Origin of the sequence: Limnothrix redekei LRLZ20PSL1 (assembly GCF_043235035.1) — a bacterium.
In the GTDB taxonomy this organism is placed as follows: Bacteria; Cyanobacteriota; Cyanobacteriia; order CACIAM-69d; family CACIAM-69d; genus CACIAM-69d.
The window spans coordinates 1-57671 of record NZ_JAZAQF010000021.1 but is presented as its reverse complement, the minus strand read 5'-3'; the positions used below and the strand labels follow the sequence as shown (position 1 = coordinate 57671).

The following is a 57671-nucleotide window of genomic DNA, read 5'->3' as shown; positions in this document are numbered from 1 at the left end:
ATAATTTAAAAAAATATCTTAACAAAATTTAGCTCAATAATTTCAATCAAAGTTGCGATTTTTCTCTACAAATCTCTCTGTGCTTGATCTTAAAAATATTCAATTCACGAAAATAATTCAATTCTCTAGTGGAGGTGTTATGAGCAGTGGTAATGAAAAATTGGGCTTGCTAACTCAGATTATTTTAGCAATAATCACGTTCCTTGGTATTGTCATTACTTCGGTTTTAGGCAATTGGGATAAGCTTTTTGGAGATGGAAGTGTTGCCACGCCATCTCCCACATCCTCAGTGAAAGCTAATATTGCTGTGACACCAACTCCTTCGATCTCTACGATCAATCATGGATCTAAGGAGTCGTTAATTGACAGTACGATCTATATCCATATTTCTTCAGAGAAGCAACGCAACGATGCAACGGCCCTCATGAGTAAGTTAAGGGATGATGGGGCATCGGTTTTGAGGGTAAGCAATTTGGTTGTGGATCAAGTTGTTCCGCCAGAGAAAATTCAGAATTATTTTCCCCAGTCAGAAATTCAAGTGCGATTCTTTTATGAAGAAGATATGGCGAAGGCGAAGCGGATTAAAAATTTAGTCAACCAAGGCGCATGGAGTGATATTCAGCTCATTCCTTTACTCAAGTTGTTAGATAAAGAGCCGCCGGGGACTCTGGAAATTTGGTATCCAGCTTCTCAACCTGAATAATTTCCCGCAAAATACGTTCGTTGGAACTTTCGTTGGAACTACTGTTGGCACGACGGACAACAGACACTCGATCGCCCTAGCTCTCACCTTGTCTGATCTACCCGACTGGATTCGTTTGCAAAAGGCCCTGGCTGTGGAAGCGGAACGGGGCTTTGGGGATTTGGCTGGGCGGGAATATCGATTCAGTGAATTTTTGTGTCTGCAGTTTGGCCGGCCGCCCCAAGGATTGTCTGCGAGCGATCGACGGCGGTGGCGAGAAACAGCGGCCCAGTTTGCGGAATATCCCCATTTGGACTTGGCCCAACGCAAGCGGATTGTGGTGAACACGCGGCAGTTTTTGCACCAGGTGCAGCGTGCCTGCGAGGGGGCGATCGCCGAGGCCGCGGCTCCAGAGGCGGCCCCCCGATCGCCCAAGCGCCCAAAAACCAAGGATTTGAACCAACTGCAACCGGCAACCATTGCCCGATCGCTGACTTTGGATCTGCCCCTGTCGCAGGTGCGGGCGATCGGGACGCGATCGGGGGGGCGGTTGGCCAAGTTGGGGCTGTTGACGGTGCAGGATTTGCTGTGCCATTACCCTCGCGACTATATCGATTACGCCCGCCAGGTGAATATCCGCGACTTGGAAGGGGGCGAAACAGTGACGATTGTGGGGACGGTCAAGCGCTGTAATTGCTTCACCAGCCCCAAAAACTCAAAGCTCACGATTTTTGAACTGATTCTGCGCGATCGCACGGGCCAAGTGCGAATTAGCAAGTTTTTTGCAGGAACCCGCTTTAGTTCGATCGCCTGGCAGAAGAGCCAACAGAGTCTTTACTCCTCGGGCACACTGGTGGCCGCGTCCGGCCTGGTGAAGCAAGATAAATACGGCATTACGCTCGACAATCCCGATTTGGAAGTAATCGACAGCGCCGACGGGACGATCGCCTCCTTAACGGTGGGGCGGGTCGTGCCGGTCTATGCTCTCACGGAAGGGGTGACGGCGGATTTGGTGCGGCGATCGGTCTTGGCTGTGTTGCCTGCCGCCAGCCAAGTGCCGGAAGCCTTGCCCCGTACCTTTCGTGAACGCTACAACCTGATCAAAATTGCCGACGCGATCGCCCAAGTGCATTTTCCCGCCGACGATGATCAGTTGGCGGCGGCCCGACGGCGGTTGATTTTCGATGAATTTTTCTACCTCCAGTTGGGATTGCTCCAGCGGCGATCGCAGCAAAAACGCCAGGAAACCAGCGTGGTGTTGGCCACCACCGGCCCTCTGATTGACCAATTTCACCAGGTGTTGCCCTTTGAACTGACCGGGGCCCAAAAGCGCGTGGTGGGCGAAATTCTGGAAGATTTACAACGGCCCACCCCCATGAACCGTCTGGTGCAAGGGGATGTGGGATCCGGAAAAACCGTCGTGGCCGTGATCACCATCCTGGCGGCCATCCAAGCGGGCTACCAGGCGGCCCTGATGGCTCCCACGGAAGTGCTGGCGGAGCAACATTACCGAAAAATTGTGGGTTGGTTTAACCTGTTGCACTTGCCTGTGGAGTTGCTGACGGGTTCAACGGGAGCTAAAAAACGGCGCGCCATCCATGCCCAATTGCAAACGGGAGAGTTGCCCTTGTTGGTGGGAACCCATGCCCTGATCCAAGACAAGGTGGAATTTTCCCGTTTGGGCCTGGCGGTGATTGATGAGCAGCACCGGTTTGGGGTGCAACAGCGGGCCAAGCTGCAACAAAAGGGATTTCAGCCCCATGTGTTGACCATGACTGCCACGCCGATTCCGCGCACCTTGGCACTGACGATCCATGGGGATTTGGATGTGAGTCAGATTGACGAGTTGCCGCCCGGTCGGCAGGCGATTCAAACCACGGTGCTGCGATCGGGTGATCGCCCGGCGGCCCATGACCTGATGCGCCGAGAAATTGCCCAAGGTCGCCAGGTTTACGTGGTGTTGCCGCTGGTGGAGGAGTCGGAAAAGCTCGATTTAAAATCCGCGATCGAGGAATATCAATACCTCTCTGAGGTGGTGTTTCCAGAGTTTCAGGTGGGTTTGCTCCATGGGCGCATGGGTTCGGCCGATAAAGACCGGGCGATCGAGCAATTTCGGCAAAACCAAACCCAAATTTTGGTGTCCACCACGGTGATTGAAGTGGGGGTGGATGTGCCCAACGCCACGGTGATGGTGATTGAACATGCAGAGCGCTTTGGCTTGTCTCAGTTACACCAGTTGCGCGGTCGGGTGGGGCGGGGGGCAGCTCAGTCTTTTTGTTTGTTGATGAACACCAGCAAAAGCCCGGAAGCCAGCCAGCGGCTAGAGGTGTTGGCCCAATCTCAGGATGGCTTTTTTATTTCAGAAATGGATATGCGGTTTCGTGGCCCCGGTGAAGTGTTGGGCACGCGCCAATCGGGTTTGCCGGATTTTGCCCTGGCCAGCTTGGTAGACGATCGCGATGTGTTGAACTTGGCGCGATCGGCCGCTGAGGATTTGATCAACACCGACCCAGATTTGGCAAACCATCCTCGAATTGCCGCCGAACTGGGCTATCGGTATCGCAAGCTATTGGGGGGTATGATTTTGACCTAGGCGACTTGGCAGCGGCGATCAAAATGTGCCCCACCGCTCAAAGCCCATAAAGCCCGACCTTTCAGGATACCGAGTCATGCGAGGTGCTGTGGATCGCCGTGGGACGGTGCGGCGTGTTTGTCGGCATCTCTGTACACATCCATATATATGTATTGTCGAACACAGCTGTTGGGCCGGCTCAAGTGGGCCCGCTCAAGGGGCGATCGCGGGTTGTCGTTCGTGGCAGCGGGCCGGGGCCCTGATCCAATCGAGGTTGGACGGGCAAAACAGGGTTGGCCGGGGCTGCTGTTTTCCTGGGGAAGTTTCCTTGGGAATTCCTGGGGGGCGATCTTGATCGATTCACGATTGATTATGTTTTTCAATCGCAATTAATGATTGATAATTGTGATATTTAGCGAGTTTTAAATTATTTTTGATAATCAATCGAGATTCCCGGTCAGTGATTAAAAAAATCTATAGTTGTCAGCTTCCCGGAGCGGGCGAATCAGGATGAAAAATCTTGGTTCGTTTGACGATCTCAATTTAGCGGTTTGGGGTGAATTTCCCTAAAATACCGTCGTCTCAGTTCCTCAGTCGCCAAGAAATTCCATGCAACCACAAATTGTGCTGGTTAATCCTCAAATTCCGCCCAATACGGGCAATATTGCCCGTACCTGTGCTGCCACCGGTACGGAACTGCACCTGGTGGGCCCTTTGGGCTTTGAAATTACCGATCGCTACCTCAAACGGGCTGGGCTGGACTACTGGCCGTTTGTCAAGCTTCGCTATCACGCCGATTGGCCGGCATTTGCCGAATTTCACCGCTCAATCGGGGGACGACTGATTGGATTTTCCAGCGGTGGCAGCACGTCCTATCACCACATCGCCTACGCCCCTACGGATTGGCTGTTGTTTGGCAGCGAAACGGAGGGGTTACCGACTTCGGTGCTGGAAATTTGTGACCTGATTGCTCGTATTCCCATGAACTGCGCAGGTGTTCGTAGCCTGAACCTATCGTCAAGCACCGCGATCGGGCTGTTTGAGGCTCGGCGGCAGTTGGGATTGCTGGGGTGAGTCCTGTTGCGAGTACAGGCGCTGGGTATGGAGAGGCTGAGGGTTAATGAGCAACAGGGATGGTCTCGGGATGGCGATCACCTGGGATTGGCGCATCTTACCCAGCGCTAACGGGGCCGATGGATAGCCAATTGCCTGATTTGACCTTCCAGGCAGATGGGAGCCGATCGCGATCGCCCGTCAGAGACCAATAGAGTCGGTTAAGGCGGGTTCTGACTCCCGATCGCCGCTTGATCGCAACCTAACCATGGCTGGGCCGTGATTGCTTAGGTTCAGTCAGCCCTTCACCCCTGAGGGGCGATCGACGTGGCGGGACTTTCGCGCCTTGGTAGGGGCGATTGGAAGTCTGATTAATAAGAAAATCCTATTGATGAATCGTCCGAATTTTGCAGCGAATTTTACATTTTTTTTAATTCATCAGCCTCTAAAACGACATATTCCCCCCTTGGAAATCTTGACTAGGCAATCCAAGACACAGCGTAGGATGACGGTGATCCTGACCTATCGGCTAAGTCTTGAAAGGGAGATAATCCGATCCTCGTTGTCAATGGCTTGATCGCCTGAAAGTCTGTCTGGAAAAGAATTTTGGAAAAATGATGATCAAATAAGGGGCGCAATCCTGAACGGCAAAACATCATCGGAAGTTCCAATATTCATCAAGAAAACAAATACCGAAACTGTCACAAATCAGTTGCCAATCTGGTTAAACTTGCCTAAACCACAAAAGCAGGGTAGTCTTGCCTAAGCCTTAACTCGTATTAAGACCCCGGTCTAACCGAGCTTATCGCTGGCCGCCGCGTCGCACCTGAGCGGTGATCTAGCCATCCAAGGCGCTTGGGACGGCAAGGCTGATTCAATCGCAGTCCAATGGGCAATCAACGATTGAGCACCCCGCCCCCGACCAGAGTCGAGGCGAGTTCTGTGGTTTACCAGCCCAAGGCTTGCTGACTGCTGAGTTGCCAGCGCCCCAATGACCAACAATCCACATCGTGCGATGACCGAACAGTACCAACAAGCTCCCACGGAGACTAGTCGGAAGACCCGCGCCTCGATCGCGACGCTAGGGTTGGCAATCTCAATGGGTGCAACAGGGTTGCTGTTGCCCCGCCAAGGCGACCACGCGATTGCGGCAGAACCCAACCAGGCTCCGTCCCTCAGTAGCCAAACCGTGGCGGCGGCCACCAGCAAGACCCATACGGTTCAAGCCAACGACACGATCGCGACCATTGCCCGCCAATACGATGTTGCGCCTGAAGCCCTGGCGGCGGCGAACCACCTGTCGATTGATGCTGTCCTGAGCGCTGGTCAACAACTCACCATTCCAGCCCGCAGCATTCCCCAACGCACCGTTGTCAGCGCGATCGAGCCAATCACCGCCGAAGTGGAAACGGCGACCTTGAGCGCGCCCACCGTCGAAACGAGTCAGACAACGGCTGAAGCGAATTCCGAGCAATTTTCTGCCCCCCTGGCTGACGGCGAAAGCGAAGCCAACGGCCAGCCCACAGCAATCACCCTTGATCGCAGCCGGATCCCAGCCCTCCCGGAAAACCAGGTTGAAGCGGCTGCGGTTGCCCCTGAAGCGGCGGTTGTGATTGATGCTTCGGCCACTGCAGCCGAGTCGCCTAGCGCCAACAGTCCTGCTGTGACTGAAGTTCCCTTCGCGGAAGCCCCTTCTTCGCCCAACACGATCGACCTGCTGGCCGATGCCGCTGCTATACGGAGCATTGATCGCTTGCAGGCCCAGAGCGAGCGACTGAGCCAAGCACTGCAATCGCTGGCGGCGAACACCGGAAACCTCCTGGGTTCCACCACCGAGGCGATCGAGCTGCTGGCCCTGGAACCGCAACCAACCACTGAATCAGCAGAGAGTCCCACGACCCAGCGCACCGAAGAGACCGTTGCACTGCAACCGGCGACTACGGCTGAGCGTGCTTCTGCAGATGCGGTGACCCCCACTGCCAACGACTTGGTGGTTAGCATCCCCACCGCCGCTGACTATCGGCTCACGGCCGTTGCGGTTCCCACGCAGCGCCTCGATCGCCCGGCTGTGCCCGTGAGTGCCGCGGCCGCCCGGACAGTTGCAACGGAAGAAGCCGGCGGTGGTGCTGTCAATCTTCTGAGCCATGCCGCCACTGCTCAATCCCTGGCTGGCGCTACCGACGTGCCCACTGCCAGCAGCCGCCTCCAGCAGGGGACAGCCAGCAGCGACTTAGCCAGCCCACGCTATAGCCCCTACATTGACGGTTTGCGAGCTGAAATCCAGACCTTGCAAGCCCGCTACCAAAACCAAACCGGCGAGTCGAGCCGCAGCGGTGCAATCAGCCTGTTGGCTCCGGCCGCCGCCACCGCCGTGGCCGCCAGCCAAGCCAGCACCGTGACCAATCAGGCGGCAACCGTAGCTGTGCAGCCGCCTTCTGCGCCCTTGAGCGATCGCCCGCTGGCTCTGAGCCAACCGATGCCAGAGGCGGATCCGCGCCGCAGCCAACTGATTGCAGCCGCTTCCGAACCGCTGAACGCCCGTAATCCCCGCGTGCAAACGCTGCTCAATGCCAGTGTTTCGCCACAACTGCCGCCCCTGTCGGATCCCTCGGCTTATTTACCGGGCGCACAGCCCCAGACCATGCGCGGCTACATCTGGCCGAGCCAAGGCATTCTAACCTCGGGCTATGGCTGGCGCTGGGGTCGGATGCACCGAGGTATTGATATTGCTGCCCCTGTGGGTACGCCGGTTGTGGCGGCGGCTGACGGTGTGGTGGCAACCTCTGGTTGGGATAGCGGCGGCTACGGTAACAAGGTGGATATCCGTCACCCGGATGGTAGCCTGACTCGCTACGCCCACAATAGTCGCCTCTTGGTGCGTGCTGGTCAAACCGTCCGCCAAGGCCAATTGATTGCAGAAATGGGCAGCACTGGCCGCAGCACTGGCCCCCACCTACATTTTGAAATTCGCCCGTCGGGCAAAGGTGCAGTGAACCCGATGGCCTTCTTGCCGAGCGGCGGACTACGGGCAGCTCGTTAAGCCAACTGACGCTCTAATCCCTGCTTAGGTTCCCCTAAAGTAAACCCGTGCTGGACGCGATCGCCGCATCCGGCATGGGTTTTTTAGTTGGCATCTTTAGTTGACATTTTGAGTTGACATCAATTTTGGGTATTTGGGGTGAGTCTTGCTGGAGGTGCTTCTGGGGAACTGGTTTAAGCTTTCGAGTTTAAACTGAAAAGCACTGTCCCTAACGGGCCATGCATCAGACTGACCTTGTTAGTGACTTTGCTTGTTCGCGGCTTTGTCAGATCGAACCGTTTGCGGGAGAAAACCATGCGACTACTTCACACCATGCTGCGGGTGGGCGATTTGCAGCGATCGCTCGATTTCTATTGCAATGTGTTGGGGATGAAACTCTTGCGCCAAAAGGATTATCCCGATGGCAAGTTCACGCTGGCCTTTGTGGGCTATGGGGACGAGTCAGAAACAGCCGTCATTGAGCTAACCCACAACTGGGGCGTGGAGTCCTACGAACTCGGGACGGCCTACGGTCACATTGCTCTGGGGGTAGATGATATCTATGCCACCTGCGAGGAAATCACGACGCGGGGCGGGCGAGTGACCCGCGCCCCCGGCCCCATGAAACATGGCTCGACGGTGATTGCCTTTGTGGAAGATCCAGACGGCTACAAGGTGGAACTCATTCAGCTCAAAAATCAGGATGCTGCCCCATCGCCATCCTTAGCAACGGCGGCTTCTTAAGTGTGGGTGGTGCAGACGGAGTGCGGGGCCCGTTGAAAGTACCCGGGCCCCGCGCGGCAGGCGGTTAGGAGTCCATCAACCCGGCGGCCAGGCGAGTGATCGCCCACCCAGCACATGGAAGTGCAGATGAAAAACCGTTTGTCCGCCATCTTCGCCGGTGTTGGCCACCACGCGATAGCCCTGATCCAGGCCTTCCTGTTGGGCAACTTTTTGGATCACAAGCATCAAATGCCCCAACAGGGCTTGGTCTTCCGCCGTGGCCGCCGCCAAATTCTCGATCGGCTTTTTAGGAATCACCAACAGGTGGACGGGGGCTTGCGGATTCACATCCCGAAAAGCCAAGGCCAAGTCGTCTTCATACACGATCGCGGCGGGAATTTCGCGGCGGATGATTTTGCCAAAGATGGTGTCGCCACCGACAGTCATGGGAATAGGCTCCTTCAGAATGCAGAAATGATGCAGAAATTGGAAACATGAAAGCGTGGGTGTACGAGCAACCCTGGTGCTGGGAACAGCTCGCCGGCCGGGCGATCGAGTAGACTCTAGCACTCTGCCATGGGTTCGATGACGTTTCGATCGCCCCCCCGATTGGGTTGCGTTTCAGAATAGATCTGAAGGCCGATCGCGCTGGCTGCCGCCGTGAGCCAAGATGACGAGCCAAGATCACGGATCCCGATCAAGGGGGGCAATGAATCAACCGTTGCGGTCAATCCTCAGATTTCTTTAAGATTTGCGGCGAAAACGTTACATCTGGTAATATTCAGGTGAGCGAGAATCCTTAGCCCATCAACACCTTGGCCCACTGTCGGCCAATGCAACTGACTGGAATTGATCACAACTCATTGAGATCAATCCCCTAAACCGTCTGTTACTGGTGACCTGTCAATCCATTGGGTTGAAGGGCGATTGCGTTCAGACCGCACCGTATTTGACAGACGTGCATTCACGTTTCTTAATTTTTCTTTGGCGACTGAATGACACCATTCAACCGTCGAAGCCCCTTCTCCGTTGATTGCTGAAGTGTTCATCAATCGGCTGTAATCGACTGATTTTGCTCGGATTGTTTTGACACAATTCATAAGTCAAAATGACCAGCAAAATAATCAGCCAAAGTTGATGAATAACTGCAAGCTTTTTAAATGAAATCAACAAAAATGTTGGCAGAAAATTCCTTGCAGACGATCACAGAATCAGGGCGATCGCGCGGCAAAATCCTGATTGTCGATGATGAATCGGCATTGCGGATGATCCTGACTACGCGCCTTTCGCTGGCGGGGTATGAAGTCGTGTCGGCGGCGGATGGAGAGGAGGCCCTCGAGGTATTTGACCGCGAGGATCCCGATCTGGTGGTGTTAGATGTGATGATGCCGAAAATTGACGGCTATGGCGTTTGCCAAACCCTGCGCCAAAACTCCGATGTACCGATCATTATGTTGACGGCCTTGGGCGATGTGGGCGATCGAATCACTGGCTTACAGATGGGAGCCGATGATTATTTGGCTAAGCCTTTTTCCCCTAAAGAATTAGAGGCGCGAATTGCCTGTGTGCTGCGCCGGGTGAAGGACAAAACCACGCCGCCCCCGATCGGGAATGGCACGATTCAAATTGGTTCCCTGCGAGTAGATACCCGGAAGCGCCAGGTTTATCGCAGCGATCGGCGGATTCGTCTGACCCATACGGAATTCAGCCTGTTGGAATTGCTGTTTAGCCGCAATGGGGAAGCCGTGCCCCGGGGCGAAATTCTGCAAACCCTTTGGGGTTATGCCCCTCGGATCCAAGCGGACATGCGGGTGGTGGATGTGCATGTGGCGCGGCTGCGATCGAAACTGGAAGATGATCCGCGTAACCCGGAGATTATCTTGACGGTACGCGGCACGGGCTATGCGGCCCCTCGGATGACCGACAGTTCTGAGGCGATCGGGGCTTAAGGATGCGCCCAAAGGGATCTGCCTAAAAAATCTGCCCAAAAGAATCTGCTCAATCCATGGCTCATCGATGGTTAATCGGCCGAGGGCGCGGGGTCAGGGCATTTCATGATCATGCCATTTGCATGATCGTGCTTTGATCGCCTTTTTCGATCGCCTTCTTTAATCTCCTTTCTTGATCGCCTTGCTCCTTCTGGGTTGCTAGCTCGATCGCAATCCAGTGCGCCCGTTTGCGAGGTCGGTTGCTACGATCGAAGGGCGGGGCAAGCTCGATCGCTCCGGCTGGATCAGAAGGCAATATCATGACATTTGACTACGACCTCTTCGTTATTGGTGCAGGCTCCGGCGGGTTGGCCGCTTCCAAGCGAGCCGCCAGCTATGGCGCAAAAGTGGCGATCGCCGAAAGCGACCTCGTGGGTGGCACTTGCGTGATTCGCGGTTGCGTGCCCAAAAAACTCATGGTCTATGCATCCCAGTTTGCCCACTGGTACGAGGATGCCACGGGCTACGGTTGGTCAGCAGTGAAGCCAGAGCACGACTGGTCTAAGCTGATCAACGCGGTGCAGACGGAAGTGATGCGCCTTAACAAACTACACATCAGTTTTCTAGAAAAAGCGGGCGTAGAGCTGATTTCGGGTCTGGGGCGCTTTGTGGATGAGCACCGGCTTGAAATCATTAGCCCCAGCGGCACTCGCGAAGTAACCGCCCGCTACATCCTGATTGCCGTGGGTGGCGAAGCCGTGCGCCCAGATGTACCCGGCATTGAACATACGATCACCTCGCGGGAGATGTTCCTGCTGAAGGAGCGCCCCCAACGGTTTGTGGTCTTAGGCGGGGGCTATATCGGCGTGGAATTTGCTGGAATCCTCAAGGGCTTAGGCTCTGAGGTGACGCAGGTGTTGCGGGGCGATCGAATTCTGCGCGGCTTTGATAGTGACATTCGGGATCAAATCCAGCAAGCCATGGTCGATCGGGGCATTGCTGTGCACACCCACATCGATGTCGCCACCCTCCAAATTGAAAAAACCGATGCCGGTTTGCGAATGCAGTTCAAAACCGCCGATGGTGTGGCCCATGAGTTGATGGCCGATGCCATCCTGAGCGCCACAGGCCGCAAACCCAAGCCCCAAATTGAGCCGCTGAATCTGGAGCTTGCCGGGGTGGAAGTGGTGAATGGGGCGATCGCCGTGACCGCTGACCACTGCACCAACCAGCCCCACATTTACGCCGTGGGCGACTGCACCGATCGGGTCAATCTCACCCCCGTGGCGATCGCGGAAGGGCGCGCCTTTGCCGACACGGTATTTGGTCACCAGCCCCGCACCATCAGCCACCGCAACATTCCCTCCGCTGTATTTTCGCAACCGGAAGCCGCCACCGTGGGCATGACCGAAGAAGAAGCCCGGGCCGTTTATGGCGATCGGGTGAAAATCTACCGTGCTCGCTTCCGCCCAATGATCTACAGCCTGACCGATTGCACCGAAAAGGTGTTGGTCAAACTGGTGGTGGAAGGTGAAGACGAGCGCATTTTAGGCGTGCATATGGTGGGCAAAGATGCGGCGGAAATTATCCAAGGTATGGCTATTCCTGTGGTGATGGGGGCAACGAAGGCCGACTTCGATCGCACCATGGCCATTCATCCTTCCACCGCTGAAGAGTTCGTGACTTTGCGATAGATTGCCCAGAGCGATCGACCCATTCTTGATTAATGGATCATTGATTAATGGATCATTAACTCATGCGCAACTCATGATTGATGTGCGATGTATCGATGATCAATTCATCCATGGGTTGATCGTGCTTGATGCATTCATGAACAATCAGCAGCTTATGGCCAATTGGTTGGTAGTTGGTTTGCAGTTAATTTGCAGTTAATTTGCAATTGGTTTGCAATTCGTTCATGATCAAGATCACGATCAACGCAATCATGATCAACCCACGATCAATTCATCATCGATCGGTTAGCAACTCATTGGCGACTGATCAATGATTGGGTAATTGATTCGTGGTTGGTTTTCCCGATCGGTTCCCGATCATCACCTTCCAAACACCCTAACTCTGGATCGCTATGACCCTCGCTCAAGATCGCGCCCAAGAAACCAACGCTCGGGATTTGTTCCGGGCCGCCTACGAAAATCGCTATACCTGGGATGCTAACTTTCCGGGTTACACCGCCGATGTGGAACTGTGCCAAGGGGAAGAAAGCTATCGGGGATCCGTGGCAATCGCGGCTGATTTCAGCGTCAGCGTCACCGGTATTGATCATCCCGAAGTGTTGAAAACGTTGGAACATCAACTGCGCGATATTGTCACCCATCGTCAGCGCAGCAGCTTTGACAAAGCCCACGGCCAAAACGAATTTACCTTGGGAGCCACTGACGAAACGGGCGCGGTGGAGGTGTTGGTTTCTGGGAAATCCATGGGATCCAGCTACAAAGTGCGCGATCGGGAAATTTGCCATGTGGAGCGTCCCGTGGGCCCCATGAAATTCATCATCGACACCCAAGCAACGATGGATACCGGTGAAGGCTATTTGCCCACCTTGACCGATGCCAACTTCTATAAGCTGCCGGAAAACCAACTGGTGAAGCAGGTGCGCTATGAAGACACCCACGAACGGGTGGGCAATTATGTTTTGATGAGTTCTCAAACCATTCGGGTCAAGGAAGGAGACCAAGAAATCGTCACAACCATGACGTTCTCCAACTTGAAATTGCAAGGATAAACCGGATTAAACTTTTTCTTGACTATTTCTGGTCAATGTCTGTTGCTAGTGATTGTCTAGTTGATGACTGGTTGATTGCTAGTTAATTACGAGTTAATTGCGAGTTAATTACTGGCGATTTTCTAACTGCTTGCTAATTACTGACTCATTACGGGTTGGTCATTGGCTAACGATCGAATAACCAGAATAACCACTGACCAATCATTTGACCAATTATTAGTCAACGGCGCGGGTGGAATTTTTCCGCCCGCGTTTTGTTGTGCATGACATTGTGAACAACATCAAGCGTGAATGGCATCAAGGATGAATCACAAGGGCCCTCAGCCATTGCTCCGGGAATTGACCTCGCGCCTAGAATGGGAGAAAGATTGGTTCGATCGCCCCCTATGCCTTACCCGCTGCACGTTGCCTTTGTTTGGCATCAACATCAGCCCCTCTACAAAAGCCGTGGCAACCTGGCCGAAACAGCCTTGGCAGACGTGCCCCAACAGTCAGAAGAAGCGCAATATCGACTGCCTTGGGTGCGGTTGCATGGCACCAAGGACTATCTCGATTTGATTTTGATGTTGGAACGGTTTCCTCGGTTGCGTCAAACCGTGAACTTGGTTCCCTCTTTGATGTTGCAAATTGAAGATTATGTGGCGGGCCGGGCGATCGACCCCTACTTGGCCTTGGCGCTCACCCCTGCTGAGCAACTGCAGCCGACACAAAAGCGCTTTGTGCTGGAGCATTTTTTTGATGGCAACCACCGTACTTTGGTGGATCCCCATCCTCGCTATTGCCAATTGTTTGAACAACGCAACGATCTGGGAATTCCTTGGTGTTTAGACCATTGGAAACCCGAGGATTTTGGGGATCTGTTGGCTTGGCATAACCTGGCTTGGATTGATCCGCTGTTTTGGGATGATCCAGAAATTGCCCGTTGGTTAGAACGGGGCAAGGATTTTTCGCTCACCGATCGCCAGGAAATTTGGGCCAAGCAACGGGAAATTTTGGCGCGAATTATTCCCACGCACCGATCGATGCAAGAGTCGGGCCAGTTGGAAGTGACTACCACGCCCTACACCCATCCCATTTTGCCCCTGTTGGCCGATACGGACGCGGGCCGGGTGGCCATTCCCCAAATGCAACTGCCCGCGAGCCGGTTCCAGTGGGCGGAAGATATTCCCCGGCATCTGGAACGGGCCAAAACCATGTACCAAGAGCGATTTGGCCGTTTGCCTCGGGGGCTGTGGCCTTCGGAGCAGTCCGTGAGTCCGGCAATGTTGCCCGATGTGGCGGCGGCCGGTTTCCAATGGTTAATTTCCGATGAGGCGGTGTTGGGCTGGACGATCGAGCATTTCTTCCACCGCGACGGATCTGGCAACGTTCTGGAGCCACAGTATCTTTACCAGCCCTATCGCCTAGCCACGGATCAAGGAGATTTGGCGATCGTCTTCCGTGACCACCGCCTTTCGGATCTGATTGGCTTTAGCTATGCGGGCATGGAACCCCAAAACGCTGCCCAAGACTTGATTGGCCATTTGGAAGCGATTACTCGGCAACTGAAGCAACGCCAAGGGGACGATCGCACCAGCCTAGAGCAGCCTTGGTTGGTGACCATTGCCCTGGATGGGGAAAACTGCTGGGAATATTACGATCGCGACGGGCTACCGTTCTTGGACGCGCTCTACAGCCGCCTCAGCCAGCATCCTGAAATTGAGCTGGTAACCGTGGGCGATTATCTCGATCGATTCCCGCCCCGCGAAACCCTGCCGGTCGATCGCCTGCACAGTGGCTCTTGGGTGGATGGCTCCTTTTCCACCTGGATTGGCGACCCGGCCAAAAACCGCGCCTGGGATTTGCTGACGGCGGCCCGCGAAACCCTGGCTCGCCACCCGGAAGCCACCGAAACCGCCAATCCGGCCGCTTGGGAAGCGCTTTATGCGGCGGAGGGTTCCGATTGGTTTTGGTGGTTTGGGTTTGGCCACTCGTCAAATCAAGATGCCATTTTCGATCGCCTGTTTCGGGAGCACCTGTGCGCCATTTACCAAGCCCTGAATGAACCCATTCCCCCGGAATTGTTGGAGCCGGTGGAAGTCCATGAAGCCACGGGCGATCGCACTCCCCAAAACTTCATTCACCCAATCATTGACGGCTGTGGCGACGATCAGGACTGGAACCAAGCGGGCCGAATTGCGGTGGGTGGATCCCGGGGCACGATGCACCAATCCAGCCCGATCCAAACCATTTGGTACGGGGTGGATCACCATCACTTTTATGTCCGGCTGGATTTCCAAACCGGCAAACAGCCCGATGAAATTCACCTGTGCTGGTTCTATCCCGATCGCCCCGCCCACAACAGTCCCGTGCCCCTGGCGCAATTGCCCGATTTGGCCCCGGCCAACTACCACTACCGCCATCACATTGGCCTGAAGCTGCCCACCAAAACCCTCTGGTTCTCGGAAGCGGCGGAATTCAACACCTGGCGGGCCCGACCCAGCCGCGCCCGCTTCGCTGTGGATAGCTGCTTGGAGTTGGCGGTTCCTTGGGATGATTTGCCTGTGGAGCCTGATTGGGGGCTGCGCCTAGCCCTGTTTGTGGCCCATCGGGGTGAATTTAGCGAAGTGTTACCCGGCGAGGACTTAATTCAAATGGGCGTGCCCTAGGAATAGTACCTGGAGCAATTGGAGCGATCGCCTGGTCAGCGCCCCCGATCGGCAAACAACGGGACTGAAGTTCCACTGAAGCGCTACCTCGGGAAGCGCGAAACCCAAAAAACTCGAAACCCAAAAAACAAAACAAAATCGGCTAGACCGGTTGTATTGCCTCAGGTCTAGCCGATCTCGTTTGTTTGACTGCAACTGAATTGCGGGTCAGTTTTGATGATCAATCTTTGGTGATCAATCACTTTGGGTGCGAAAAAACAGAGAACCGGCGGAACCGTCCTGCTATTGCAGAGGCTCCACCAACCGATCCCAGTCGGCGAGGATGGCGGATTGGCGCATCCCGGCTAAGGGATCGCTAGCGGTGACGGGCACGTTATAGGTGGCATAGGCATTGCGATCGACCGAGAGCAAGTAGCGCAGCGAACTGTTGCCCAGGAAGTAGACCACCACCAGGGCTGCCGCTGCTGAAGCAACGAGGGTTCCGGCCAGCATCAGCGAAAACTCCTTGTTGCTGAGGGCCTGTTGCATCAGGTGCAATGACCAAGCTACTAGGGCGATCGCCAGCAGCAGAACGACAACCATGGACAGAGTGCAGATCAAGATTTATGAGTGTGTTTTTACGTATTGTAAAGGAAATCTTGACAATCTGCCAGCAATTTATCGTTTCCTAAGGTTTTCTACAGAGTTGCGATCGCCCCAGTGTGACGCACTGGCAAGCCCGCTTGCTGCAAATCGGTCTTAATCTCGTCAATGCTGAGTTGACCGTAATGTAACAAGGAAGCGAGCAGGGCGGCTTCGGCCTTGCCTTCGGTCAGGGCTTCGCGGATATGTTGGCAGTTGCCCGCGCCCCCGGAGGCAATCACCGGCACGGCCACGCGATCGGCGATCGTCCGGGTCAGCTCCAGGTCATAGCCCGCCTGGGTTCCGTCCGCGTCCATGCTGGTCACCAGCAATTCTCCCGCGCCGCGCCGCACCACCTCTTCGGCCCAGGCGATCGCATCCAAACCCGTGTTTTCCCGGCCGCCGCGCACATAAACATCCCAGGCGCTGGGCACACCATTCGCGCCGGTTCCAGGGCGGCGGCGCGCATCGATCGCCACCACAATGCATTGGTTACCAAACCGGGCACTGGCGCGATCGATCAAGTCTGGATCCCGCACCGCCGAAGAGTTGATGCTAATTTTGTCGGCTCCGGCTCGTAACAGTTTTTTAATCGTTTCTAAGTCACTGATGCCGCCGCCCACGGTCAGGGGAATGAACACCTGCTCGGCGGTTTTGTAAACCACATCAAAAATGATCCCGCGATCTTCGTGGGTGGCCGTGATGTCCAAAAACACCAGCTCATCGGCCCCGGCGCGATCGTAAGCCCTGGCCAGCTCCACTGGATCGCCCGCATCTTGCAGATTCACAAAGTTCACGCCCTTGACGACGCGGCCGGCTTTGACATCGAGGCAGGGAACGATCCGTTTGGCGAGCATAGGGCGGAGGAGGGAAGGTGGACAGCCGTGAATAGCCACAGATCAAACTACGCGATTGCGATGAACCTTGGCCCCGGTGGTCTGAGCAGGTGCATCAATATAAGTAATACAAATAAATAATGGGTTGATTTATAAGATTCACATAATCAAAATAAGAGCAACCCGCAGCAAGCCGGAGAAATCGCCATGAACCTGTCCTCAGTTCCCTCCCGTCGATTGCCCACGGTTCGGTTATTGCCTACTAGCGATCGCCCCACGGAAACCGGCGGATTTCGATCGCGTCTGGTCTGGGTGTTGGAACGGGTGCAAGACGCGATCGCCGTGTCCCTTTGCCTGGGCCTATTTGGCGTGATGGTGGTGCAACTGCGCGTCATTTTCATCTCCCTGCTGGAACCCCCCAACTTTCACCTGATTACGGCGGACATTCTATCGGTGCTGATTTTGGTGGAAATGTTCCGGTTGCTGATCATTTACTTGCAAGAACAGCGCGTATCGATCGGGGTGGCTGTGGAAGTGGCGATCGTTTCCGTGCTTCGAGAGTCGATCGTGCGGGGGGTGTTGGAAGTGCCCTGGCAGCAACTCTTGGCCACGGGTGCATTTCTGTTGGTTTTGACCCTGATTCTGTTGGCACGGGTTTGGTTGCCGCCCACCTTTGAGGGCATTGACCCCGAAAAGCGGATCATGGAGCGCTACCGCAATGCCGCTGGACTGGAACTGGTTGACTGAGCCGTTGTGAAGAGGCAAAACCCGATTGCCCGATCGCTGTCTTCTCTCCAAATCTCTCAAGCGCGGCGATCGGGTCAAAATGCAGTAGTCTTATTAGCTGTGGATTCAGTTTACTAGAGACGGTTCCAGTGGTGATTGAGCTAGGTCAGCGCGTCAAAGTGCGCCGGATTCGCGATCGCATGTCCACCGCGATGGTTGAAAAAATTAAACAAAATCCGGTCGGTACGGTTAAGGAATACAAAATGGTTGACGGCAGCGGCATCGGCGTTGTCGTTGAGTTTACGGGTGGTTTGGCAACTTGGTTTTTTGAAGACGAACTCGAAGCGGTCTAAGCAACGAGTGAATAAATTACGCCAGTGGGAGTTATTCCGCTGGCGTTTTCATTTGATCCCAAAATTATTGGGCCAATGATTTTGTATCTACTATCTGGCTGCCAAGAACCATCGCCCCCACACTGCCCCACAAGAACTTGCTAGGCTGTGGGTAGCGACCTCGCCCCAGCCCCGATCGCCCCATGACCACCGAAACTCGCCTCAACACTCTCGAAGCCCAGCTCCAGCAACTGACGATCAACGTCACCACCCTGGCCAGCGTCACCACGCAGCAGTCCTTTGATTGGAATCAGCGGTTTAGCCACCTCGCCGAACTGACGGCCGCGAATACGCAGGCGATCGGGGAATTACGCTTGGCGATCAACGGCCTGCAACAGGCCATTGAAGGGTTAAATAACCGGATCACCCAACTGGAGCAGATCGTAGACGATCGCACCGATACGTTTCTGGGCTTATTTGACCAAACCTTTGCCCGCATCGATCAACTCCAAGCCGCTAGCTTTGCCCGCATGGATCAGATGCAAAGTGACATCACCGCTCTGAAAACAGATGTCACCGGCCTAAAAACAGAAATTCAACGGGTGATCGAAATTTTGGGCGAGATGCGCCAGTAAATACACGCCGGTCGGCAATCGTTGGCACAATGGGGGGCGACAACGCTAGAGGAGTGCGATCGTGGCTTTCACGCTGACGCTGTTGGGAAAAGGGGGATCGGGGCGATCGACCCTGGCGATCGCGGCGGCGATGGCCCTGGCCAACCGAGGCAAGCGGGTGCTGCTGTTTGGGCAAGATGCGGGGCCTACCCTGGGCATGATGTTGGGAACGGGGGCGATCGGCTCGGATCCCCAGGCGATCGGCTCTAATCTTTGGGCCGTGCAACCGGCCGCCACCACCCTGCTGGAACGGGGTTGGGATGAAATTAAGCGCCTAGAGTCGGAATATTTGCGCCAACCCTTTTTCCGCAATGTTTACGGCGAAGAACTGGCCGTGTTGCCGGGGATGGATCGGGCGCTGACGTTGAACACCTTGCGGCAATACGAAGCATCGGGAAATTACGACGCGATCGTCTATGACGGCAACAGCGATCGAGCCACCCTGCTAACCATCGGCGCGCCGGAGGTTTTGTCTTGGTATGTGCGCCGCTTCCAAAAGGTGGTGGCCGAGTCGGACTTTGCCAAGGCGATTTCGCCCTTTGTGCAGCCGATTTCCATGGCGGTGTTGAGCACCACGAATCTGTCTAGCACGCCGTGGGAAGGGCCCCTCGGTGAGTTTCAAGCCCTACTTGACGGGGGACGAAACCTACTGGCCGATCCGCGTCGCGTGGCGGGCTGGCTGGTGGCCAATGGCGATCCAGTTTCGCAGGCCCTGGCTCAATATCTGTGGGGCAGCGCGCAACAGGCGGGCTTAACCGTAGGCGGGTTGTTTTTGAATCGATCGAGCGATCCAGGGGCGATCGGCTCAGACTTCAAGCCCCTGACCGTGACGGCAATTCCTGAGCAAACCACCATCCCGAACTGGGATGCGCTGATCCCGCTGATGCCGGATTTTGCCACCTTGGCCCAGCAGGCTCCCCGCCCGATCGAAATCGACTTGGCCACCCAACAGGTGAAGCTGTTTTTGCCGGGCTTCACCAAGGAACAAATCCACCTGACCCAATCGGGGCCGGAGGTGACGATCGAAGCGGGTGAACAACGCCGCAACATCTTCTTGCCGCCGTCCCTGGCCGGGCGATCGGTGAAGGGCGCAAAATTCAGCGATCGCTACTTGATCATTTCCTTTTAAGCTCAGCCCCCACCCCTCGATCGTGCAAGACAATGGGATCGGCTGACCCCCTGGAGGCAATGTGGCCATGGCGCTACCCACCATCACCCCTGCGTTGACCCTGGCGGACTTTTTGCGGCGGCCGGAGATTGACGAATCGCCCGCTTGGGAATTTCGCGATCGCCTAGCCCAGCAAAAACCGATGCCCGGAGTTCAACATCGTCGGCTGCAAATTCGGTTGGCGGTGGCGATTAATGCGATCGCTTCCGGTTGGGAAGCGTTGCCGGAGTTGCGTTGCACCTTTGGCGATCGGTCGATCGTGCCTGATTTGTCGGTGTTGAAAACCGCTGAGTTGCCGATCGACTCCCAAGGAATCGTGATTGCTGAAGGGATTGAGTTTGCTCCGGCTTGGGCGATCGAAATTTTGTCGCCGGCCCAGGGCGAAACCCGTGTGATTCGGAATCTCACCCATTGTTTGGCCCATGGCAGCCAGTTGGGATGGTTGGTGTTGCCGCGCGATCGGGTGGTGGTGGTGTTTTTGCCCGATCGCGCTCCGGTGGAACTGGCCGGGGGCGATCGGTTGCCGGTGTTGCCGGACTTGGATCTCAATTTGACGGGCGATCGGCTCTTTGGCTGGCTGGCGGGTGCTGCGTCAACGGAGCGGGGCTAACCCAAGAGAGACGGGCCTTGAGTGGGTTGCTTATACTAGCGGCATCCCTTTTCCCTTACGAAACGCCCGTAGGGTGCATGGGAGAACGCTTGGCAGGCCATAACAATCCCCATTCATTTCCCATGCACCGCCACCCGTCAAGTTTGCAACGACGATTCCCGATCGGTTGGGTGGCGATCAATTTTCGGTGCATGGGAGAACAAATGCAGCGTTTCGTAACCATTGGGCCTTGCTCCCATGCACCCTACGATTTTTCTGCGATAAAGAAGCCGCCGACAAATCGATTAGCTTCTTCAAAACCCTATCCCTAATTATTCCCAGCCTATCGAGTGCTATCAATGGCTTGCTGGGTCAAATTACGGCCTTGTTGGGCTGAAATGCCCCCGATCGTCTAGCCAACAAACAGCAGTGCAACGGACAAACCCGATCGATTCCCGTAGGGGCGCATCGCCATGCGCCCTCCGATACGCGAGATCTGCGAGGCAAAGACCCGGACGGAGAGCAGACGCGATACCATGGCTCCCAACGACAAGCAAGATCCAACCCATCGATCGAACCATGACCACCGAACCCAACACCGAGGCGATCGAAACGCCCACCCCCGCCGAAGATAGCGGCTCCAAGGCCCGGCAAATGCTGGGGATGAAGGGAGCTGCCAGCGGGGAAACCAATATTTGGAAAATTCGCCTGCAATTGATGAAGCCGATCACCTGGATTCCCCTAATTTGGGGCGTGGTCTGTGGGGCGGCTTCCTCGGGGCACTATGAATGGACGCTGGAGAACTTCCTGAAATCGGCGCTCTGTATGTTGATGTCGGGGCCGTTGCTGACGGGCTACACCCAAACGATCAACGACTACTACGATCGGGAAATTGACGCGATCAACGAACCCTATCGCCCGATTCCCTCCGGCGCAATTTCGATTCCGCAGGTGGTGACGCAAATTTTGGTATTGCTGTTCGGGGGCATCGGTGTAGCCTACATCCTCGATCGCTGGTCGGGTCACGAATTCCCGATCATCACGGCCTTAGCGATCGGTGGTTCGATCGTCTCCTATATCTATTCCGCGCCGCCCCTGAAGCTGAAGCAAAATGGCTGGCTTGGTAACTATGCCCTCGGCGCAAGCTATATTGCTCTGCCTTGGTGGGCGGGCCAAGCGCTGTTTGGCACGCTCACGCCGACGGTGGCGGTGGTGACGCTGATTTATAGTTTGGCGGGCTTGGGCATTGCGATCGTTAATGACTTCAAGAGCGTGGAGGGCGATCGCACCTTGGGTCTGAAGTCGCTGCCTGTGATGTTCGGCATTGGCACGGCCGCTTGGATTTGTGTGGCCATGATCGACACGTTCCAAATCGGCATTGCGGGCTATTTGGTCAGCCTGCATGAGAATTTATACGCCTCAATTTTGGGTCTATTGATCATTCCGCAAATCGTGTTCCAGGATATGTATTTCCTACGCGATCCGCTGAAGAATGATGTGAAATATCAAGCCAGTGCTCAGCCCTTTTTGGTGTTGGGGATGTTGGTAGCTGGTTTGGCGATGGGCCACGCGGGAATTTAGGGTTAATCACCGATCCAAGCCATCACCAGACAAGGGGCTTAAGCTCCTTGCCCTAAGTGTTTTGGAAGTATAAGTAGGGGCGCACCGCCGTGCGCCCTCTATATTTTGGGGTCATTTACACGCAGTTTTTCTGAATAGGAGAAGCGATCGATGGCTGATGCAATGCTGTACCAAGAAAATGAATATTTTGTCGTGCTCGAAACCAATCAACCCGAAGTGATTTTGTCCGTGGAGGAGTTGCGCGAAAAACTGACCGGCGTGGTGGAATCCTTGGGCGATCGCCTGCCGCGTGACTTGCAACGGTTGGCCACCACAGAAGCGCGGGTGCGATCGCTCATTGAAGAAGCCTGCGAGCTGGACTTGGGCCCCGATCGATTCTTGCAGTGGTATGCCGTCCGCCTGGCAAAGTAAATTGGAGGTTCAGGGATAGCCCGGGAGCAGTGTGCTCATCACTGAGAACCATGGCCCGCAGGTGGATAAGCACTCATGATTCAGGCAGCAATCTTGGCAGGTGGGCAAAGTCGTCGGATGGGACGCGACAAGGTGTTGCTGCCTTGGAACGGACAGCCCATGCTCCATCGGGTTTGTGAGGTGGCTATTGCGGTGACGGAACGCCGACCAATTATTTTTTCGCCCTGGCCGGAACGCTACCAAACCCATCCCGCCACGGCTGCCTTGCCAGTGGATTGGTGGCGGGAGTCGGTGGCCGATCGGGGGCCGCTGTTGGCTTTTTCAGAGTTGCTCGATCGCGCGGCCCGAGACCTAACCGACATTAACTGGGTGTGGCTACTGGCTTGCGATTTGCCCTGTTTGGATGGGCCTGTTTGTCGTTCCTGGCTCGATCGCCGCCATGCCCTCAGTTCCAAGCAAGTGGCGCTGGTTCCACGCACCGATCGCGGTTGGGAACCCCTGTGTGGGCTGTATCGACCAGCGATCGCGCCCCAACTGCGGACTTTTATTGATCAAGGCGGGCGATCGTTTCAGGCCTGGTTAGACCAACTGGCGACGGAACAGCGAGCCATTTATCTACCGCTGACGACGCTGGAGGCGGCTACCTTGCGCAACTGCAACAGCCCTCAGGATCTGCAAGATTTTTTGCGTCACCGGGCCCCGGTCTCAGAGGACTAGGATCAGATTGATCTGGGTTAGCGGAATTGGTGAATGGCGCTGGCCACAATCCCCAAAATCTTAAACACCATCCCTTCGGTGATTTGCAAAGGGGCATAGATCGGATTTTCGGAATGCAGAAAAATGCGACCATCCAGCACTTGCAGCCGCTTGACTGTTACCTTGTCATCCACCAACGCCAGTACGATTTGTCCCGTCTGGGCGTTGTCCGCCTCGGAGGCATCAATCACCAGCAGGTCATCGGGATAGATGCCAATGCCGATCATGGAATCTCCCGTGACCCGCACCAAAAAAGACTCGCTGGGATGCCGACTGAGATAGGTGTTCAGGTCGATCGCGTCGGGTTCCGTGTCCTCTTGGGGCGCAAAGGCGTGTAACCCAGCGGCCGCCGGCATTTCATAGAGGCGCAGGGGTGGTGTGGGGTGGTCTTCAATGCGTTGGAGCCGGCCATCGCCGATGGCTTCCGGTTCCAATTGATCAAGCTGCCATTGGGCCAGGAGTTCCGGCAGGCGATCGACAAAACTGATCGGCAGTCGAACCGCTTTGGTGGGTTCGCCATATTTACCTGTGCCTTTGGGACGACCCGCGCCCGGACGGCGACCGCCTCGACCGGTCATAGTGACTCCTTGGATTGAATATGCTGAATTTTGAAGATGATCGGTAAGCTAAGAAAGCAGCGATGGGCAATGGGTTTGTTGGCGGTTTTGCTGCCCCCATCGGGTTCAGCGCCAGAGCCAAAACTTGCCCGAACATTTGCCAGATGGGCAGTTTATTTGGCGCTTGCTGATTTGACGCTGCTGATTTGACGCTGCTGATTTTAGGTTGCTGAAATCTTTGCTTGGGTTTTCTTGCTTGGATTTCCTGGCTTGGATTTCTTTACCTGAATTTCTTTGCTGGGGTTGCTGAATTGCTATCAACGCATTGATTGCAGTACACGAATTTAGACTAGCACGATCGCCCGAAAGAGTTACTCCACAGAATTGAGAAGAATTATGAGAACTTGGGAAAGCATTATGAATCGCCAAAAGAGTCAAAATATCCAAACAAACCAGGAAACCGTTCGATCGCCCCAATCGCTCAGGGGGTGGATCGGTTGGCTTGCGTTGGGCAAGGCCTTGGGGTTGCTGTTGGCGGTTGTCCTTTGGGGTTGGGGGCTAATGCCGGAACCCGCGATGGCGAGCCTGCACCCCTATCCCCTGCCGGGCGATCGGGTCTTGTGTCGATCGTTGCAATCTTTGCGAGATCAGCGCGATCGCAGTTGGCAATTAGTGTTGTTTGGCGAAGCGGCCAACGGACAACCACCCACAACAGGATTTCGGTTGCGGGTGGTTGGGTTTCCCAGTTTGCGGGTCAATCGCGATCGATCTTTAATCGTCACCAATTCCACAGGGGCTGTTGCCCAGCTTGCGGATCAGTTCCCGATCGATTCGCTAGCCCTCAACGCCGGAGAATATGAATTTGATTCCGTGGTAAGTCGGTTAAATCAATTAGGCATTTTGCGATTAACCATCCCCGTCGGTGATGCTGATCAGGCAGAAATTCCCGTACCGCCTTTTGTTTTACAAGAGTGGAAAATGCTTCAAAAGTCAGGATGTCCCAAGGCTTGAGGCAGTCAAAATTGTGGTGGCATAGGATATTCAACAGACCCTAGTCACAAGTCTGAATTGTCCAAGGATCGTTCAACACATTGCTGCTGAATCAATTACTCCTTCATGAGTAATCTTCAGTTTGCTAATTCAGCCTCAGCGGGTGTTTAAAAAGCTAGATTTGGTAGGCAGCTTGCTCGATCTACAACAACAAGGGGCTTAAGCCCCTTGTCCCTAATGGCTACGGTATTTAGCGAGCGCTTCCAGATGCTTTTCAAGCAACCTCTAAGCGGCAGAAGAGTTCTCGGCAAAGCGTTGGGCCTTGCGGGGTTGAATCACGCCGTAACCGCCATGGTTCCGTTCATAAATCACGTTGATTTCACCCGTTTCTGAGTTGCAGAACATGAAGAAATCGTGATCAACCAGCTCCAGTTGCTCCAAGGCCTCTGCGATCGTCATCGGGGCCATTTCAAAGTATTTCGTCCGCACCACATCCACCGGCAACTCGGGTTCTCGGGGCGGAATAATGGTTCCGACTGGCATTTCGCCCAGCACTTCTGCGGTCTTCACCGGCTCGCGGCGACGTTCTTGATGTTTTTCCTTATACTTGCGAAGTTGACGGGCAATCTTGTCAGCAACCATATCAATGCTGGCATACAGGTTCTCGCTGCTTTCTTCAGCTCGAACAACTGTGCGGTTCGCGTAAATGGTCACCTCAGCCGTTTGGTTAGAATCAATCCGGGGGTTGCGAGCTACCGACAAATGCACGTCCACTTCAAGAGTTAAGTGTTGAAAATGGCTGACGGCCTTTTCAATTTTTTGCTGAACATAGTCACGCAGTGCATCGGTAATCTCGATGTTTTTACCCTGGATGACAAGCTTCATAGAGCTTCCTCCCCTTCGAGATGGGTGATACTTTCAACGTAGCACTTTGGAATCGGGGGAAGAATTTCCTTTAAAATCTTTTGCATCTGTTGATGATTCTTGACCTTTTCTTCAGTGATTCCCCACAAACCATCACCAAATTCCCCTTGGCAATTCTCAATCTTTATGGTTAGGGCTTTATGGTTAGGGCATTCGGCTAGAGCCTATGGTTTGTGATGCTGCTACTGAAACCACTGGGGAAGGTGCCAGGCCGATCGCTCCCTGTTGGCAACTGAATTTGCAAACCACAGCTTACGAAGTGGCTTGGGGTTGGCAGCGCCAGTGGCAGGCCGATCGAATCGCGGATCCGACGCTGCCCGATGGGTTAATGCTGTTGGAACACCCGCCGGTTTATACCCTAGGGCGTGGGGCCGATCGCGCCTTTGTGCGGTTTGACCCCGCAACCCATCCCGTGCCGTTGATACCCATTGAGCGCGGAGGCGAGGTAACCCACCATTGCCCTGGGCAGTTAGTCGGCTATCCAATTTTGAATTTGCGCCGCCACGAACCGGATCTCCATTGGTATCTGCGCCAGTTGGAGGAGGTGTTGATTCGGGCGATCGGGACTTGGGGCTTGGGTGCGGAACGGCTGCCGGGCCTGACGGGGGTGTGGCTAGAGGGGCGAAAGGTGGCGGCGATCGGGATTCAAGTCAGCCGTTGGGTGACCATGCACGGCTTTGCTCTGAATGTGGATTGTGAGCTGGCGGGCTTTCGGGAGATCGTGCCCTGTGGAATTGCCGATCGCCCCGTGGGCCGATTGGTGGATTTTGTCCCTGGATTGACGGTGGCCCAGGTGCGATCGGTGGTGGCAGAACAGTTTGCGGCGGTGTTTGGCCTGCGCTTGGAACCCTGTCCCCCAACCCACCGACCGGTGGGCGCATTGATGTTGCCCTAGGGAACCAAATCGGCGGCGGCCGCATGACAGGCTCGATCGCGTTGAGCCAAGAGCCAGTTGTACCAATCGGCTAACCCTTCGCCAGTCAGAGACGAGAGGGGCAAAATTCGCGCCTTGGGGTTCACCTGCTTCACGGCAGCGATCGCCCGGTCTAGATCAAAGGGCAAGTAGGGCAGTAAATCGATTTTGCTCAGCAGCACCAAATCGCAGGCCCGAAACAAGTGTGGATACTTCAGGGGTTTATCTTCACCTTCTGTGACCGAAAAAATCCCGACCCGGGACGCTTCTCCCAAATCAAACAGCGCAGGACAAACCAGGTTGCCCACATTCTCGATCGCCAAAATGCTGCCCGGTGGCGGTTGCAGTTGCTGACAGCCTCCTTGCACCATGGCCGCGTCCAGATGGCAACCCGTGCCCGTGTTGACCTGAACCACGGGGCAACCGGTGGCCCGCACCCGCTCCGCATCATTCAAGGTGGCCTGATCCCCTTCAATAACGGCGAAGGAGACCCGATCGGCTAAATCCATCAGAGTTTTCACCAGCAGCGTTGTTTTGCCGGCCCCGGGCCCGCTCATCAGGTTCAGGGCCCAAATGCCCTGGGTTTGGAACCATTGACGGTTGGCGGCGGCCAGTTGGTTGTTTTTGTCTAGTAGCCGTGCTTCGAGGTGCAGGGTTTGGGTGACCGGATCCGTTGCCGTCAGAGAGGGGCGATCGGCTAGGTGATGATCCAAACCGGCCTGGGGATGGTCGTGATGGTGAGGATGAGAATGGTGGTGATGATCAGGGCTGGGGCTGGGTGTTGCGGGCCCGTGGCGATGCACCACCACTGAACCATCGGGATGTTGGTGACTGTGCCAATCGGAGCCGATCGGGGGACGGCCCAATGCTGGGTCGATCGCCTCTGATTGGGGCAGCTCAGTTTGGGGTAGCTCAGTTTGGGATAGGTTGGTGATCGTGACCGATGCCCCCTCATCACAACCGCAGGTTACGCACATGGGATGATCTCCAAGGTTTTTAAAATCAAGTCTTGGCCCGCCTCGATCGCCCAATCCAAGCTGTTGCAGTGGGGGCAAATCCCCACCACATCATCCAGGGGGAAATCTCGGCCGCAATGGTGGCAGCGGGCCCGGCCAGGCACGATTGTGATGTCCAACTCCGCCCCCTCCAGGGCCGTGCCCATGGCGCAGGGGCCAAAACAAAAGGCAATCGCCTCCGTGGAAATGCCCGACAGGGCCCCCACGGCCAAATCCAGTCGGCGGATGGGGGCCCCTTGGGCCTGAGCCAGCGCCAACCGCACCAGTTCTTGGGTAATGCCTAGTTCGTGCATTGCATTCCTCCTGTGTTCGATCGGCCCAAACCAATTAGCCCAAACCAATTAGCCCAAACCAATTAGCCCAAACCAATTAGCCCAAACCAATTAGCCCAAACCAATTAGCTCGAACCCATCAGCCCAAACCAATTAGCCCAAACCAATTAGCCCAAACCAATTAGCTCGAACCCATCAGCCCTAGCAAAATCGGCCCTAGCAAATCCGAGGTAAGGGATCGCCCATCGGCCACTCAATAATTCGTTCAGAACCAAAGCTCGTTTGCAAAATCACCACTGGTGGATCCGCTTTGGTCACATGGCCCACCAAACAGGCCTCCCGCCCTTCCGGCAGCATTTGCATGGCCATCAGGGCCCGAGCTGCAAATTCCCCCGGAACCACCGCCACCAACAGACCCTCGTTAGCCATGTGCAAAGGATCGAGACCCAACACTTCGCAGGCGGCGGCCACGGGCGGCCGCACGGGCAACGCCGCCTCTTCGAGCACCATGCTGACGCGGCTGGTTTGGGCAAATTCATTCAGCACGGCCGCCACTCCGCCCCGAGTGGCATCGCGCATGGCCCGCACGGTGGGACAAGCTTCACAGAGGGCCGCCGCCAGATCATGCAGAGGCTGGCAATCGCTGGTGATGTCCGCTTCGAGGGCCAAGTCTCCTCGGGCTAACAAAATAGCCGTGCCATGGTCGCCCATGGGGCCACTGAGCAGAATGGCATCACCCGGTTGCAGGTAGCGCGGCCCGGGCACTTGGTTCGATCGCGCCACACCCACCCCGGCGGTATTGATATAAATTTGGTCACCTTTGCCCCGAGGCACAACCTTTGTGTCGCCGGCCACCACCTTGACGCGGGCCGTGTCGGCGGCCAGTTTCATGCTCTGGGCAATGCGGCGTAGCAGAGCGATCGGGGTGCCCTCTTCAATGATGAACCCACAGGAGAGATAAAGCGGCTGGGCCCCGGTCACGGCCAAATCATTCACCGTGCCATTGATGGCCAGGCTGCCGATGTCGCCGCCGGGAAAAAACAGCGGATCCACTACAAAGGAGTCGGTGGTGAAGGCCAACCGATCGCCCCGAGCCATAAACAGGGCTAAGTCCAGCCGCGCACTGTCATCCAGCGCATTGAGAGCATCGCTGCGAAAGGTTTCTAGAAAAATGTCAGCGATCAGGTTATGGGTGGCCCGGCCGCCGCTGCCATGGGTCAAGGTGATGTAGCCTTCGTCGCTCGATCGGGTGCGGTGTTGGGGCTGCTGAAACTCGAGCACGTTGGATGGGGGGGTGGCGATGAAATCGGACGGATGATTAGAAGAAGCCATAGCATCAGGAAGTTAGGGCAGAAATCACGGCGATCGGGCCAATGCAGCTATCGGGCCAATTCTGATCGCAGCGAAGGGCGGGCGGGCGTTTCGGCAAATCTGCGGGGCGCGGCCATGGGCGATCGGGGGCCCCCGTGACCGTATTTGTAATAGGCAGCGCAGGCCCCTTCGGAGGAAACCATGCAAGCGCCTAGGGGATGGTCAGGGGTGCAACCGCGCCCAAAGGCACTACATTCCCAGGGTTTGAGCTTGCCCTGCAAAATGAGGCCGCATTGGCAAACGGGTGAATCCTCACTGGCTTGGCTGGGTAGGCAATAGCGCTGTTCTGCGTCAAAGGCCGCAAAGGCCGGAGCGATCGCCAAACCCGATCGGGGCAGGGATCCCAAACCTCGCCACTCAAATTGCTCCCGCACCGTGAACACCTGGGCCATGGCGGCCAGGGCTGGACTGTTGCCCTCGGGTTTCACCAGCCGGTGATATTGGTTTTCCACGGCACAGCGCCCTTCAACCAACTGCAACAGCAACATCCAGATCGATTGGAGCAGGTCGATCGGCTCAAAGCCTCCCACCACCACCGGTTTCTGATAGCGATCGACCACCGCTTGATAGGGATCGGTGCCAATCACGGCGCTCACATGGCCGGGCCCAATGAACCCATCCAAACGCAAGCCGCTGGCCTGGAGCAAAAATTCCAGAGCCGGGACAACGAGCACGTGGTTGCAAAAGACGCTGAAGTTAGCTTGCTGGGCACGGGCCGCCGCCAGGATGGTCATGGCAACGGCGGGGGCCGTGGTTTCAAAGCCCAACCCAAAAAAGACCACGGGCCGATCGGGGTGGGTTTGGGCCAAGGTCAGCGCATCGAGGGGCGAATAGACCACGCGCACATCGGCTCCTCGGGCCTTGGCCTGCATTAGGCTGCCCCGTGCCCCGGGCACTCGCAGGGCATCGCCAAAGGTGGCAAAGATCATGCCCGGTTGTTCTGCTAGGGCGATCGCGTCGTCAATTCGGCCCCGAGGCATGATGCACACGGGACAACCGGGCCCATGGATCAGCTCCACGGTTTCCGGCAGTAGGGCTTCGAGACCATGTTTAAAGATGGTGTGGGTCTGGCCGCCGCAGACTTCCATCAGGGCCACGGGGCGATCGAGCCGTTGCGCTAAATGGGCAATTTCCCGCACCCACCCCGCCACCGACGCGGGATCACGAAATTCCGTCACAAACTTCATCGCAAACTCCTGAAACGGCTCTTCAAACGGCTTTTGGGTAATGACTGCTTCAGCAAATGACTTCTTGAAATGACTTCTCGAAATGACTTCTTAAGGCACAGTTTCTGGAACAGGGTTTGAGACAGTCAGACTGGATCACGCGGGAACTGGATCACGCGGGAACTGGATCACACGGGAACTGGATCACACGGGAGTTGTCAGGCGATCAATCCAAGTCAGGGTTTCCGTGGCTGCGGCCACATCCAACTCTTCCAAGGCAAAACCCGCGTGAACCACCACCCAGCGCCCCACCCACTGCTCGATCGGGCGATCGGGCGTGACCAAACAGGCCAAGCTGACCGATCGCCGAACACCGCTCAAATCAACCGTGGCTAGCTGTTGATCTCCACTGACAATGGCCACCACTTGGCCCGGAACCGCTAAACACATCCTGAAACCTCTCAATGACTCCTAAGGGCTGGCGTTGAATGGCTGGCTTTAAATGGCTCGTGATTTTGAATGGCTGGTGATTGCTGGTGATTGCTGGTAATTTCCAGTGGTTACCAGCACCGGATCACCGAGACCCTAAACATGGCCCAACTGAAGCCAAGCGGCGGCGATCGCCGTTTGCCCCAACGCCAAGCCCCCATCGTTTACGGGAACCTGTTGCGGCAACAGCAGGGGATCGTGCAGATTGCTGGCTATCAGGGCGGCTTCCAAACATTGCAACAACAGCCGATTTTGGAAGACTCCACCACCACAGGCGATCGCCCCAAAGTGCAATCCCTGCTGCTTCAAGGTTTGGGCCGCTTGCACCAAAGCCTGGGCCAAGCCGCGATGGAACCGCAGGGCCATCACCGCCTCGGGCAGCCCCAATGCCCGATCCAAAATCAGGGCTTCCCAAAGGGGTTGGGGATGCAGCCACAGCAGCGATTCCGATCGCAGCTCGATCGGGTAGGCCTGCTGATCTTGATCCCAAGCTTGGCGGGCTAGGTTTTCGAGGGTGATCGCCGCTTGCCCTTCATAGCTCAAGCAGTCGGGCGCACAGCCCAAAAAGGCCGCCACCGCATCAAACAGCCGTCCGCAGGATGAGGACCAAGGGCTGTTGAACCCCGTTTGGGCCATGCCCGTCAGTAGATTCAGTGGCTTTTGGGCAAACCACTCTTCGGAGTCCACCCGATCGAGCAGGCCCATGGCGTGGAACTGGGCGTATAGATTGCGCCAAGGCTCCTGAGCAGCGCGGTTGCCCCCCAGTAACCGCGCTGGCCAAAGGGCCCCGACTCGGTGATATTGCTCGTAGGTTGTCCACAGCAGCTCGCCACCCCAAACCGTGCCATCGCTGCCCCAACCGAATCCATCCAGGGCAATGCCCAACACGGGCGGGCGATCGAATCCCCATTGGTTGTCGGCCAAGCAGGCGGCAATGTGGGCATGGTGGTGCTGAATACGCAGCAATGGCACTTCCAAGGCCTTGGCCAAGGATTCACCCACCTTCACGGCTTGGCTGTCTGGGTGCAAGTCCACGGCGATCGCGCTGGGGCGGTGGTCAAACAAATTGCGCAAGTCCGTGATTGCGGTGCTGTAGGCCTGGAGGCAGGCGGGCGAGTCTAAGTCTCCAATGTGAGGCGAGAGAATGGCTTGTCCGTCCCGCGAGAGGCAAATGGTGTTTTTTAGATCGCTGCCCAGGGCCAAGATCGGCGGGCTGTTGGTGAGGCCCGGCGGCAGATTAATGGAACTGGGAGCGTAGCCGCGCGATCGCCGAATCACCTGTACCGAAGTGGGCAACACCCGCACCACCGAATCATCCACCCGATTCAGGATCGATCGGTTGTGGAGCAAAAAGGCATCGGCGATCGACTGCAACTGAAGATGGGCTTCGTGGTTGTCAATGCATTGGGGATTGCCGGCCCGGTTGCCGCTGGTCAGCACAATGGGCCGATCCACCGCACTCATCAGGAGATGGTGCAGGGGAGAGTAGGGCAACATCACCCCCGCCTCCGTCATGTCAGGAGCCACCGACGGGGCCAAATAATGAGGATCGCGGATCGTGAGCAGCACGATCGGGGCAGCACCCCCCAAGAGGAGCGATCGCTCGTGATCACTGACTACGCAAAACTGCCGCACGGACTCCAAATTGCGGGCCATCACCGCCAAAGGCTTGTGGGGGCGATGTTTCCGGGCCCGCAGCCGTTGCACCACGGCCTCCTGGGTGGCATCGCAGGCTAAGTGGATGCCGCCCAAGCCTTTGATGGCCACGATCGCCCCCTGGCGAATGGCTTCTGCCGCCTGGGCGATCGCCTGCTCATCCTTCACAATCGGCCGTTGCTGGTTGGGGCGCTCAAACCAAATGCGCGGCCCGCATTCCGGGCAGGCCGTGGGCTGGGCATGGAAGCGGCGATCGCTCGGACTGTCGTAATCACGCTGGCAGTCAGGACAGAGCTGAAACCCCACCATGCTGGTGCGTACCCGATCGTAGGGCAGGGAGCGAATCACCGTCAGCCGCGGTCCGCAATGGGTGCAGTTCACGAAGGGATAGTGATAATAACGGCTGTGGGGATCGTGCAAATCCCGCAGACAGGCGGCACAGGTGGCCGTGTCCGGCGCAATTTGGGTGCGCACCGGGCCCGACTGGCTCTCCAAAATCCGAAAAGACAAGGGCGATCGCCCCAGGAGTTCCGCCGAGGACAAATCCAGGGCGCGGCTGCGATGGGAAACCGGCAAGGGAGCCGATCGAGACACGATCGGGGTTGGGGGTTGCAGCGGCGTATACAAAGCTGGCCCCAGATCCGCATCATCCACCACCACCGGCACGATCGGCCCCAGGGGAGTCGTGGGCGGCTCTACCGATTCCAAGGGCCGCAACCGATCGATGGCCGGCTCCAAGAGTTCTGCCAGCTCCTCCGCCAAGGAGTTGGAAAGTTCTGGATCCAGGGGCTGATGTAAGTCTTGAGCAAAATCCTGGTTGAGACCGTGATCTCCCCGATTGTGATCCCCCCGATCGTGATCTAACAGACCATGATCTAAATCTTGAGTGGAATCTTGATGCAAGTCCTGGTCAAACCCCAACGATGGAGGACGATCTCGCCAATCTTGATCGTTGGGTTCTGCCCGATCGCCCGATCGCCGATCTGAGATGCCAGGACGGACATCAGGACGGATGCCAGAACGCGGCCCCCAATCGCCCGATGGTTCGCTGGGAGCAGCCGTGGGTGAGCTATCAAACAACTGATCCAAGCGCGATCGAGACAGGGAATCGCTGGCGGGAGCTGCGGCTCCGTTGCCATCAACGGCCGAGCGGGGATCATCCCGATCGCCTAAATCCGTCTGATCCGCACCAGAATGCCCATTCAACTCAGTCCGCACCGGATCGACCTGATCCAACCGCCCAGCGCTCTCGGATTCCGCGCCATGCTCAGGGTCGATCGGGGACGGCCGCTCACCTTCGGGGCCCCTGTCTAACCAGCGCGATCGACCGTGACTCTTGGCTTCCCCTTGCCCCGCGCTCGACCCTTCCCGGCGATCCATCGCCATCACTTCTCCGTAAGTTTCCCCAGCCTGCTGCTCGATCATGCCGTCATCGGCAACCGCCACGGCCCTCCAAGGAACGGGCTGCGCGGTTTCCCTCGCCACCACCGACTCCTCCTCCAGTCCATGGGCATAGGTAGGGCGATGTTTTGGTCGCAAATGCAAAGGGCAGCGGGGGCCCTGGGGTTTGTCCCCGATCGATGGCCCTTGATGACTGTTTGGATGGCCATCGGCCTGGGCTGCCTGGCGATTTCGCTGAAGTTGCATCGCCGTTTGTTGCCCCAGGGCGATCGAATGTTCATCCCAAGTGAGATCGTCGGATCCAGACTCAAAGGTCGCTGTGAACCTAGATGGCCCTGTGGGCAAGTTCGTTAGCAGTTCTGTCGCGGATTCGGCTGCTGATTCTGTCGGTAATTTCTCAGGTAATTTCTCGGGGGCCGCCAGCGTGCCCAAAGCACCAGATTCCGACGGAGAAACAGCGGACAGGTTGCCACTCGACGATGGCAGTCCTGATTCCATCAACTCCGAAAGGGCGATCGGGGTTCGGATCAGTGTATCAATGCGGGAAAGAGGCGGTTTTTCCTGATAAAGCCGTTGTAAAAAAACATCAATTTGATCCGGATAGCCCGCAATCCGAATCACCACGCCCACGCCATCATTCGCCACCGATCCCATCAGTCCACATTCGATCGCTAATCGATAAACCGTGGGACGAAATCCGACTCCTTGGACAACGCCAACGACCCGAATTTCTTCGGCTCTCATCGTCAACGATTGCTCGTCTTGAGTGCTGGCCATGGCATATTCTCCCAAAGGAGCGGCATCAAACATACAGGTTTACTTAGGTTGGTTTCCTTAGCGGGGACTAGGAACCAAGTTCAAAGGCTCAAAATTCCCTATGTCAGATGTAGCGCGTCTGCCATGAAAATAGAGGAATCTTTTTGTTTTTTTAGCTTTTACTATCAGCAATCTTTAGAAACCTCTGCGTTTTTTAAAGATCATCAACAATGGTTCTTGAATCCGGATTCGATCAAAGGTTCAAATTCACACTCGAATTTCTTAGATCTTTAAGAAAGATTTAATGTTTGAATTGTTTTTTAGAGAAGTCTTAGGTCTGATTTGGGTGGATTTTGAGTATGTTTTCAGTATATTTCAGATCCTCTGCCTATGTGTTGTAAAGATTACGTAATATTTTGCAAAAATGGTCGCAAAAATAACAAAAAGTGTTTTGTAAATGGTTCAAAAGAAATTTAAAGATGCTTTGGAGATAATTTGAAAAATATTTAGAAATAATCTAAACAATTCACTTCTTAAGTCAACTTGAAGCGTAATGTGTTGAAGAATAAAGTGAAAAAATCAGAAAACAGTCTGACCTACTGTCTGCTAGGTTTTACGAGGAACTCAAAAAAGATTTACACCTCGATCTGAAATTCGACTTAGCAACGAAATTCAAACAAATTTGTACTGTTATCTAGATTTGGATGGCGGCAATTACTTTCAGCCCTCAGGGGATGTCTGAAAAGCCTAAACGGCTATCTTGCGGGTTTCACCAACTGATGAAGACAGGGGGCTTAGGGCCTGTCTTCATTTCCTAGAATCAGGCGGAAATGATTGATTTTCCATGTCCCAGTCGTCGTAACAAGGGGCTTAAGCCCCTTGTCCCCCACGATCTGCTAACGGTAGATCTAGGGCTTCGGGCTAAACGACGACAGGCCCTAAGCCCCTTGCCCAGACGATGATGATTGCTTGACCTGTGCCGAAAACCACTCTTCAGATATCCCTTCAGACATCCTTTCAAATACTCTTTCAAATACTCTTTCAAGTATTTCCTGAAAACCGTCGTGATACCGATATCCAGTTGCCTAATCCCAGAGGCGACGACCCCAACGGCCGCTGAGTCGATCGTGGGTGTCTTGCAATAGGTCGGGAATGTTTAATTGCTCGGGGCAACGGGGCAAGCAATCACCGCATTCCGTGCAGCGATCGCCCCGCTGTCCTGGAAACCAATGTCCAGCATTTTCAAACATGCCGTAGCGGTAGCGGCCAAAGTCCACCATTTTGAAAGCCACCGCCAGATTACGCAGCCGCAACACCTCTGGAATTTGAATTTCCTCGGGACAGGGCAAGCAGGCATAGCATTGGGCACAACGATCGGTTTCGAGGGCCGCAATTTGGTGTCGATCGAGCCGATTAAAAATTGCCTGCTCTTCCGCACTGAGGGGTTCGGTGCGCTCAATCCAGGGTTCGATCGCCCCCAACTCTTCCACCTTGGCGGGGCCAACGCTCAGGGTGGTGATCCCCGGTTGGGCCAGCAGCCAACGGTAACCGGCTCCCAACGGCGACAGGGGCGCACAGAGTTGGCTCAAGGTGGGCGGCGGGGTGTAGAGCTGTCCCCCTTTGTCGGCGGGGGAAATGATGAAAATGCCCAAATCCCGATCGAGGGCCGCTTGAACAGCGGGGGCATTGCGTTGAAAAAAGTAGTTGAAATGTAAATTGACAAACTCAAATTGATCGGTGGCAATGGTCTGCAAAATCAAAGCCAAGGGCCCATGGGTGGAAAATCCCAAATGACGAATTCGACCATCAGCCAGGGCCCGATGCAACGCGGCCATTCCCGATTGTTGATCTTGAATCCAATCCAAATGTTCTGGCAGATTCACCCCATGAATGGCTAGGCAATCTAAATAGGGCGTTTGCAGGCGCTCCAGGGATTCGGTCAGTTGCCGATCGATCTCTTCTGGGCTGCCAGTGGGTAATAGTTTGCTGGTGAGAATGACTTGATCGCGCGGCACAATTCCTTGGGCGATCGCCTGACCGACAAAAACTTCGCTGGCTCCATAACCCCGAGCGGTTTCAAAATGGTTAATTCCCAGCTCGATCGCCCGAGCAAACACTTCGGCCGCCTGCTCGGCAGAATCCAAACACCGCATTGTCCCCAAGGAAAAGACGGATAGTTGAAGATTGGTTTTGCCAAATCGTCGGTATTGCATGAGCCAGCTTGCGTGAGCCATAAAAATGGGCGGAATTGAATCCGCCCACCCCGTGTAATTTTTGGATGGGTCAGAGTTCCTAACCCGATCGCCCGTTTAGCTGTTCAAGATCTTGGGCACTTTGAAGAAATCTTCATCGCGATCGGGCGCACATCCCAACAAACCTTCCCGATCGGTGTAGCGATCGAGTTGATCAGGACGCATCACATTATTCACATCGATCGCCCGGGTGGTGGGTTCCACATCGGTCACATCCAACTCGCTCAACTGTTCCACATAGGTCAGGATGTTGTTGAGTTGGGCGGCGAATTTTTCCTCCTCTTCAGCAGTCAGTTGAATTCGCGCCAAATGGGCAACTTTGCGAACTTCGTCCAAACTGAGGCTCATAGCAGCTCTAATTGCGATGGTTTGCTTGTTGAAAGGTCAATTTCCAGGATCCCAACAGATCAAGAAATTGAATCCTAAGTGGCAATACTAGGCGATCGCCCTGGGGCCTGTCGTCGTTACCTGGGATTCAAAGGATTAGCCCAGATCATAAGACCTCTTTCCCGAAAATTCCTCTTCTCAAGATCGGCTGATCAACAATCATCTTGTAGGTTGGGTTGAGGTACGAAACCCAATAACAGCAGGGTTCGTAGTGATCGAGTTGGGTTGAGCTTTGCGAAACCCAATCTACCGGAGAACCAAGCGTTTGAGCGCTTTGTCAGTCAATCAGCAATCTGGGAGAGGAATTTAGGACTAGGATCCTGATTGATACAAGAGGTCTATTGACTCAAGAATCAATGTAGATCTCAGCTCGAAAATGAGCATCCAATCGATTGAAAAACGATGGGGAAATCAACCTAGAAGAAGATATCCATGTTTGATCGCCCGGTGGTTTTTAACCAGTTTTGGGCCTCGATGTAGTTGTTGGGTGCTAAGCGAATGGCCCGCTTCCAATATTCCGCCGCCTTGTCGAACCAACGCTCGGCTGCTTCATCTTCGCCGCTGGCTTGGGCTTGCTCGCCGTTGTAGTGATAAATGACGGCAATGTTATTCAAGGCCTGGGGCATTCGCGGATTCTGATCAAGGGCTTGATGATAGTAATCAATGGCTTTGTCCCGTTCGCCATTGCTGGCAAAAATCAAAGCCATGTTATACAGGATGAAGCTGCGATCGTAGGGATCTTCTTCTAGGTTTAGGGCTTCTTCGTAGTTTTGCAAGGCTTCTGCATATTCACCTTCGCCTTGGGCAGACATGCCATCTCGGTAATAAACAAAAGCTTCTTTCGCTTTTTTGTTGGTGGGCAGCACTTTCAGAATCAAGTCCGCCATCACCGTAAAGGTTTTGTCAATAAAATTGTCGTTTTTTTGAGTTCGAGGCATGGGTCAAGCTGCTTTTGAAGCCAAAATAGGGAACGATTGCTGATGGAGCCTGCTCCATAGCTTAACGCCATGGGTTGCCGCATTGCGCGGTAGGGGGATGATTCGTTGCCATGGAGTTGTCGGAGTTTCAATTGGCGCTCGATCGGGGACGGCGCGACTTTCCTTGGGTGAGTCTGGAAGGGCAATGTTTGCGCAAGCTGTCGTTAGTGGGGCTGTCCCTGCGCCAAGCCAAGCTCGATCGGGCTGATTTGAGCGAAACGGATTGCAGCGGGGCCACATTGCTGAAGGTGTCGGCCACGGAAAGCCAATGGCGTGCGGCCCGGCTCGATCGAGTCAATGCCCAGAAGGCGAATTTTAGCGGAGCCAGCTTTGTCAATGCCCAACTGTTGGCGGCCCAACTGCAAGGGGCAGATTTGTCGGCGGCTGACTTTCGGCAGGCAAATTTGCGGGGGGCGAACCTAACCGGCGCAATTTTGACCGGGGCTTGTTTTGCGGCCGCAGACTTGACCGACGCGATCTTCGACTGGGACTCGGAACCGATCGCCCAAGGGGATTTCACCGCCGCCACCATGCCCGATGGACAACCCTTCAGCGCCGATTGGCAACCGGGCCCCGTCGATCCCTTGCCCCAAGCGCAACCGACCACCGATCGAGCGATCGATTCAGGGCGATCGAACCCTGTCGATCACGCGGTGACCGGGGCGATCGAACCCACCGATGCAACAACGAACGCCCCCCCGCCCGATCGGCCCCATCGCTATTTGTTGAGCAATCCCAACTTTGCCGTTCCCAACGCGGGCCCGCCGCCGCCGCCACCCAAACCCGCGAACCTCTGGGAAGCCGGCCAGCGCCTACCCTTGCCATTGTTAACCCTCTGGTTTTTGGGTTATGCGCTCTGGGGCAGCAGCCTCGCCGTTTTGGATCCACCGCCCCACAGTTGGTTGCTGCTGGCCTGTAGTTCCTTGGCGGGGATGGCCGGGTTGCAATGGGGTTTTTTGGCCCTAACCGGCGGGGCCATGGCGATTGTCCTAGCGGTTCCGTTGCCTCAGCAGGTGTTGAGCATTCTGTTGGGTGGGGCCACCGGGCTAACCGTTGGCCTGCTCACCAAATTTCTGATGCATGTTTCCTGGAGCGGGGCCCTGCGCAACGCTCTGTTGGCCTTGGCTTCCGCTGTCACGGTCATTAATTTGGCATTGGGGGTTGTTTGGTTGGGCATGGTGGGAGCCTTGGCCTTCACCTTTTCCGCCATGCCCCTTTGGACAATTATGGTTGAGCAAAATTTGTCCCAAACCCAACGCCTGTTGGTGATGGCGGGGGTGGCCACCTTGGGTGTGGCGATCGGGCGCTGGGTTGCCTAGGGGCGATTCTCTAGCCGCGATTGCGTAGTTTGATCGCTGGATCGCCTAGTTTGATTGTTCGATCGCCTAGCTGCGATCGCCTAGTGCAGTCGCCTAGCCGCGATTCTCTAGCCGCGATCGCTTAGCTGCGATCGCCCAGTGCAGTCGCCTAGCCGCGATTCTCTAGCCGCGATCACTTAGCTGCGATCGCCCAGTGCAGTCGCCTAGTGCAGTTGTTCCCAGGTGCGAGCCACCACATCACTCAGCCAGCGCCGGGACTCGCCATCCAGCAAGTTATCATCCGCCAGCACTTCCGCCGTCAGATCTTCCAAGGATTGACCCTTGGCCCGAGCCGCCGCGATCGCCACGGTGATGGCATCCGCGATCGAATCGATCAACCCTTCACCTGAGGGGATTAACTCCGCCCGTCGGGGGCGCGGCTGGCCATAAGTTGGATTAAACGCATTCACAATCGAAACTCCGAATCGAAAAGGTGTGTTGAGCGGGGAGCGATCGGGAAGTTTATTTCCCAAGGACAGCAAGCGAAACTTCAACGGGCAACGAGCACTGGGGCCCACAGATTTGTCCGGTTTTGGGTTGGAAGGGGCAAGCGCGATCGGGGAGAGATAACCCAATTTCGGGTAGCCATCTCATGTAGCGATCTCGCTGAAGCCCCCATCCAACCCCAGTCAAAACCCAATTCAATTGGGCATCCTGGGGACAGGCGAGGTTGGCCATTCGGTGGCGCAGTGGGGCAACCCATCAACCATCCGGCTTGATCAAGCTCGCCTGTCCCCAGACCGCTTGCAGATCCAGGGAACCCGCAAGGTATTTACGGACAGGTCAATACAGAACAGGTCAATACGGGCGGGGCAATACGGGCGGGGCAATTCCGAATCCTCAGGGAGCGATCCCGATGCGATCAACCCTGTTAAGTCAGCTTAGGCAATTACTCTCGATATTTGTAAACTTCTGTAAAGTTTATTAATTATTTTGAGTAAACGGAAGGATAGCGCATTTCTTTCGTCTGTCAAGGATATTTCCAGGATTGCTTAAGATCACAGGTGAAACCATCTCGCCTCCGGGGTTCGTGGCCACTGAGCGGGGATCCGTCGCTTGGCTAGGGCCTCGGAAACACGCGATGATGGAAACGATCGCCAAAGCCTGAGATGCTTTTCAGGTGAGCTTTGCAGCGACCACAGCACCCCACGGGCTGAAAAACTTCACCCTAAAAAAGGAAACACTCCCCCTTTGGTTGCAAGTTTGTTGCAAAACGCTTCTTTTTACGCCCGTTTACGATTTGAGTAATCAGAACCCAATCCATGAAAGAACTGCTTTATCTGGAAGTGCCGACTCCGGAAGCCACAACAGTGCTGAACTGGTTGCAGCAAGAGTTTATGGTTCCCAGCGGGGTGAAGGTAGCGGCTCCCACGGGGTTTCGCTGGCAACCGGCGGGCGATCGGGATGGGGAAACCGTGGCGGGTTGCGTTTGGTCTTTGCAGCGCACCACCTATCTCAAGCTATTTCGGTGGAGCGATCGCCCGATCGCGGGGGAAGGGGCCTTGGTGCGGGCCCTGCGGCAACAGGTGGCCGAAAAATTCCCCACCACCTACCCGGAACTTCCTGAGATTGACTTAACAAAGAGCAATATTTTCGAGGCCCTTGCGCCCAAATATCCGCAAACCGCTAAGTATTTCCAACGGATGCCCAATGGTGAACGGGATCTGTTAAGGGCCTATTGGTGGGAAAAGCGCTGGCGGGAAGCGGTGCGGAATCCTCAGCAACATAAGCAGGTTATTTTTCAGGGCCAAGCTTCTCAGGGCACAACTTCTCAGGGCACAACTTCTCAGGGCACAACTTCTCAGGGGCAAAACCCCGACCCATTGCCGGCCATTACCTATGACTTGATCTATGTGGGCGGGGCCTTGGGGGTAATTCATGCGGCGATGATGGCGCGGTTGGGCTATCGGGTGTTGTTGCTGGAGCGGTTGCCCTTTGGCCGTATGAATCGGGAGTGGAATATTTCCCGGGAAGAGTTGCAAGTGCCGATCGACCTGGGCCTATTCACGCCCGCTGAGGTGGAAGGATTGATCGCCACGGAATATCGCGATGGGTTTCACAAGTTTTTTGATGCCAACAATCCACCGCAAGCGCGGGCCAATGTGCTGCACACGCCGACGGTGCTGAATGTGGCGATCGCGGCCGATCGCATCATTCAGCTCTGTGGCCAAAAACTGCGGGAAGCGGGCGGCGACATTTGGGACGAAACGGAATTTGAACGGGCGGACGTGATGGGCGATCGAATCACCATGACCGCCAACCACTTGCCCACGGGGGAAACTCGCCAAGTGGCCGGTCGGTTGCTGATTGATGCCATGGGCACGGCTTCCCCGATCGCCTGGCAACTGAACGGAACGCGCGCTTTCGATAGCGTTTGTCCCACGGTGGGGGCCGTGATTGCCAATGGGATTGATTGGCCGGTCTGGGATTTGGACTATGGCGACGTACTGTTCAGCCACGGGGACATTTCCCGTGGCCGGCAACTGATTTGGGAGCTGTTCCCCATTGGGGGCAAGGCCGTGACAGTTTATCTGTTCCACTACCACCAAGTTCACCCCGAAAATCCCGGTTCCCTGCTGGAAATGTATGAGGACTTTTTCAGCATCCTGCCGGAATATCGCCGCTGCGATTTGGATAAGCTGACCTGGGGCAAGGCCACCTTTGGCTATATTCCCGGTCACTTCAGCCAAAGCGAGGGCGAGCGGCGTGTCTCGTTCGATCGCCTCTTGGCTCTGGGGGATGCCGCTTCATTGCAATCTCCCTTGGTGTTCACCGGTTTTGGTTCCATGATTCGCAACTTGGGCCGGCTCACAGACCTGCTGGATACGGCCTTGAAACATGACTTGCTGACGGAACAGGACTTGGGTTCAATCCGGGCCTACCAAAGCAACGTGGCGGTTACTTGGATGTTCTCGAAGGGGATGATGGTTCCCACGGGTCGCACGCTGCCACCCCAGCGGGTGAATTCCATGCTGAACACCTTCTTTGGCCTGCTGGCCGATGCCGAAGAGGATGTGGCCGATCGCTTCATTAAGGATCGGTTTGATTGGTGGTTGTTCAATCGCCTGGCCCTGAAGGCGGCGGTGCAAAATCCGACGCTGCTGTGGTGGATTTGGGATTCGGCGGGCCCTTGGGATCTGTGGCGCTGGATGGGCAGCTATCTTACCTTTACCCTGTCGAGCTTGGTGGCTTGGCTGCTGGGGTGGCTACCGGCGATCGCCCGCCGAATTCAGCCCTGGTTGGAGCAGCGCGCGCCGGGTCTGTGGTTGCGGGTGCTGGCTCGGTGCTATGCGATCGACCTCACTTGGGGGCAGCGGGCCCGCGTGGCTCGCACGGTTCCCCGATCGTCCACGGAAGCGGTTTCCAGCAGCACGGTCTAGGCCAGGAGTCGCAGGGCGATCGAAATAGGGCGATCGAGATGGGACGATCGCCCCATTTTGATCGCCCAATCCCATTGCAGTTATTAACACAGGCTTGCCCCACCGTTGGGATCGCGTACGATCGCCCATGAGCAGCGTTTGCATAAGAGATGCAATCCTATGGGTGAGATAAAACGAATCGGAGTGCTGACCAGCGGCGGAGATTGCGCAGGGCTAAATGCTGCCATTCGGGGTGTGGTGATGCGGGCTGCCAGCTACGGCTGGGAAGTGATGGGCATTCGCCACGGTACGGAAGGGCTAACCCGGCAGCCCACCGAAGCCCTGCTGCTGACACCGGACAAAGTTGAGCGGTGGTTAACCTTGGGGGGAACCCTGCTCGGAACCATTAACCGGGGCCAACCCTTTCAGGTGACCTTGCCCGATGGCACGGTGCATGACCGTACCTTGGACTTTGCCGAGGGTTGTCGGGAGTTGGAACTGTCAGCCATTGTTGGCATTGGCGGTGATGGGAGCCTGAAAATTCTTCATGACCTGATGACGAAGGTGGGTCTGCCCTTTGTGGGGATTCCCAAAACGATTGATAACGATGTGGCAGCCACAGAACAATCGATCGGGTTTGACACAGCCGTGAACATTGCCACGGAAGCCCTCGATCGGCTCCACTTCACCGCCGCCAGCCACGATCGGGTCATGATCCTGGAAGTGATGGGGCGCGACGCGGGCCACATCGCCCTCCACGCCGGCATCGCGGGCGGGGCCCATGTGATTTTGATTCCCGAAATTCCTTACAAGCTGGAAGTGGTGTCCCAGGCCATTCGCGATCGCCAGGCCGCTGGCAAGGCCTTTTCCGTGGTGATTGTGTCCGAAGCGGTCTGCACCAGCGGCGGTGACGTGGTGACGCAAACCCAGGCCTTTGGGGAATGTCGCCTGGGGGGCATCGGGCAATATTTAGCCCAAGAGCTGGCCCAAAGCACTGGCGCTGAAACCCGCGTCACCGTGCTGGGCCATGTGCAGCGCGGTGGCGTACCCTCGCCGCTCGATCGATTGATTGCCTCGGCCTTTGGTGTGGAGGCGGTGGATCTGATTGCTCGGGGCGAGTTCGATCGGGTGGTGACTTGGCAACAGCGCCAGGTGGTGAGCGTGCCCATACTGGAGGCCATTTCCCACTGCCGCATCGTTGACCCCGGTGATACTCTGCTGAAAACCGCACGGGGTCTGGGCATTTGCCTCGGGGATCAGTAAGTAAACTAGGAAAATAAGGGGCACAACCGAAGACCAACAGAAAGACCAACAAAAAGACAGGGGAAAAACCAAAAAGACAAGGGGCTGAAGCCCCTTGCCCCCATCACCATGGGCACGAAACTTAGACTGAAAAAATTGGATCAGGATGCTTCCAGAACCAGTCTAAAAACCAGTCTTTAACCGATCTCAAAACCATAGACAATCTGACCAAGAAGAGGTGAATTGTACTGTCCCGGCTGTGACTCCATTGCTAGGCTGATCCAATTGCGTAATTCGCTGCAAAATTTCTAAATTGGTGGGATCCCGAAAGGTTGCAATTCCAATGAAAATTAGTCCCATCACCCAAAGCTGGCTGTTGTCCTTCGGTGGTGGTGCGGCATCCTTTAAGGTGCAGACTTTGACCTTCCCTTTTTTGGCCTTGGCGATCGCGGCGGCCTCGTCTTTGTCGGTAAAGTGGATTGCTTTGCAAGCGTCGGGCACTGAACCATTGGGAACATAGTAGGAGCCATCGGGCAATTCGACAACGTAACACATGCTCAATTCCCTGATCGATGATCCTGAAAGGATGAAAATTTCAGACAGCACAAATCCGCACAGCTTTTGATGAAGAAAGCTGCTTTTGGTTGACCCCCAAGGTCAAGTTAATTCAGTGCAAAATAGAGGACGAGGATTGACGAAGACGGCGCATAATCATCCGTTTCGTTTTACGTCTTGTTTTGCATTCAAAAATTTGTACTAGTCATCTATCGAGAAAGCTTCAAAAAATTATGCAAACCTGACCCGATCGGGATCAGCCATCGAGATCAAAGCTTGGCAGCAGAATTGAATATCGAGATTTGCAATGAGTCAGTAGGGTGAGCTTTGCAAAATCGAACTCGATCAACACAAGCCTTGCTGCTGTGGGGTTTTGGGCCTCGCCAAGATCAACTAGCCGAGGGCATAGAGCCAGCCATCGCGCCCACTCAGATAGACCGTTCCATCCCAGACGATCGGGGTGGCCTCAAAGGAAGATCCCGGGGCAAAGTGCGCCAACAGAGTGACCTCCAGGCGAAACCACTGGCCCCGACCATTGGGCAAAGCGGCCGGATCTTGGGACTGGGTGGGCAAAAAGCGCAACTGAAACAGCCGCACCCCGTCGTAGCTGGCGGCCACGAGGCGATCGCCCTCCGTGAAAATCGGGGTGGAAATGGTGGGGCCAATTCGGGTTTGAAAGGCCACGTAGGGCGAGTTGTGTGGCCCATCTCGCTGTGGCCCCCAGTGGGCCAGGCCGGTGGTGCGTAACTGGGAGCCAATGTAGAGAATTCCATCGATCGCCCCCGTGGCAAACAGGGGCGGCTGTCCCCGATCGCGATAGTCATCATTCAGGGCCGCTGAGCCGATAATTCCACCCTGCCAATCTTGATAGCGCAAGGAGCCGGTGGGTAAAAACCATTCCACGGCCTCGGCGGGCGGCCTGGCCGGATTCAATTTAAAAAGACCGCCGGGCCCGGATGCATATTGCCGCTCGATCGCACAAAAGAGCTTGCCATCGCGAGAAACTACCGCCGTTCCGTCAATATCCGTACCGGTGAAGAAATCCCAGTCAATTTTCCGACTGTTCAGGTCAACGCCGTAAATGTGACCGGAGCCAGCCGCCACAAATAGCCGATCGCCCAGCCGCGACGGGGAAGATTCCGCTACCAGGTTGCCGCCGTGGCGAACCGCATCGCTCGGTGTATAAAACAGCAGTTCCCCTGCGATCGCCGGTTGGGTGATGCCGTCCCGTTGGGTGACCGTGTTCAGCGCGGCCCCCAAAAAGGAGCCAATCCCGTTTTCGCCCACATTAAACAGCAGCCCATTGCGCAAATCGAGGGGGCTGCTGTCGTTGTCGCGGCTGTAGCTGGCGGTTTGGCGCACGTTCCACCGCCACAACTCTTGGCCCGTGCGAAAGGAAATGGCCCGCAAACTGGGAACCACCCGCGCCGTAAAGGGCACATTCACCCCCTGGCGACTGCCCTGAAGCACAATCACTTGATTGAGCGGTGGTGCGGTGCGATCGATGTAGATCGTGGCTGTCCCCTTCAGCACGTCGTCAAATCGATAGCGCCAAACCTCTTGCCAATTTTGCAGGTCAATTTTGCGCAGGTGGTGGTCAAACGCGCCAATCAGCAAATAGTCTCGTCCCCGATCGCGCACGAGGGTGCATTGCCCCGTCCAGCCAGCACCGCTCCAAACCTCCAATCGCCGCCCAATTCTCGTTGCGCCGGATCCCAAAAAGAACTTGCGCCGTACCCCCAATCCCTGGGGAATGCCTCGGCCATAGAACCGGCGGGCTTGGTTACCCAAAAAGCTGGGAATCAGCAGTTCCACTTCGGCGCGGGGATCTTGGGCGGCGGCCAACTGTTCTTGGGCCAAGCGATCGGCCATCCGCAGGCGATCGGCCCAGGCGGCGGGTTGTCCAGGAATTAACGGTGCGGCCTCGGCCTGTTGCCGCAGCTCGCTGGCCCGCTGGCCCATGGCGGCTCCCATGGATCCCAACAATCCCCCTTGGGCAATCCAGCGGGTGACGGTACGACGCGAGGGCACGATCGACTCCTGAAGCAAGGCCTAAAAATCAGCCCCATCATCGCAAGATTTCCAGGGTTTTTCAGCCTGCTGTGGGGAAATGGCTGATTGGGGAGGGCGATCGAACCGGGCTACACCGCCGCTGTGGATCGGGGCCCCGGTTGGGCCGCGTTTTGAGGCTTGGTGGATCCGCGAATCGGCAACTCAATGTAAAACTCCGTGCCCCAATCGGGACTGGACTGGCAAGTTAGCGCCCCTCCGTGCTGTTCCACAATCACTTGATAGCTAATGGACAGGCCCAAGCCCGTGCCTTTGCCCGTGGGTTTGGTGGTGAAAAACGGCTCAAAAATTTGATCGCGTACCTCCGGCGGCATTCCTGGGCCATTGTCTCGAAACCGAACAATCACCAATTGCTGATTTAACGTGGCCGTGGTGATTTCAATGCGGCTGGGATTTTGGCGCATGTCCGCAAGGGTTCGGCCCGCATCCCGCAGGTCGATCGCATCGATCGCATTCACCAACAAATTCATAAACACCTGGTTCAGATGTCCTCCGTAGCATTCCACCAACGGCAATGGGCCATATTGCTTAATCACCTCAATGGCCAAGCGATCGGAGCGGCCCTTCAGCCGGTTTTGCAAAATAATTAATGTGCTATCAATGCCCTCATGTAAGTCAAACGTTTGCAACTCTGCTCGATCGATTCGAGAAAAAGTCCGCAACGACTGCACAATGTCTTGCACGCGCCGCGCACCCAACTGCATCGATTGAAAGGTTTTTGGCAAATCTTCAACCAAGAAATCCAGCTCCAACTCCTCTAAAGCTTCGCGCAAGGTTGGCTCTGGGTCTGGATAGAAAGTGTCAAACAAACTCATCGCCTTCAGCAGACTTTGAACATATTCTTCCGCATGGGTTAAATTGCCCGCAATGAAGTTAATAGGATTGTTGATTTCATGGGCTACCCCTGCCACCAATCCTCCCAAGCTTGACATTTTTTCCGTTTGAACAAGCTGGGTTTGGGTTTGTTTCAGTTGGCTGAGGGTTGCTTCCAAGTCCTCCGTTCGCTCCGCAACCCGTTGTTCCAATTGCTCATTCGCCTGGTGAATTTCCAGAAATTTTTCCTGCAAGCTTTCAGCCATTAGCTGCCCATTGGTTGCCAGTTGATCAAATTCCAAGACGGGACTTTGGGGCCAATGGATATCCTGTTGGTTCTTCACGTGATCGGGCAAATCTGTGGTAATTCTTGCCAAAACTTGCAACGGTTGAACCAAAGCCTTGCTCACCCAATAGGCCGCCAGCATACTGCCATAAACCACCAGCAGCACAATGCCAAACCGTTGGTTATAGGCCACCTGCAAATCATCCATGTGGGGCTGCGCGGGGAATGAAATCCACAAGTGCCAACCCAAATCACCCGGCAGAGTCCTATCAAGCCAATAGGTTGACTGGCGAGCACGCACCATCGACGGCCGATCGGGATCGTTGGTCAAAACCTGATAAAACTCGGTGCTGTCGGCTCCCAGTCGCCGCACCCAAACCTTCGGTTGCTTGAGATTAAAAACATCCTGCGGCTCATAGGCGGGGTTCACACTGCCCACCACTTGCTGGTTTTCATTGACCAACACAGCGCCCACCGCCCGATCGTAAATTTTCACCGGACTCGTGAGCGCATCAATGAATCGATCGAACCGCAGATGGGCAATTAAAAATCCCGTGGACTCCAACCCCTGGGTTAAAGGACGCACCAACCAGAGCTGATGCTCGTTGCCGGTTTTGGCCTTCGGAATTGCCAAAATTTGCCAGGGCTGGAGCTGATTGGGTTGACTTTCACGTAGCTCCAACTGAGATAGGGTTTGGCGGCTGAGGGACACATCAGGATTATTGGTCGCCTGGGTCAGAAAACGTAGTTTGGAATCCAGCACCCAAAGACCGTCAATCAGCACATTTCGTTCCAAGGCCGTAATTAATTGAGTTTCGGTCAAGGACTCCGCTTTGAGTTGGGAAAAATCCGTGGCCGTTTCCCAAATTTGTCGCTGCCAATTGCGAATTTGCTCAATGATTGGAGCACCTGCCAGTTGCAAATCCATCCTGACCGATCGCTCCAAGTCCACCAACATTCGGTTGGCATCTAAGGTGAAGAGCAACATGATCGGCAGCAACACAAAGGCCACCAAAATATCGTTCAAAACATCCCGTAATGGCCAGCGAACCGATTGAAACTTTTGCGGGAACCGCTGTCCTAAAAAAGAAAAAATTCCAAGGATGCCGCTGGCAATTAAAGCATTACAGACCCCATTCAAGGCTTGCTTCAGCAAAATGAGCTGCACTTGCAAAGCGCCCACCTGCAACACGGCCCCATAAAACAGAGCCACCAACAACGATCCCACCACCAGCCAGTAAAGACCATCCAGCAACAGCAGGCTTTGGCGATGGCGCTGGCGAACCCACCCCACTAGGGCTGCCTCCGCCGTGAAGATCATCATGGCGTAGGGATGGCCCCAAAGCACCCAGGTATAGCTCCCGATCGCTGCCCCGGCGAGGCCACCCCAAAGGGGCCCATAGAACCGCGCAGCCAGCAGAGCGGCTGCGCTTCCAAAGATAAAATCAACACCTAAAAATAAATTTGCTCGGTAGTAGTTACCGAGTAATCCCAAAATAATTAGCCCAATAAAGCAACCAATTTTGAGTCCTTGAGGATGGAAATTCCGCTTCGAAACCGTCATTTTGCCCATCGTTTGAAGAAAAATCTTATTTATCCACAGATACAGATATAGACTCAACTGGCACAAATTCCACAGGTACAGACCCAATGTGAATTTAATTTCATGGGCTTGAGTTTGGGTCTCTTGGTGCGAGAGACGAGACCGTCTGCCTGCTGGGTTGCCGATCGGGTCGGGGAAGCCCGCTATGATGGAGAGGCTTAGAATTATGAAGTTTTTTTGCTAGAAACTTATCAATGGCCATTGCACCGAACCAAAACATTAGTTCCGGCTCCGACGCGATCGCACCTCAGGATGTGCCAGCCGAGCGATCGCCTGGTCTGCGCTCGGCGATCGTTGAAAAGCTTTTCTTTGGCAACGAGCCAACCCCGGAACTGATTGCCATTTTGCTGGTGTATCTGGTGCAGGGCATTTTGGGACTGGCTCGTTTGGCCGTCAGTTTCTTTTTGAAGGATGAGTTGCACCTGAGTCCGGCGGAAGTGGCGGCCCTGATGGGGGTTGTGGCCATTCCCTGGATGGTGAAACCGCTGTTTGGGTTCATGTCTGACGGGTTGCCTATTTTCGGCTACCGGCGGCGACCCTACCTCATTCTCTCGGGCATTGGCGGGGCCTTGGCTTGGGTGGCGATGGCCACGGTGGTGCATACGGGCTGGACGGCCATGCTGGCCATTGCCCTGTCTTCCCTGTCCGTGGCCGTCAGCGATGTGATTGCCGATTCTTTGGTGGTGGAACGGGCCCGCAATGAGTCCACGGGCACGGCCGGATCGCTGCAATCCCTTTGCTGGGGGGTTTCGGCGCTGGGGGGCTTGTTGACGGCCTATCTCAGCGGCGTGTTGTTGGAGCAGTTCAGCGCCCAAACGGTGTTTTGGATGACCTCCATGTTTCCGCTGCTGGTTTGCTTTGGGGCCTTTGCGATCCACGAAGCGCCTTTAACCACTCGCCCAGACCTGAGCGTGGTTCAACAGCAGGCACGGGATTTGTGGCAAGCAGTTTCCCAAAAGGCGATTTGGCTGCCCACGTTGTTTCTGTTTCTCTGGCAGGCCACGCCCTCATCGGATACGGCGTTTTTCTACTTCACCACCAATGAGTTGCAGTTTCCGCCAGAGTTTTTGGGGCGGGTGCGACTGGTGACCAGTGTGGCGGCCTTGATTGGGGTTTGGGCATTCCAGCGGTTCTTCAAAACCGTGCCTTTCCGCAAGATTTTCCTCTGGAGCACGTTGGCTTCCACGGCGTTGGGAATGACAACGCTGCTGTTGGTTACCCATGCCAACCGGGCTTTGGGCATTGATGACCGCTGGTTTAGCTTGGGCGATAGCCTGATTTTGACTGTGGCGGGGCAAATTACCTTCATGCCGGTGTTGGTGCTGTCGGCGCGGCTTTGTCCGCCGGGGGTGGAGGCGACGCTGTTTGCGCTGCTGATGTCGGTTTATAACCTGGCGGGGGCGGTGTCCAGTGAGTTTGGGGCCCTGCTGACCCATTGGTTGGGGGTGGATGAAACCCACTTCGATCGCTTGTGGTTGTTGGTGACGATCGCCAACTTGTCAACCCTGTTGCCGTTGCCGTTGGTGGGCTGGTTACCACAGGATGAGGCAACCGATGGCGCTGCCCAGCTATCGGAGTTGCCACCGGAGGTGACAGCCGTGAAACATCGGGAGCCAAACCTGGTGCCAACCTTTATGCCGGAGATGTCTCCGCAGCCCGATCGGCGCGATCGCTCCAAAGCTTAGGGGGCAAGTGGGTGATCTCCCCCCGATCGCCCGCTTGAGATTGAATCATCAAAGCCGTTCAAAGCCGTTGGGCAATTGGGACGATCGGGGCGATCGCAAAATCCACCACACCGCTTCTAGCAAATTAGCCGCCACAAAATCCGGCTGAGTCGCGTGTTGATAGTTGCCCGCCAACACCTGCTCCCCAAACCCCGTCGTCACCAAAATGCCCGTACAACCGGCATTCTTGGCCAGGTCAATGTCCGTTGCCTTGTCACCCACCATCACACTGCGCGACAAGTCCAAATCCCAATCCCAGGCGGCGGCGACCAGCATTCCGGTGTTGGGTTTGCGCCAGGTGCTGTAGCGGGTGAATTCGGGATCCTTACCGCCTTCGGGGCCGCTTAGGTATGGGCAGTAATAGAGCGCATCCAGCTTGGCTCCGGCTTCTTGATCGAGCAGGCGACAGAGCCGATCGTGCAGCGCGTCCACGTGGGATTGGGGATAGTAGCCCCGGGCCGGGCCGGCTTGGTTGGAAGCCAAACAGCAAAACCAGCCCGCCTCGTTCAGTTGGCGCACCGCTTGGGCCGTGCCGGGGATTAGGTGCAGGTCTTCGAGGCGGTGAATGTAGCCCGCCTCTTGGTTTAATACGCCGTCGCGATCGAGAAATACTGCCGGTCTAGACACCCAACTTCTCCAAAATGGCGCTGGGGGGAATGTCACTCATCCGATCGGTCGGGGACTTGATGGCCACGAAGCGATCGTCACCGGGCGGCAGCAGCTTGGTGGGATCGGTCGGGCCAAACAGGGCGATCGTGTAAGTGCCCAGGGCCACGGAAATATGCATCGGGCCGCTGTCGCCACAGAGCATCACATTCGCCCCCGCTGTCATTGCTGCGAGCTGGCCAATGTTGTTGGGAGCCACCAGTTTCAGGCTCGGACAAGCGGTCTGCAACGTAGCCACAAAATCCGTATCATCGGGCCCCTTCACCAGCACGATCGGCAGTTCCGGCTTGGCCTGCTGCACCTTGGTCAACACCGCCTTCCAGGAGTCCACCGGATAGACCTTATCAAAGCCCTTCAGCTTGGCCATGGCACTGGAGCCACCATGCACCAGTAAATAACCCTGGCCCTTGATGCCTAAGCGGGCTTGCTCTGCTTCAGCCCAGGCCAGTTCCTTTTGGGGCACTTGCAGTGACAGGGCAGGCCGGGGCGCTGTGATCCCAAAGCCGCGCACCAGGTCGTGGTAGAGATCGCCCGCGTATTGCTCCAGGTTCAGGGGCACGGGATCGGTCAAAAACATCTTGCCGCCGGCTGCATAGCCCACGCGTTTGGGAATCCCCGTCAGCCACAGCAGCAGCCCCACGGCCCACCGCCGACCCAGCGACAGCACCGCGTCATATTCTCGATCGCGGATTGTGCCCAGCAGGTTGCCCCAGTCGGCGGGGCTGTTGCGATCCTTGAAGTCAAAGGCGATCGTGTCGCGCACCGACGCACAGACTTGGTAGGCCGCAACCGATCGCGGTTCCACCACCACGTCAATCTGTGCCTTGGGGTAAGTCTGCTTCAGTTGGGTCAGGGCGGGGAAAAATAAGATCTGGTCGCCAATGCCACCAGGTACGAGGGCGAGGATCTGCATCATAAAACTCGCGGGGTTGCCAAGTAGCGGCGGTAAAACAATATCGAAATCTGTGAAATGAAGCCTGAAAGACCGATAGCAAGCGATGGCGTTTCGACCCGCGAGGCCTTCGCAGGCGAATTCCAATTGCTACGGCAAGGAATCGCTCTCAATTTTAGAAGGATCTGCTCTGGGGTCAACTCGATCGCCCAAATCAACTCCAGGGTTTAGGGCAGTCCCATCCACAGCCTTGCGAATTCCCGAGAAAGTCGATTGAATCTTGATCGGGCCATTTGCTCAATCACAGTTGCTTCAGTCGCAACATTCACAACATCGTTTAGGAAACCGATTTTGTATCTCCTAATTCCGGCGGCCGGCTCCGGCAAGCGCATGGGCGCGGATCGCAACAAACTCCTGATTGACCTAGCGGGCGAAACGATCTTTGCTTGGACGCTGAAGGCTGCCCAGGCTAGCCCGTCGATCGCTTGGATTGGGATCATGTGTCAGCCGATCGACCGGCCGGATTTCGAGGCGATCGCCCAGGGCCTGCACCTGACCAAGCCCGTTGTGTTTATCCAAGGCGGCGACACCCGCCAAGCCTCGGTTTACAACGGCCTGCAAGCCTTGCCCCCCGAAGCCGATCGGGTTTTGATCCACGATGGGGCCCGTTGCTTGGCCACCCCGGAACTATTCGATCGATGCACGGCAGAGCTAGCCACCTGTCCGGGATTGATCGCCGCGATTCCCGTCAAGGACACGATTAAGCAAGTGGATGCGAATCAAATCGTTAGCAATACACCCGATCGCGCCACCCTCTGGGCCGCCCAAACGCCCCAAGGCTTTGAAGTGGCCGCCCTCAAGTCCTGCCACGATCGGGGCTTGACCGAACAATGGGAAGTCACCGACGATGCCGCCCTGTTTGAGCGGTGCGGCCTACCCGTAAAAATCGTAATGGGCGAAGAAACCAACCTGAAAGTCACCACACCCCAGGACTTGGCGATCGCCGAGTTTATCCTCCGCCAGCGCCAACCCTAGCCCTTCCCCCGCAGCCCAGCGCCGCAATCACCAAAGCGAGCGCTACCATAGCGATCGCAGATCCTGCGATAGTCTTCAAGACCGTTGTTTTAGTGGCTTTCAGTTGATTCGGAGTGGTAAATATCTTGTCTAGCAATAACCCACCGGCTAAATCCGAACGCCCCGGCGTGCCGGCCAGCGACCAAGTGGTCAGTGATATTTTGCGACTGGGCGATCGGGGTAACCTCGTGCAGGTCATCCAGCATGAATTAAACATGCGTGGTTTTGACGCGGGACAACCGGACGGTATGTTTGGCCCCCAAACCGAAATTGCCGTCAAACAGGCCCAATCTGCCTATGGTCTCACGCCTGATGGCATCGTTGGGGCAGACACCTGGGAGCGTTTGGGCTTCACGTTCCGCTAGATCGCCGCGAGCACGTTTCGCCCCAAGACCCATGAACCAAAAACCGACGCGGGGCCCAGCAGCCCCCCATCGGTCAACTCAAAACGGCACTTCAGTCCGCCGTTTGCAATTCAGGCACAGAATCTAATCATTACCCGCAATTCATCACCAGCGAGGAGCGAGGGTGCCCCTCCCTGGCGCGGTGGCATTGCCCTAGACCGCCTCTAGGTTCTTCTCACCAGTCCGAATCCGGATGATTTGTTCCACGGGCGAGATGAAGATCTTACCGTCGCCAATTTCGCCGGTGCGGGCCGCGGTGATGATGCACTCAACGACCATATCCACGTCCTTGTCGTCCACCACCACTTCGATCTTCAGTTTTTGCAAGAACTCAACGGTGTACTCCGATCCCCGGTAGCGCTCCGTTTGTCCCTTTTGGCGGCCAAAACCGCGCACTTCGGAAACGGTCATCCCGACAATGCCGGCGTTGACGAGGGCAATTTTTACATCGTCCAATTTAAAAGGACGCACGATCGCTTCAATCTTTTTCAAGGCTAGTCTCTCCCTTTGAGCATTCGTTATAGGTCTTGGTGATCACTGGGCCATTGTGGCTTTCCCCTTGGCACACCTCAAAATCCCAAGGTTGGGATCGGGTTTGCATCGGAGTTGTTGCACACAGGATCTCAGCGATCGCCCGGTTCTAGCCTGGGTGTTGCAATCCCATCACCACCCCAGGGATCTGGCTCCTTGGGAGTTGGCAACCAAGTTTGGCAACCAAGTTGGGGTCAACCAACACCCAAGCATAGAAGGGTTGGCCGTGGCCTGCACAGCAAGCCGATATCTCTGGCGAAATCGGCATTTTATCAACCCAGTTATCAACCTGGTTATCAACCCGGCTAACGGGGCAAAAGCCAGGTGGCTGAGCTAGATCAGAGATGAACAACACCGTGGGGCGTTATCCACAGGCTGACCCTTGCAGGCTGGAAAATGCTGAGCTTGACCCCTGAGTTCGGCCACCGGACGAGGTTGCACGTTGGCGCAAGTGCCTGTACAGGCCACGCTAAAGCCTGGAACTGCCCACCTGCAAGAGCCAGAGAACAGTGGTTGGCATTTTTAAGGCTAGCCTATCAAAAGCCGGGGTCGCTCAGGCTAGTGGGCTGTATATCCCTGGTTGCGTTGGGTTAACAGTTAGCACTGGATCTCATCAGGGTTTTGTAATGTTCGTTACCGGTTGTTGAGCAAGACCTATCCCGAGGGGGGATGGTTGGGTGCGGATCAGACAAGCAATGGCCCTTTGTCGTCGGTAGCCCTGCTGGCTTGCACTTGCTATGGGATTGGTATCTATTCGTAGGGGCGGCTTTGCCTCGCCATCGACCGCGCCCGATCGCGCTCAAACCTTCCGCGCCCTGGTTTTGATGACTTTGGTAACGGCGTTGATCGGATCCTTGGCGTTTCGTCTCAGTCGTTTGCAACTGGTGGAAGGGGCTGTGCAGCGCCAGGCCGCAGAGCGGAATCGATTGCGGGGGTTGCCCTTGGTTCCCGATCGGGGAACCCTGTTCGATCGCAAGGGCCAGGTGCTCGCTCGGAGTCGCTTAATTCGCAGTGTGTATCTGTCGCCCCAGCGCCACAGCCCGGCCGAGTGGCAGCGAATCCTGAAGCCGATGGAAAGTATTTTTGATCGCCCCGTTGCGGCCATTGCCCAACAGATTGCCACTCAGCGCCAGCAGGGCCGGGGTGATATGCCCATTCGGGTGGCTCGAGATCTGACCCCCGAAGGATTTGTCCGGCTGGCAGAACTGGATCCGGGGGCAGGCATCCTCGCCGTGCGTGTGGAAGCCGAGCGGGACTATCCCCACGGTTCCACCGCCGCCCACGTGATTGGCTATTTGGGGGAAGCCAGCCCCGAAGATATTAAAAACAACCCCGATTTGCCCATGGGAGCCACCGTGGGCAAGGCAGGCATTGAGCGATTGGCAGAAGTGACCCTGCGGGGCACTTGGGGCTACGATTGGATTGAAGCGGATGCCAAGGGCCGTCTCCTGCGACCAGCGGGCCAACGCCCCCCGAAGCCGGGTCAGCCCCTTCAGTTAACGCTGGATTTGGCCGTGCAACAGGCGGCGGAACGGGGACTTCAGGGCCGACGCGGCGCAGTGGTGGCCATGGATCCCCGCACGGGGGCCATTTTGGCCATGGCCAGCAGCCCTACGTTCGACTCCAATTGGTTTACCCAGCGAATTACTAAAGACCAGTGGGCCCAACTCCAAGACCCCAGTCGCCCCCTGTTGAATCGGGCCCTTCAGGGCTATCCTCCGGCCAGCACGTTCAAGATTGTGACTTCGGTGGCGGCGATCGAGTCGGGAGCCTATAGCCCGAATGCCACGGTGGGCACTGCCGGGGCCCTGTCGCTAGGGGGGACGGTGTTTCGGGAGCATGGGGGCGGCGGCTACGGCACGATCGGCTTTGCCAGGGCCCTCGAAGTCAGCAGCAATACCTTCTATTACCAAGTGGGAATGAAAACGGGCCCCGAGGCGATCGCCCAATGGGGCCAGGCGCTGGGCATTGGGCAGCCGCTGAAGTTGGGGCTGTTGGGTAGTCGTGGCATGTTGCCCACACCGGCTACCAAACAGACTCTGTATCGTCAACCCTGGTACCTGGGCGATACGGTCAGTATGTCGATCGGGCAAGGATTGGTCTTAACCACGCCCCTGGAACTGGCCACGGTCGTTTCCGCGATCGCCAATGGGGGGAAGCGTGTGGTTCCCCACCTGTTGGCTAACCAAACCAGCCAACCGGACTTTCAGCCCCAGTCGATCGGCCTGAAACCCGAAACCCTAAACGTGGTACGCCAGGGACTCAATGCCGTGGTGCGTCAGGGAACCGCCAAAGTGCTCAACGATCCCAGTCTGCCCCCCAGTGCTGGCAAAACGGGAACCGCCGAAGTGCCCAGCGGCCCCAATAACGCGATGTATGTGGGCTATGCCCCGGTGGATCAACCGCAAATTGCCCTGGCGGTGGCCGTGGAAAATGCTGGCTATGGGGGAGCTGTGGCGGCCCCGATCGCGAAGGAAGTGTTCAAGGCTTACTTTGGTCCAAAACCGCCCGCAGCGAATCCGCCAGCGAATCCGTAGCAAATTCGCCAAGGGGCAGATTTGCAAGAATTCACGAAAAACCTGCCCAAGACCCATCAAAACCTGCCCAAGCGAGAAGATCGATCCTTCGAGGCTAGCCTTCCGCAGTTCTTGGATCTCAGAACAGTTGAGGGCAGATCAATCTCAACAATTCAGCAACGATTTGGGGGCGATCGACTAGTGTGATCGCCCCCAAATTCATTTATTCGCATCCACTCGTGAGGCTCATGAGCCTCAATTCAACGTGAATTCGGGATAAGGGGAGCGAAGGAAAGACGGGGCTGGTTAAGCTGAGGCATTAACCAAAACAACACTCAGCCCAACCCCGCCATGCTCAGTCTAGAAGCTCTGTTCTGCAAAATCGATGA

The 57671-nt window shown here is 55.9% G+C and carries 46 protein-coding genes and 2 pseudogenes; 26 read left to right on the top strand and 22 right to left on the bottom strand.

Annotation, left to right across the window (positions count from 1 at the left end; all coding sequences use genetic code 11):
- Positions 1–139 precede the first annotated feature (139 nt).
- The 5 genes from VPK24_RS03795 (at position 140) to gloA (ending at position 8070) form a co-directional block, all read left to right on the top strand.
- Positions 140–703, top strand: a complete 564-nt coding sequence (locus tag VPK24_RS03795) for a hypothetical protein (protein ID WP_393010815.1) — start codon at positions 140–142, stop codon at positions 701–703.
- Positions 704–791: 88 nt separating this feature from the next.
- Positions 792–3275 carry an ATP-dependent DNA helicase RecG gene (gene recG / locus VPK24_RS03790; RefSeq protein WP_393010814.1) on the top strand — a complete coding sequence of 828 codons (2484 nt, stop codon included), beginning with the start codon at positions 792–794 and terminating at the stop codon, positions 3273–3275.
- A gap of 588 nt (positions 3276–3863) precedes the next feature.
- Positions 3864–4328 carry a tRNA (cytidine(34)-2'-O)-methyltransferase gene (locus VPK24_RS03785; RefSeq protein ID WP_190525921.1) on the top strand — a complete coding sequence of 155 codons (465 nt, stop codon included), beginning with the start codon at positions 3864–3866 and terminating at the stop codon, positions 4326–4328.
- Positions 4329–5322: 994 nt separating this feature from the next.
- Positions 5323–7347: a LysM peptidoglycan-binding domain-containing M23 family metallopeptidase gene (locus VPK24_RS03780; RefSeq protein ID WP_393010813.1), complete on the top strand. Its 2025-nt coding sequence runs from the start codon at positions 5323–5325 to the stop codon at positions 7345–7347.
- A 294-nt stretch (positions 7348–7641) separates the two neighbouring features.
- Positions 7642–8070 (top strand): lactoylglutathione lyase, encoded by a 429-nt coding sequence (gene gloA / locus VPK24_RS03775; RefSeq protein ID WP_099533404.1) that lies wholly within the window; start codon positions 7642–7644, stop codon positions 8068–8070.
- 75 nt (positions 8071–8145) lie between these two features.
- Here the strand turns inward: gloA and VPK24_RS03770 are convergent, their stop codons facing one another.
- Complete coding sequence (locus VPK24_RS03770; RefSeq protein WP_190525925.1) at positions 8146–8496, bottom strand: histidine triad nucleotide-binding protein; 351 nt, start codon at positions 8494–8496, stop codon at positions 8146–8148.
- A 728-nt stretch (positions 8497–9224) separates the two neighbouring features.
- On the opposite strand from VPK24_RS03770, the gene rpaB reads away from it, so the two are divergent.
- The 4 genes from rpaB (at position 9225) to VPK24_RS03750 (ending at position 15368) form a co-directional block, all read left to right on the top strand.
- Positions 9225–9998, top strand: a complete 774-nt coding sequence (gene rpaB, locus VPK24_RS03765) for a response regulator transcription factor RpaB (RefSeq protein ID WP_099533402.1) — start codon at positions 9225–9227, stop codon at positions 9996–9998.
- A 299-nt stretch (positions 9999–10297) separates the two neighbouring features.
- Positions 10298–11671: a glutathione-disulfide reductase gene (gene gor / locus VPK24_RS03760; RefSeq protein WP_393010812.1), complete on the top strand. Its 1374-nt coding sequence runs from the start codon at positions 10298–10300 to the stop codon at positions 11669–11671.
- A 392-nt stretch (positions 11672–12063) separates the two neighbouring features.
- The gene (locus VPK24_RS03755; RefSeq protein ID WP_393010811.1) at positions 12064–12720 is read left to right on the top strand and encodes a DUF3386 domain-containing protein; all 657 of its coding nucleotides are present in this window, start codon (positions 12064–12066) and stop codon (positions 12718–12720) included.
- 386 nt (positions 12721–13106) lie between these two features.
- Positions 13107–15368 (top strand): glycoside hydrolase, encoded by a 2262-nt coding sequence (locus VPK24_RS03750; protein ID WP_393010810.1) that lies wholly within the window; start codon positions 13107–13109, stop codon positions 15366–15368.
- Between the two features lie 399 nt (positions 15369–15767).
- Here the strand turns inward: VPK24_RS03750 and VPK24_RS03745 are convergent.
- Both VPK24_RS03745 and hisF read right to left on the bottom strand, forming a co-directional pair.
- Positions 15768–15950 (bottom strand): annotated as a pseudogene (locus tag VPK24_RS03745) (hypothetical protein); the annotation flags it as partial.
- Positions 15951–16045: 95 nt separating this feature from the next.
- A complete protein-coding gene (hisF, locus tag VPK24_RS03740; RefSeq protein ID WP_393010809.1) occupies positions 16046–16846 on the bottom strand; it encodes an imidazole glycerol phosphate synthase subunit HisF in 801 nt (266 codons plus the stop codon).
- 186 nt (positions 16847–17032) lie between these two features.
- On the opposite strand from hisF, the gene VPK24_RS03735 reads away from it, so the two are divergent.
- The 8 genes from VPK24_RS03735 to VPK24_RS03700 all read left to right on the top strand — a co-directional run bounded on the left by VPK24_RS03735 (position 17033) and on the right by VPK24_RS03700 (position 23023).
- Positions 17033–17572 carry a phosphate-starvation-inducible PsiE family protein gene (locus VPK24_RS03735; protein ID WP_393010808.1) on the top strand — a complete coding sequence of 180 codons (540 nt, stop codon included), beginning with the start codon at positions 17033–17035 and terminating at the stop codon, positions 17570–17572.
- 128 nt (positions 17573–17700) lie between these two features.
- Complete coding sequence (gene petP, locus VPK24_RS03730) at positions 17701–17904, top strand: cytochrome b6f subunit PetP (RefSeq protein WP_099533394.1); 204 nt, start codon at positions 17701–17703, stop codon at positions 17902–17904.
- A 182-nt stretch (positions 17905–18086) separates the two neighbouring features.
- The gene (locus VPK24_RS03725) at positions 18087–18518 is read left to right on the top strand and encodes a hypothetical protein (RefSeq protein ID WP_393010807.1); all 432 of its coding nucleotides are present in this window, start codon (positions 18087–18089) and stop codon (positions 18516–18518) included.
- A 61-nt stretch (positions 18519–18579) separates the two neighbouring features.
- Complete coding sequence (locus tag VPK24_RS03720; RefSeq protein ID WP_393010806.1) at positions 18580–19686, top strand: Get3/ArsA fold putative tail anchor-mediating ATPase NosAFP; 1107 nt, start codon at positions 18580–18582, stop codon at positions 19684–19686.
- A gap of 67 nt (positions 19687–19753) precedes the next feature.
- Positions 19754–20335, top strand: coding sequence for a Uma2 family endonuclease (locus tag VPK24_RS03715; protein WP_393010805.1), 582 nt, complete (start codon positions 19754–19756; stop codon positions 20333–20335).
- A gap of 558 nt (positions 20336–20893) precedes the next feature.
- The gene (chlG, locus tag VPK24_RS03710; protein ID WP_099533387.1) at positions 20894–21895 is read left to right on the top strand and encodes a chlorophyll synthase ChlG; all 1002 of its coding nucleotides are present in this window, start codon (positions 20894–20896) and stop codon (positions 21893–21895) included.
- 150 nt (positions 21896–22045) lie between these two features.
- On the top strand, positions 22046–22306 hold the full coding sequence (locus tag VPK24_RS03705) for a chlororespiratory reduction protein 7 (protein WP_393010804.1): 261 nt from the start codon (positions 22046–22048) through the stop codon (positions 22304–22306).
- Positions 22307–22381: 75 nt separating this feature from the next.
- A complete protein-coding gene (locus VPK24_RS03700) occupies positions 22382–23023 on the top strand; it encodes a molybdenum cofactor guanylyltransferase (protein WP_393010803.1) in 642 nt (213 codons plus the stop codon).
- A 17-nt stretch (positions 23024–23040) separates the two neighbouring features.
- On the opposite strand, the gene VPK24_RS03695 is transcribed toward VPK24_RS03700, so the two are convergent.
- The gene (locus tag VPK24_RS03695; RefSeq protein ID WP_393010802.1) at positions 23041–23640 is read right to left on the bottom strand and encodes a LexA family protein; all 600 of its coding nucleotides are present in this window, start codon (positions 23638–23640) and stop codon (positions 23041–23043) included.
- A gap of 375 nt (positions 23641–24015) precedes the next feature.
- Here VPK24_RS03695 and VPK24_RS03690 point away from each other — a divergent pair, with 375 nt between their 5' ends.
- Positions 24016–24630, top strand: coding sequence for a DUF3122 domain-containing protein (locus tag VPK24_RS03690; RefSeq protein WP_393010801.1), 615 nt, complete (start codon positions 24016–24018; stop codon positions 24628–24630).
- Between the two features lie 264 nt (positions 24631–24894).
- On the opposite strand, the gene hpf is transcribed toward VPK24_RS03690, so the two are convergent.
- Positions 24895–25494 carry a ribosome hibernation-promoting factor, HPF/YfiA family gene (gene hpf / locus VPK24_RS03685; RefSeq protein WP_393010800.1) on the bottom strand — a complete coding sequence of 200 codons (600 nt, stop codon included), beginning with the start codon at positions 25492–25494 and terminating at the stop codon, positions 24895–24897.
- Positions 25495–25699: 205 nt separating this feature from the next.
- Between hpf and lipB the strand changes: the two genes are divergently transcribed.
- Complete coding sequence (gene lipB / locus VPK24_RS03680) at positions 25700–26428, top strand: lipoyl(octanoyl) transferase LipB (protein WP_393010799.1); 729 nt, start codon at positions 25700–25702, stop codon at positions 26426–26428.
- Here lipB and hypB read toward each other — a convergent pair.
- The 10 genes and pseudogenes from hypB to VPK24_RS03630 form a co-directional block, all read right to left on the bottom strand.
- Positions 26425–27423: a hydrogenase nickel incorporation protein HypB gene (hypB, locus tag VPK24_RS03675; RefSeq protein WP_393010798.1), complete on the bottom strand. Its 999-nt coding sequence runs from the start codon at positions 27421–27423 to the stop codon at positions 26425–26427. The genes lipB and hypB overlap by 4 nt on opposite strands.
- Positions 27414–27755, bottom strand: a complete 342-nt coding sequence (locus VPK24_RS03670; RefSeq protein WP_393010797.1) for a hydrogenase maturation nickel metallochaperone HypA/HybF — start codon at positions 27753–27755, stop codon at positions 27414–27416. The genes hypB and VPK24_RS03670 overlap by 10 nt, the downstream gene beginning before the upstream one ends.
- Positions 27756–27950: 195 nt before the next feature.
- Positions 27951–29066: a hydrogenase expression/formation protein HypE gene (hypE, locus tag VPK24_RS03665; RefSeq protein ID WP_393010796.1), complete on the bottom strand. Its 1116-nt coding sequence runs from the start codon at positions 29064–29066 to the stop codon at positions 27951–27953.
- A gap of 47 nt (positions 29067–29113) precedes the next feature.
- Positions 29114–30292 carry a hydrogenase formation protein HypD gene (gene hypD / locus VPK24_RS03660; RefSeq protein WP_393010795.1) on the bottom strand — a complete coding sequence of 393 codons (1179 nt, stop codon included), beginning with the start codon at positions 30290–30292 and terminating at the stop codon, positions 29114–29116.
- A gap of 183 nt (positions 30293–30475) precedes the next feature.
- Positions 30476–30721: a HypC/HybG/HupF family hydrogenase formation chaperone gene (locus VPK24_RS03655; protein WP_393010794.1), complete on the bottom strand. Its 246-nt coding sequence runs from the start codon at positions 30719–30721 to the stop codon at positions 30476–30478.
- Positions 30722–30856: 135 nt separating this feature from the next.
- Positions 30857–33796 (bottom strand): carbamoyltransferase HypF, encoded by a 2940-nt coding sequence (gene hypF / locus VPK24_RS03650; RefSeq protein WP_393010867.1) that lies wholly within the window; start codon positions 33794–33796, stop codon positions 30857–30859.
- A 537-nt stretch (positions 33797–34333) separates the two neighbouring features.
- Positions 34334–34561, bottom strand: a pseudogene (locus VPK24_RS03645) (acylphosphatase); the annotation flags it as partial.
- Positions 34562–35658: 1097 nt separating this feature from the next.
- A complete protein-coding gene (locus VPK24_RS03640; protein WP_393010866.1) occupies positions 35659–36786 on the bottom strand; it encodes an aldo/keto reductase in 1128 nt (375 codons plus the stop codon).
- A 96-nt stretch (positions 36787–36882) separates the two neighbouring features.
- Complete coding sequence (gene gatC, locus VPK24_RS03635) at positions 36883–37173, bottom strand: Asp-tRNA(Asn)/Glu-tRNA(Gln) amidotransferase subunit GatC (protein ID WP_099533373.1); 291 nt, start codon at positions 37171–37173, stop codon at positions 36883–36885.
- 455 nt (positions 37174–37628) lie between these two features.
- Positions 37629–38150: a photosystem I assembly protein Ycf3 gene (locus tag VPK24_RS03630; RefSeq protein ID WP_393010793.1), complete on the bottom strand. Its 522-nt coding sequence runs from the start codon at positions 38148–38150 to the stop codon at positions 37629–37631.
- Between the two features lie 110 nt (positions 38151–38260).
- On the opposite strand from VPK24_RS03630, the gene VPK24_RS03625 reads away from it, so the two are divergent.
- Entirely contained in the window at positions 38261–39508 is a 1248-nt protein-coding gene (locus VPK24_RS03625; RefSeq protein ID WP_393010792.1) for a pentapeptide repeat-containing protein, read from the top strand.
- Positions 39509–39711: 203 nt separating this feature from the next.
- Here the strand turns inward: VPK24_RS03625 and VPK24_RS03620 are convergent, their stop codons facing one another.
- Entirely contained in the window at positions 39712–40041 is a 330-nt protein-coding gene (locus tag VPK24_RS03620; RefSeq protein ID WP_393010791.1) for a hypothetical protein, read from the bottom strand.
- A 768-nt stretch (positions 40042–40809) separates the two neighbouring features.
- On the opposite strand from VPK24_RS03620, the gene VPK24_RS03615 reads away from it, so the two are divergent.
- Complete coding sequence (locus tag VPK24_RS03615; RefSeq protein ID WP_393010790.1) at positions 40810–42927, top strand: flavin-dependent dehydrogenase; 2118 nt, start codon at positions 40810–40812, stop codon at positions 42925–42927.
- 159 nt (positions 42928–43086) lie between these two features.
- Complete coding sequence (locus VPK24_RS03610) at positions 43087–44169, top strand: ATP-dependent 6-phosphofructokinase (protein WP_393010788.1); 1083 nt, start codon at positions 43087–43089, stop codon at positions 44167–44169.
- Positions 44170–44355: 186 nt separating this feature from the next.
- Here VPK24_RS03610 and VPK24_RS03605 read toward each other — a convergent pair whose 3' ends face one another.
- The 3 genes from VPK24_RS03605 to VPK24_RS03595 form a co-directional block, all read right to left on the bottom strand.
- Positions 44356–44703: a hypothetical protein gene (locus tag VPK24_RS03605; RefSeq protein WP_393010786.1), complete on the bottom strand. Its 348-nt coding sequence runs from the start codon at positions 44701–44703 to the stop codon at positions 44356–44358.
- 393 nt (positions 44704–45096) lie between these two features.
- Positions 45097–46734, bottom strand: coding sequence for a PQQ-binding-like beta-propeller repeat protein (locus tag VPK24_RS03600; protein ID WP_393010784.1), 1638 nt, complete (start codon positions 46732–46734; stop codon positions 45097–45099).
- A gap of 110 nt (positions 46735–46844) precedes the next feature.
- Entirely contained in the window at positions 46845–49436 is a 2592-nt protein-coding gene (locus tag VPK24_RS03595) for a sensor histidine kinase (RefSeq protein WP_393010782.1), read from the bottom strand.
- Positions 49437–49669: 233 nt separating this feature from the next.
- On the opposite strand from VPK24_RS03595, the gene VPK24_RS03590 reads away from it, so the two are divergent.
- Positions 49670–51160, top strand: coding sequence for a folate/biopterin family MFS transporter (locus VPK24_RS03590; protein ID WP_393010780.1), 1491 nt, complete (start codon positions 49670–49672; stop codon positions 51158–51160).
- A 48-nt stretch (positions 51161–51208) separates the two neighbouring features.
- Here the strand turns inward: VPK24_RS03590 and VPK24_RS03585 are convergent, their stop codons facing one another.
- Complete coding sequence (locus VPK24_RS03585; RefSeq protein WP_190525970.1) at positions 51209–51826, bottom strand: D-glycero-alpha-D-manno-heptose-1,7-bisphosphate 7-phosphatase; 618 nt, start codon at positions 51824–51826, stop codon at positions 51209–51211.
- Positions 51819–52778, bottom strand: a complete 960-nt coding sequence (locus VPK24_RS03580; RefSeq protein ID WP_190526199.1) for a glycosyltransferase family 9 protein — start codon at positions 52776–52778, stop codon at positions 51819–51821. The genes VPK24_RS03585 and VPK24_RS03580 overlap by 8 nt, the downstream gene beginning before the upstream one ends.
- Positions 52779–53108: 330 nt before the next feature.
- Between VPK24_RS03580 and ispD the strand changes: the two genes are divergently transcribed.
- Complete coding sequence (gene ispD / locus VPK24_RS03575; protein WP_393010777.1) at positions 53109–53792, top strand: 2-C-methyl-D-erythritol 4-phosphate cytidylyltransferase; 684 nt, start codon at positions 53109–53111, stop codon at positions 53790–53792.
- 125 nt (positions 53793–53917) lie between these two features.
- A complete protein-coding gene (locus VPK24_RS03570) occupies positions 53918–54196 on the top strand; it encodes a peptidoglycan-binding domain-containing protein (protein ID WP_393010775.1) in 279 nt (92 codons plus the stop codon).
- 192 nt (positions 54197–54388) lie between these two features.
- Here the strand turns inward: VPK24_RS03570 and VPK24_RS03565 are convergent, their stop codons facing one another.
- The gene (locus VPK24_RS03565) at positions 54389–54727 is read right to left on the bottom strand and encodes a P-II family nitrogen regulator (protein WP_099533361.1); all 339 of its coding nucleotides are present in this window, start codon (positions 54725–54727) and stop codon (positions 54389–54391) included.
- A 776-nt stretch (positions 54728–55503) separates the two neighbouring features.
- Between VPK24_RS03565 and mrdA the strand changes: the two genes are divergently transcribed.
- Positions 55504–57303 carry a penicillin-binding protein 2 gene (gene mrdA / locus VPK24_RS03560; protein WP_393010773.1) on the top strand — a complete coding sequence of 600 codons (1800 nt, stop codon included), beginning with the start codon at positions 55504–55506 and terminating at the stop codon, positions 57301–57303.
- Positions 57304–57671 lie beyond the last annotated feature (368 nt).

Bases quoted from the DNA above. Each gene is read 5' to 3' on its own strand.
- VPK24_RS03795 (WP_393010815.1), top strand. From the start codon at position 140: ATGAGCAGTGGTAATGAAAAATTGGGCTTGCTAACTCAGATTATTTTA.
- VPK24_RS03785 (WP_190525921.1), top strand. From the start codon at position 3,864: ATGCAACCACAAATTGTGCTGGTTAATCCTCAAATTCCGCCCAATACG.
- VPK24_RS03780 (WP_393010813.1), top strand. From the start codon at position 5,323: ATGACCGAACAGTACCAACAAGCTCCCACGGAGACTAGTCGGAAGACC.
- gloA (WP_099533404.1), top strand. From the start codon at position 7,642: ATGCGACTACTTCACACCATGCTGCGGGTGGGCGATTTGCAGCGATCG.
- VPK24_RS03770 (WP_190525925.1), bottom strand. From the start codon at position 8,496: ATGACTGTCGGTGGCGACACCATCTTTGGCAAAATCATCCGCCGCGAA.
- rpaB (WP_099533402.1), top strand. From the start codon at position 9,225: ATGTTGGCAGAAAATTCCTTGCAGACGATCACAGAATCAGGGCGATCG.
- gor (WP_393010812.1), top strand. From the start codon at position 10,298: ATGACATTTGACTACGACCTCTTCGTTATTGGTGCAGGCTCCGGCGGG.
- VPK24_RS03755 (WP_393010811.1), top strand. From the start codon at position 12,064: ATGACCCTCGCTCAAGATCGCGCCCAAGAAACCAACGCTCGGGATTTG.
- VPK24_RS03750 (WP_393010810.1), top strand. From the start codon at position 13,107: ATGCCTTACCCGCTGCACGTTGCCTTTGTTTGGCATCAACATCAGCCC.
- hisF (WP_393010809.1), bottom strand. From the start codon at position 16,846: ATGCTCGCCAAACGGATCGTTCCCTGCCTCGATGTCAAAGCCGGCCGC.
- VPK24_RS03735 (WP_393010808.1), top strand. From the start codon at position 17,033: ATGAACCTGTCCTCAGTTCCCTCCCGTCGATTGCCCACGGTTCGGTTA.
- VPK24_RS03725 (WP_393010807.1), top strand. From the start codon at position 18,087: ATGACCACCGAAACTCGCCTCAACACTCTCGAAGCCCAGCTCCAGCAA.
- VPK24_RS03715 (WP_393010805.1), top strand. From the start codon at position 19,754: ATGGCGCTACCCACCATCACCCCTGCGTTGACCCTGGCGGACTTTTTG.
- chlG (WP_099533387.1), top strand. From the start codon at position 20,894: ATGACCACCGAACCCAACACCGAGGCGATCGAAACGCCCACCCCCGCC.
- VPK24_RS03705 (WP_393010804.1), top strand. From the start codon at position 22,046: ATGGCTGATGCAATGCTGTACCAAGAAAATGAATATTTTGTCGTGCTC.
- VPK24_RS03700 (WP_393010803.1), top strand. From the start codon at position 22,382: ATGATTCAGGCAGCAATCTTGGCAGGTGGGCAAAGTCGTCGGATGGGA.
- VPK24_RS03695 (WP_393010802.1), bottom strand. From the start codon at position 23,640: ATGACCGGTCGAGGCGGTCGCCGTCCGGGCGCGGGTCGTCCCAAAGGC.
- VPK24_RS03690 (WP_393010801.1), top strand. From the start codon at position 24,016: ATGAGAACTTGGGAAAGCATTATGAATCGCCAAAAGAGTCAAAATATC.
- hpf (WP_393010800.1), bottom strand. From the start codon at position 25,494: ATGAAGCTTGTCATCCAGGGTAAAAACATCGAGATTACCGATGCACTG.
- lipB (WP_393010799.1), top strand. From the start codon at position 25,700: ATGGTTTGTGATGCTGCTACTGAAACCACTGGGGAAGGTGCCAGGCCG.
- hypB (WP_393010798.1), bottom strand. From the start codon at position 27,423: ATGTGCGTAACCTGCGGTTGTGATGAGGGGGCATCGGTCACGATCACC.
- VPK24_RS03670 (WP_393010797.1), bottom strand. From the start codon at position 27,755: ATGCACGAACTAGGCATTACCCAAGAACTGGTGCGGTTGGCGCTGGCT.
- hypE (WP_393010796.1), bottom strand. From the start codon at position 29,066: ATGGCTTCTTCTAATCATCCGTCCGATTTCATCGCCACCCCCCCATCC.
- hypD (WP_393010795.1), bottom strand. From the start codon at position 30,292: ATGAAGTTTGTGACGGAATTTCGTGATCCCGCGTCGGTGGCGGGGTGG.
- VPK24_RS03655 (WP_393010794.1), bottom strand. From the start codon at position 30,721: ATGTGTTTAGCGGTTCCGGGCCAAGTGGTGGCCATTGTCAGTGGAGAT.
- hypF (WP_393010867.1), bottom strand. From the start codon at position 33,796: ATGGATCGCCGGGAAGGGTCGAGCGCGGGGCAAGGGGAAGCCAAGAGT.
- VPK24_RS03640 (WP_393010866.1), bottom strand. From the start codon at position 36,786: ATGCAATACCGACGATTTGGCAAAACCAATCTTCAACTATCCGTCTTT.
- gatC (WP_099533373.1), bottom strand. From the start codon at position 37,173: ATGAGCCTCAGTTTGGACGAAGTTCGCAAAGTTGCCCATTTGGCGCGA.
- VPK24_RS03630 (WP_393010793.1), bottom strand. From the start codon at position 38,150: ATGCCTCGAACTCAAAAAAACGACAATTTTATTGACAAAACCTTTACG.
- VPK24_RS03625 (WP_393010792.1), top strand. From the start codon at position 38,261: ATGGAGTTGTCGGAGTTTCAATTGGCGCTCGATCGGGGACGGCGCGAC.
- VPK24_RS03615 (WP_393010790.1), top strand. From the start codon at position 40,810: ATGAAAGAACTGCTTTATCTGGAAGTGCCGACTCCGGAAGCCACAACA.
- VPK24_RS03610 (WP_393010788.1), top strand. From the start codon at position 43,087: ATGGGTGAGATAAAACGAATCGGAGTGCTGACCAGCGGCGGAGATTGC.
- VPK24_RS03605 (WP_393010786.1), bottom strand. From the start codon at position 44,703: ATGTGTTACGTTGTCGAATTGCCCGATGGCTCCTACTATGTTCCCAAT.
- VPK24_RS03595 (WP_393010782.1), bottom strand. From the start codon at position 49,436: ATGACGGTTTCGAAGCGGAATTTCCATCCTCAAGGACTCAAAATTGGT.
- VPK24_RS03590 (WP_393010780.1), top strand. From the start codon at position 49,670: ATGGCCATTGCACCGAACCAAAACATTAGTTCCGGCTCCGACGCGATC.
- VPK24_RS03580 (WP_190526199.1), bottom strand. From the start codon at position 52,778: ATGCAGATCCTCGCCCTCGTACCTGGTGGCATTGGCGACCAGATCTTA.
- mrdA (WP_393010773.1), top strand. From the start codon at position 55,504: ATGGGATTGGTATCTATTCGTAGGGGCGGCTTTGCCTCGCCATCGACC.